This window comes from Desulfobotulus alkaliphilus (genome assembly GCF_007830435.1).
Lineage (GTDB): Bacteria > Desulfobacterota > Desulfobacteria > Desulfobacterales > ASO4-4 > Desulfobotulus > Desulfobotulus alkaliphilus.
Window position 1 is genome coordinate 196,109 of record NZ_VLLC01000001.1, and the last position, 57,671, is coordinate 253,779.

51 protein-coding genes and 1 tRNA gene (2 of these 52 running past the window's edge) are annotated in these 57,671 nt (G+C 51.9%); 28 read left to right on the forward strand and 24 right to left on the reverse strand.

Features of this window, described 5'->3' with window-relative positions; translation table 11 throughout:
- From LZ24_RS00900 to LZ24_RS00910, 3 genes are all read left to right on the forward strand, one after another.
- A protein-coding gene (locus LZ24_RS00900) for a phage major capsid protein (RefSeq protein WP_144681357.1) crosses the window boundary here: on the forward strand, positions 1–48 show its final stretch. 1,278 nt of this gene lie to the left of the window's left edge; 48 of the gene's 1,326 nt are visible here — the last part of the coding sequence; its start codon lies beyond the left edge, outside the window; its stop codon occupies positions 46–48.
- Between the two features lie 103 nt (positions 49–151).
- Positions 152–376, forward strand: coding sequence for a hypothetical protein (locus tag LZ24_RS00905; RefSeq protein WP_144681359.1), 225 nt, complete (start codon positions 152–154; stop codon positions 374–376).
- A gap of 69 nt (positions 377–445) precedes the next feature.
- A complete protein-coding gene (locus tag LZ24_RS00910) occupies positions 446–829 on the forward strand; it encodes a hypothetical protein (protein ID WP_144681361.1) in 384 nt (127 codons plus the stop codon).
- A gap of 149 nt (positions 830–978) precedes the next feature.
- Here the strand turns inward: LZ24_RS00910 and LZ24_RS00915 are convergent.
- From LZ24_RS00915 to LZ24_RS00925, 3 genes are all read right to left on the reverse strand, one after another.
- Positions 979–1,053, reverse strand: a tRNA-Gly gene (locus tag LZ24_RS00915).
- An 80-nt stretch (positions 1,054–1,133) separates the two neighbouring features.
- A complete protein-coding gene (locus LZ24_RS00920) occupies positions 1,134–1,343 on the reverse strand; it encodes an FmdB family zinc ribbon protein (protein WP_144681363.1) in 210 nt (69 codons plus the stop codon).
- Between the two features lie 91 nt (positions 1,344–1,434).
- Positions 1,435–2,052 carry a CDP-alcohol phosphatidyltransferase family protein gene (locus LZ24_RS00925; RefSeq protein WP_144681365.1) on the reverse strand — a complete coding sequence of 206 codons (618 nt, stop codon included), beginning with the start codon at positions 2,050–2,052 and terminating at the stop codon, positions 1,435–1,437.
- A 755-nt stretch (positions 2,053–2,807) separates the two neighbouring features.
- Between LZ24_RS00925 and LZ24_RS00930 the strand changes: the two genes are divergently transcribed.
- The 8 genes from LZ24_RS00930 (at position 2,808) to LZ24_RS00965 (ending at position 9,610) form a co-directional block, all read left to right on the forward strand.
- Complete coding sequence (locus LZ24_RS00930) at positions 2,808–3,797, forward strand: DUF2804 domain-containing protein (RefSeq protein WP_144681367.1); 990 nt, start codon at positions 2,808–2,810, stop codon at positions 3,795–3,797.
- Positions 3,798–3,926: 129 nt separating this feature from the next.
- Positions 3,927–4,367 carry a 30S ribosomal protein S6 gene (rpsF, locus tag LZ24_RS00935; protein WP_144681369.1) on the forward strand — a complete coding sequence of 147 codons (441 nt, stop codon included), beginning with the start codon at positions 3,927–3,929 and terminating at the stop codon, positions 4,365–4,367.
- Between the two features lie 5 nt (positions 4,368–4,372).
- Entirely contained in the window at positions 4,373–4,639 is a 267-nt protein-coding gene (gene rpsR, locus LZ24_RS00940) for a 30S ribosomal protein S18 (RefSeq protein ID WP_144681371.1), read from the forward strand.
- Between the two features lie 24 nt (positions 4,640–4,663).
- Positions 4,664–5,626: a DUF2232 domain-containing protein gene (locus LZ24_RS00945; protein ID WP_144681373.1), complete on the forward strand. Its 963-nt coding sequence runs from the start codon at positions 4,664–4,666 to the stop codon at positions 5,624–5,626.
- A 31-nt stretch (positions 5,627–5,657) separates the two neighbouring features.
- Positions 5,658–6,104, forward strand: a complete 447-nt coding sequence (rplI, locus tag LZ24_RS00950) for a 50S ribosomal protein L9 (RefSeq protein WP_144681375.1) — start codon at positions 5,658–5,660, stop codon at positions 6,102–6,104.
- Between the two features lie 100 nt (positions 6,105–6,204).
- Entirely contained in the window at positions 6,205–7,575 is a 1,371-nt protein-coding gene (gene dnaB, locus LZ24_RS00955) for a replicative DNA helicase (protein ID WP_144681377.1), read from the forward strand.
- Between the two features lie 16 nt (positions 7,576–7,591).
- The gene (gene hflX, locus LZ24_RS00960; protein ID WP_144681379.1) at positions 7,592–9,259 is read left to right on the forward strand and encodes a GTPase HflX; all 1,668 of its coding nucleotides are present in this window, start codon (positions 7,592–7,594) and stop codon (positions 9,257–9,259) included.
- Between the two features lie 147 nt (positions 9,260–9,406).
- A complete protein-coding gene (locus LZ24_RS00965) occupies positions 9,407–9,610 on the forward strand; it encodes a hypothetical protein (RefSeq protein WP_144681381.1) in 204 nt (67 codons plus the stop codon).
- A 252-nt stretch (positions 9,611–9,862) separates the two neighbouring features.
- On the opposite strand, the gene LZ24_RS00970 is transcribed toward LZ24_RS00965, so the two are convergent.
- On the reverse strand, positions 9,863–10,261 hold the full coding sequence (locus LZ24_RS00970; RefSeq protein ID WP_144681383.1) for a nuclear transport factor 2 family protein: 399 nt from the start codon (positions 10,259–10,261) through the stop codon (positions 9,863–9,865).
- Between the two features lie 7 nt (positions 10,262–10,268).
- A complete protein-coding gene (locus LZ24_RS00975) occupies positions 10,269–11,744 on the reverse strand; it encodes a methyl-accepting chemotaxis protein (protein ID WP_144681385.1) in 1,476 nt (491 codons plus the stop codon).
- A 318-nt stretch (positions 11,745–12,062) separates the two neighbouring features.
- On the opposite strand from LZ24_RS00975, the gene LZ24_RS00980 reads away from it, so the two are divergent.
- From LZ24_RS00980 to LZ24_RS01010, 7 genes are all read left to right on the forward strand, one after another.
- Entirely contained in the window at positions 12,063–13,712 is a 1,650-nt protein-coding gene (locus LZ24_RS00980) for a PilZ domain-containing protein (RefSeq protein ID WP_222427481.1), read from the forward strand.
- Between the two features lie 63 nt (positions 13,713–13,775).
- Positions 13,776–15,233, forward strand: coding sequence for a SpoIIE family protein phosphatase (locus LZ24_RS00985; protein WP_144681389.1), 1,458 nt, complete (start codon positions 13,776–13,778; stop codon positions 15,231–15,233).
- Positions 15,226–15,777, forward strand: a complete 552-nt coding sequence (locus tag LZ24_RS00990) for an ATP-binding protein (RefSeq protein ID WP_186442848.1) — start codon at positions 15,226–15,228, stop codon at positions 15,775–15,777. The genes LZ24_RS00985 and LZ24_RS00990 overlap by 8 nt, the downstream gene beginning before the upstream one ends.
- Before the next feature lie 73 nt (positions 15,778–15,850).
- Entirely contained in the window at positions 15,851–16,198 is a 348-nt protein-coding gene (locus LZ24_RS00995) for an STAS domain-containing protein (protein WP_144681393.1), read from the forward strand.
- 9 nt (positions 16,199–16,207) lie between these two features.
- On the forward strand, positions 16,208–18,775 hold the full coding sequence (locus tag LZ24_RS01000) for a hybrid sensor histidine kinase/response regulator (protein WP_144681395.1): 2,568 nt from the start codon (positions 16,208–16,210) through the stop codon (positions 18,773–18,775).
- 203 nt (positions 18,776–18,978) lie between these two features.
- A complete protein-coding gene (locus LZ24_RS01005) occupies positions 18,979–19,233 on the forward strand; it encodes a hypothetical protein (RefSeq protein ID WP_144681397.1) in 255 nt (84 codons plus the stop codon).
- A gap of 18 nt (positions 19,234–19,251) precedes the next feature.
- A complete protein-coding gene (locus LZ24_RS01010; protein ID WP_186442849.1) occupies positions 19,252–20,199 on the forward strand; it encodes an alpha/beta hydrolase in 948 nt (315 codons plus the stop codon).
- A 134-nt stretch (positions 20,200–20,333) separates the two neighbouring features.
- Here the strand turns inward: LZ24_RS01010 and ilvC are convergent, their stop codons facing one another.
- Positions 20,334–21,800: a ketol-acid reductoisomerase gene (gene ilvC, locus LZ24_RS01015; protein WP_144681401.1), complete on the reverse strand. Its 1,467-nt coding sequence runs from the start codon at positions 21,798–21,800 to the stop codon at positions 20,334–20,336.
- A gap of 151 nt (positions 21,801–21,951) precedes the next feature.
- Here ilvC and ilvY point away from each other — a divergent pair, with 151 nt between their 5' ends.
- Positions 21,952–22,854: an HTH-type transcriptional activator IlvY gene (ilvY, locus tag LZ24_RS01020; RefSeq protein ID WP_144681404.1), complete on the forward strand. Its 903-nt coding sequence runs from the start codon at positions 21,952–21,954 to the stop codon at positions 22,852–22,854.
- 154 nt (positions 22,855–23,008) lie between these two features.
- Here ilvY and LZ24_RS01025 read toward each other — a convergent pair whose 3' ends face one another.
- The 4 genes from LZ24_RS01025 to hemL all read right to left on the reverse strand — a co-directional run bounded on the left by LZ24_RS01025 (position 23,009) and on the right by hemL (position 30,800).
- Positions 23,009–25,795 (reverse strand): Hsp70 family protein, encoded by a 2,787-nt coding sequence (locus LZ24_RS01025; RefSeq protein WP_144681406.1) that lies wholly within the window; start codon positions 25,793–25,795, stop codon positions 23,009–23,011.
- A gap of 285 nt (positions 25,796–26,080) precedes the next feature.
- Entirely contained in the window at positions 26,081–27,856 is a 1,776-nt protein-coding gene (locus LZ24_RS01030; protein ID WP_144681408.1) for an Hsp70 family protein, read from the reverse strand.
- A 201-nt stretch (positions 27,857–28,057) separates the two neighbouring features.
- The gene (mpl, locus tag LZ24_RS01035) at positions 28,058–29,503 is read right to left on the reverse strand and encodes a UDP-N-acetylmuramate:L-alanyl-gamma-D-glutamyl-meso-diaminopimelate ligase (protein WP_144681410.1); all 1,446 of its coding nucleotides are present in this window, start codon (positions 29,501–29,503) and stop codon (positions 28,058–28,060) included.
- Between the two features lie 13 nt (positions 29,504–29,516).
- Positions 29,517–30,800: a glutamate-1-semialdehyde 2,1-aminomutase gene (gene hemL / locus LZ24_RS01040; protein WP_144681412.1), complete on the reverse strand. Its 1,284-nt coding sequence runs from the start codon at positions 30,798–30,800 to the stop codon at positions 29,517–29,519.
- 222 nt (positions 30,801–31,022) lie between these two features.
- Here hemL and LZ24_RS01045 point away from each other — a divergent pair, with 222 nt between their 5' ends.
- Positions 31,023–31,766: an RNA 2'-phosphotransferase gene (locus LZ24_RS01045; protein WP_144681414.1), complete on the forward strand. Its 744-nt coding sequence runs from the start codon at positions 31,023–31,025 to the stop codon at positions 31,764–31,766.
- A gap of 598 nt (positions 31,767–32,364) precedes the next feature.
- Here LZ24_RS01045 and cmoB read toward each other — a convergent pair.
- The gene (gene cmoB, locus LZ24_RS01050; RefSeq protein ID WP_144681416.1) at positions 32,365–33,333 is read right to left on the reverse strand and encodes a tRNA 5-methoxyuridine(34)/uridine 5-oxyacetic acid(34) synthase CmoB; all 969 of its coding nucleotides are present in this window, start codon (positions 33,331–33,333) and stop codon (positions 32,365–32,367) included.
- Positions 33,321–34,067 (reverse strand): carboxy-S-adenosyl-L-methionine synthase CmoA, encoded by a 747-nt coding sequence (gene cmoA / locus LZ24_RS01055; protein ID WP_144681418.1) that lies wholly within the window; start codon positions 34,065–34,067, stop codon positions 33,321–33,323. Before cmoA ends, cmoB begins: the two co-directional genes overlap by 13 nt.
- Between cmoA and LZ24_RS17470 the strand changes: the two genes are divergently transcribed.
- From LZ24_RS17470 to LZ24_RS01080, 6 genes are all read left to right on the forward strand, one after another.
- On the forward strand, positions 34,066–34,254 hold the full coding sequence (locus tag LZ24_RS17470; protein ID WP_222427482.1) for a hypothetical protein: 189 nt from the start codon (positions 34,066–34,068) through the stop codon (positions 34,252–34,254). The two genes, cmoA and LZ24_RS17470, sit on opposite strands and share 2 nt — an antisense overlap.
- A gap of 67 nt (positions 34,255–34,321) precedes the next feature.
- A complete protein-coding gene (locus tag LZ24_RS01060; protein WP_186442850.1) occupies positions 34,322–35,059 on the forward strand; it encodes a UPF0280 family protein in 738 nt (245 codons plus the stop codon).
- Positions 35,060–35,258: 199 nt separating this feature from the next.
- Complete coding sequence (locus tag LZ24_RS01065) at positions 35,259–35,630, forward strand: LapA family protein (protein ID WP_144681422.1); 372 nt, start codon at positions 35,259–35,261, stop codon at positions 35,628–35,630.
- A 123-nt stretch (positions 35,631–35,753) separates the two neighbouring features.
- Positions 35,754–38,381, forward strand: coding sequence for a DNA mismatch repair protein MutS (gene mutS, locus LZ24_RS01070; protein WP_144681424.1), 2,628 nt, complete (start codon positions 35,754–35,756; stop codon positions 38,379–38,381).
- 87 nt (positions 38,382–38,468) lie between these two features.
- Positions 38,469–40,289 carry an N-acetylmuramoyl-L-alanine amidase gene (locus LZ24_RS01075; protein WP_144681426.1) on the forward strand — a complete coding sequence of 607 codons (1,821 nt, stop codon included), beginning with the start codon at positions 38,469–38,471 and terminating at the stop codon, positions 40,287–40,289.
- 52 nt (positions 40,290–40,341) lie between these two features.
- Positions 40,342–40,674 carry a histidine triad nucleotide-binding protein gene (locus LZ24_RS01080; protein WP_144681428.1) on the forward strand — a complete coding sequence of 111 codons (333 nt, stop codon included), beginning with the start codon at positions 40,342–40,344 and terminating at the stop codon, positions 40,672–40,674.
- 523 nt (positions 40,675–41,197) lie between these two features.
- On the opposite strand, the gene LZ24_RS01085 is transcribed toward LZ24_RS01080, so the two are convergent.
- From LZ24_RS01085 to LZ24_RS01105, 5 genes are all read right to left on the reverse strand, one after another.
- Positions 41,198–41,629, reverse strand: a complete 432-nt coding sequence (locus LZ24_RS01085) for an ACT domain-containing protein (protein WP_144681430.1) — start codon at positions 41,627–41,629, stop codon at positions 41,198–41,200.
- A gap of 90 nt (positions 41,630–41,719) precedes the next feature.
- Positions 41,720–43,021, reverse strand: a complete 1,302-nt coding sequence (locus LZ24_RS01090) for a phenylacetate--CoA ligase family protein (RefSeq protein ID WP_144681432.1) — start codon at positions 43,019–43,021, stop codon at positions 41,720–41,722.
- A gap of 303 nt (positions 43,022–43,324) precedes the next feature.
- Positions 43,325–44,116 (reverse strand): enoyl-CoA hydratase/isomerase family protein, encoded by a 792-nt coding sequence (locus LZ24_RS01095; RefSeq protein WP_144681434.1) that lies wholly within the window; start codon positions 44,114–44,116, stop codon positions 43,325–43,327.
- A gap of 245 nt (positions 44,117–44,361) precedes the next feature.
- The gene (locus LZ24_RS01100; RefSeq protein WP_144681436.1) at positions 44,362–44,688 is read right to left on the reverse strand and encodes an AzlD domain-containing protein; all 327 of its coding nucleotides are present in this window, start codon (positions 44,686–44,688) and stop codon (positions 44,362–44,364) included.
- A complete protein-coding gene (locus LZ24_RS01105) occupies positions 44,685–45,401 on the reverse strand; it encodes an AzlC family ABC transporter permease (RefSeq protein WP_144681438.1) in 717 nt (238 codons plus the stop codon). Before LZ24_RS01105 ends, LZ24_RS01100 begins: the two co-directional genes overlap by 4 nt.
- A gap of 457 nt (positions 45,402–45,858) precedes the next feature.
- On the opposite strand from LZ24_RS01105, the gene fusA reads away from it, so the two are divergent.
- Complete coding sequence (fusA, locus tag LZ24_RS01110) at positions 45,859–47,949, forward strand: elongation factor G (RefSeq protein WP_144681440.1); 2,091 nt, start codon at positions 45,859–45,861, stop codon at positions 47,947–47,949.
- Between the two features lie 345 nt (positions 47,950–48,294).
- Positions 48,295–48,834: a DUF3334 family protein gene (locus LZ24_RS01115; protein ID WP_144681442.1), complete on the forward strand. Its 540-nt coding sequence runs from the start codon at positions 48,295–48,297 to the stop codon at positions 48,832–48,834.
- Positions 48,835–48,865: 31 nt separating this feature from the next.
- Here LZ24_RS01115 and LZ24_RS01120 read toward each other — a convergent pair whose 3' ends face one another.
- The 7 genes from LZ24_RS01120 to rseP all read right to left on the reverse strand — a co-directional run.
- Positions 48,866–49,903, reverse strand: a complete 1,038-nt coding sequence (locus LZ24_RS01120) for a M48 family metallopeptidase (protein ID WP_144681444.1) — start codon at positions 49,901–49,903, stop codon at positions 48,866–48,868.
- Positions 49,900–51,243 carry a YjgN family protein gene (locus tag LZ24_RS01125; RefSeq protein WP_186442851.1) on the reverse strand — a complete coding sequence of 448 codons (1,344 nt, stop codon included), beginning with the start codon at positions 51,241–51,243 and terminating at the stop codon, positions 49,900–49,902. The genes LZ24_RS01120 and LZ24_RS01125 overlap by 4 nt, the downstream gene beginning before the upstream one ends.
- A 135-nt stretch (positions 51,244–51,378) precedes the next feature.
- Positions 51,379–52,338, reverse strand: coding sequence for a formylglycine-generating enzyme family protein (locus LZ24_RS01130; RefSeq protein WP_144681447.1), 960 nt, complete (start codon positions 52,336–52,338; stop codon positions 51,379–51,381).
- Positions 52,339–52,489: 151 nt separating this feature from the next.
- On the reverse strand, positions 52,490–52,687 hold the full coding sequence (locus LZ24_RS01135; protein ID WP_144681449.1) for a hypothetical protein: 198 nt from the start codon (positions 52,685–52,687) through the stop codon (positions 52,490–52,492).
- A 104-nt stretch (positions 52,688–52,791) separates the two neighbouring features.
- Entirely contained in the window at positions 52,792–53,598 is an 807-nt protein-coding gene (purQ, locus tag LZ24_RS01140) for a phosphoribosylformylglycinamidine synthase I (RefSeq protein ID WP_144681451.1), read from the reverse strand.
- A complete protein-coding gene (locus LZ24_RS01145) occupies positions 53,595–56,600 on the reverse strand; it encodes an AIR synthase-related protein (protein WP_144681453.1) in 3,006 nt (1,001 codons plus the stop codon). Before LZ24_RS01145 ends, purQ begins: the two co-directional genes overlap by 4 nt.
- Before the next feature lie 437 nt (positions 56,601–57,037).
- On the reverse strand, positions 57,038–57,671 hold the 3' portion of the coding sequence (rseP, locus tag LZ24_RS01150) for an RIP metalloprotease RseP (protein ID WP_144681455.1). The gene runs 707 nt beyond the window's last position; 634 of the gene's 1,341 nt are visible here — the last part of the coding sequence; its start codon lies beyond the right edge, outside the window; the stop codon is at positions 57,038–57,040.

A 57,671-nucleotide genomic window follows, 5' to 3' on the forward strand; every position in this document is an offset into this window, starting at 1 on the left:
CCCGTTATGGAAGATGCCTTCGCACGTATCAAGCTGGCATCATCCTAGCACACGGCGGCCTGCCGTTTCGACGGTGGGCCGTTTTTCGGATAACCGGCCCCCATGCGGGGCCATTCCATAAATTTTCGTTTCAACAAGAAAGGTTCGTCAAATGTTCGTTCTTGTCATGCCCTGTACATTTATTCCGGCCCCCGCCAGGGAACTAAAGACCCAGAAAACCAGCCCCCAGAAAAAAAGCCAGATGGCCGAGGAGCTGGATGCCCTGCAATCAGAGACCCTAAGACTTAAAATTTTGAAGGTGCAGAGGGCCGGGATTGATCTGGAAGTGCTCCTGGACGCGCTCATTGAAGGTAGCGGCGGGGAAACCGCTGTGTAAGCATCCCTTTTTTTTCTGCGGGCAGGCTGGGGATATACGCCCTGGCCTGTTCCTGTTTCAGGAGGCACCATGGAAAAAAGTCTGCCCTGTGAGGGGGTGCTTGATGCCGGGGATCTTTCGGCCATCCGATCCCTATGGCGGGCCGTGCTGGCGCGGGCTATTGCGGACAGCCTCATGCATCGAGCCATTGAAGACGGATCACACCCCGGCACATGGAAAAGCCAGGCTAACCGGCTGGAGCTGTGGCAGGCATTCCGGTGGATAGAGATTGCCGGGCCGGATTTTCAGGTGGTTTGCCGACTGGCGGGATTTGATCCGGAAACGGTGCGGCAGGCCGTGAGAAAAGCCAATATCCGCACACTGAGCACCGGCCCGAGGATCTGGGGAGCTGCTTCACCCCCCAAACCAAAAAGACCCAGGGGCAGGCCGAGGGTGGGGGGTAGGCCTTTTTGATGCCTACGTGGTCGCAAATTTTGGTCGCAGATTTTGGTCACAAATTGAACTGAAGGTTATGGCTTCGGTTTTGGTCGCAAATTTGGTCGCAAATACCCCTTTTGGACTAAAAAAGGCTTAGGCAAAACCGCCTAAGCCCTTGTTTTTATTGGAGCGGGAAAAGGGATTCGAACCCTCGGCCTTCAGCTTGGGAAGCTGACACTCTACCACTGAGTTATTCCCGCAACTTCTGTCAGACTAATTAATGTATTGGCTGATACAAATCAACTTAAAAAATACACGAAAGCCTTTCAGTCCCTCTTTTTCACATTTTACAGCCACCCCCACCACATGAGGGCGGCGTAAAGCCCCCGCTTCCCCGGGGAACCCCCTCGGGCCGGATGGCGGCACAGGACATCAGCTTTTCCGCTTCACCTGAGCCACAGGAAGGACAGGCAGGCTTGGGATCTTTCATACGCATCAGCATTTCAAAGGCATGACCGCACTTCATACATCGATACTCATAAATCGGCATAGGGCCTCTCCTTGCTTCGACAGAACACCACTCTCCACTTTCCCACTCTACATATATAAGCCCGGAGGAAGAGGGAAAGCATGCTGAACAGCTACCATTTATCATCATCCCGGGCAGCAGCAAGACGAAAAAGCATAAGGCTTTCCAGAATTCGCTGCCCGGCCGTTAGCACCACAAAAAAAGTAAATATCAGGGTAAGAAAAACCCCTGCCTTTGGAAACAAAATAATCAATGTAAAAAAAAGAAAACTTTCACTGCGTTCCGCAAGCCCCGGCTGATACCTGAAACTTTTCCTTGTATCTCCGGGAAGAAGGGCTCCGTGGAGAAGCAAAACGGTTACCGAAATCAAAAGTGCTGCCAGAAGAAAAATCATGACCATCCACAACTCGGGCCGGGCCAGAACCAGCGCAAGAATAATGGCCACCTCCACACAGCGGTCGCCCAATACATCAAGAAAAGCACCCGTTGCGGAACTCGTTCCCCTTCTCCGTGCAAGGGTGCCATCCAGCACGTCAAAGAGTCCGGAAAACCAGAGAAAACCCACAGCCCAAAGCGGCGAATACCCCATAAAAATACAGAAAGCCGAAAGCATGCCAAAAAAAAAGGCAAGGAAAGTGAGATGCATGGCCGTCATGCCGCAGAGATAAAAGGGCTTCACCATGAGATTAAAAAGGGGCTGGATCAAAGGCCGCAAACGACTGTCAAGCATGATACCGACTCCGTAGCATTTAAAAAAGCAGATCCCCCCGAAAAAAGTAGTAGAACCAAAGCATGGGAGGACGAATCAGACTGTGCGTAGCAGTAAAAATCCACCTGCTTTTGCAGGCCACTATCAACACAATCCTTTTCAGCTTACCTCTTCCACCCTCCAAAAAAAAGCTTTTTCCGTTCACAGCTTCCGTGCTACCCTTAAAAAAACGTAACTGTTCAGCACAGTTTTTCATATCATACCTGCAAGACAGATGCACAGGCTCCAGGCTATTTGCCCGTGACGCAATCCGGCACTCAAGCTAAAAAACCCAAGCCCTTTACGGGAGCAAAAGTGCTTCAAGGATCTTGAGTGCCGGATTCGGGAGCTTCTTGCCCTGTGCGGAAGCGGCAAAAACTCCCCGCCACAGGCAGGATAAGCTTTTTGATTACCATGGCAGGCTTAAGTACGCTGCCTTTGTGGCGGGTCAGACAGTTTGCCGCTTTTTATTTAGCACTCCGGCACTCAAGCTTACAAAAGCCCATTGTTTTCATCGCAGGCTTTGGGTTTATGGCTTGAGTGCCGGAATCCGAAACGATTGCAATGTCACTTTCAAATAGCCTCGGAGCCTTGCAACAGTACGAAGCTGCTGCAATTACAGCATTGGCAGTTCGAAATAAATTGTGCTGAATAATTACAAAAAAACATTAAAAGCACTCCAAAAATACCGGCTATAGCTGCACCTGTCTTTTACAACCCGACATTCTGGAGTCTCCATGCCAAGACCCATCATCTGCCCGGAAACAGGCAGGCCTGTGTATGGCCGCCATGACGGACCCGTCACCATCAACCTGAAGGACTTCCACCTGCGATCTGCCATGGGAAGACCCGTACCCGGATGGTTCCAGCGATTTAAATACAGACAGTTCATGTTTTTTGGCATTTCAGACCAAAATTTTTCCGCAGGTGTTGCCCTTGCGGATCTGCATTTTGCACAGCAGGCCTTTTTTTACGTGAAACCTGCCGCAGGGCTGCCCTGGGTCCACACCTCTGCCATGTCCCTCCTGCCTGCAAATCCCATGAATCCTGAATCGGAATTCCCGGATTTTTTCTTTCAGAAATCCGGACTCATGCTCCATTTTCAAAAAAACTGCCTTGAAGCACGATATAAAGATGCCCATCTCCATATTCTTCTGGGAGAAAGCCCGTCTCCCCTACGCCTCTGCACCCGCACCGGCTGGCGCGGATGGACCTTTACCCGCAAGGCCGCATCCATTCCGGCCAGCGGGAGTTTTCGCTGCCATAATGTCCACAGGGACCTGTCACCGGAAACCTGCCGTGCCCTTACGGACAGAACCTGCGGCATCCTCCGGAGAGAAACCTTCTGGAACTGGGCCGCTGCCACAGGAATCCTTGCCAGCGGAGAGGATTTCGGAATGAACCTCGCCTGGGGTGTCAACGAAACCGGTTTCACGGAAAACCGCATCTGGATCAGGGGCATGCCGGTCAATATCGGACCCGTCATTTTCGAGGTTCCCGAAAACCGCAGCAGCACTCCCTGGCAGATTTACAGCGAAGATAAAAGCCTTTGCCTCAGTTTCACCCCTTCATGGGCCATGACCCAAAGGGTCAGTGCCGGTCTTATTGCAACAGATTTTGTACAGAACACGGGCTTTTTTTCCGGGATGATCCACATCAGGGGGCATGCACCCCTGATTCTTTCAGATCTGCCCGGCTGGACGGAAGATCATTATGTACGCTGGTAAAGCTCTTCTTGACATTACTTATCCCGTATAGTATTCAATCGTGATTTTGACCTGTCTCCAAAAGGGGGCGGGTTTTTCCTTGCTCCGGGCTGAAATACGTTCGGGGCTTTAAACCCGAAAGGAGTTTTCATGAGAAGATACGAAACCATTTTCATTCTGGACCCGGACATTTCCGAAGAAGTCCGGACCCAGATCCTTGAACGCACCACCGGAATGATTGAAGCCACCGGCGGTCAGATCGCAAAGATTGACGAGTGGGGCAACCGCAAACTCGCATATCCCATAGCCAAAAAAGTCCGGGGTCACTATTTCCTTCTGGATTATCTGTGCGAAGGTGATCTCATTTATGAGATGGAACGCAGCTTCCGCCTTGATGACAAGGTACTCAAATTCCTCACCGTCCTCCTCGACAAATTCAGCAGCCTTGAAAAAATAGAAGCCGAAAATATTGCTGCTGAAAAAGCGGCTGCCGAGGCTGCTGCTGCCATGGAAAATGCCAGAGACAGAGATGATGATGACGACGATGATGATGATGACGATGATGACCGCAATTACGACAGGGAGGACTGATATCCATGGTAAATCCTAGAGCATCCAAAGTCTCAAGAAAAAAGAAAAGACGCGTTTATCACCGCAGAAAAGTATGCCGTTTCTGTGCGGATACCAAAATAAAAATTGAATACAAGGACCCCAAAGGTCTGAAATATTTTGTTACGGAGCGGGGCAAAATTATTCCCCGCAGAATCACCGGTACCTGCTCCAAACATCAGCGGCTTCTGACAACGGCAATCAAGCGTTCCCGTAATATTGCCCTGATGCCTTTTGTCGGTAACGTTGACTAAGCCACAAAGCTCAGGGAGTATAAAATGATCAGGGACGGGGGAAAAGGGATTGATATAAAGAGTCTGGCTGGTATTTTCATACTGGCCGGGTTTCTTGCCGCTGCAGGCGTGCTGCTGCCCTTTGTGGGCGTCTTTCCTGCCCTTTTTCTCCCTCTGCCCATGCTGATTCTGCGCCTGGAAAACCGGGAACCGCTTCCTGCCCTTATCCTTTCTGGTCTGGTGCTGGGCATTCCCCTGATTTTCACGGGCAGGATATCATCGGATCTGATTTTCTATGGGGGAATGCTCCTTTATGGCTTTGCCATGGGAGAGGGCTGGCGTCGGGGACTCAGTAAAGAGGCTTTTGTTCTCCGCGCCCTTCTTGCGGTTCTCGGAGCAGGCTGTGCTGCCATCCTCTTCCTTGCGATCAGTAAGGGAACCGGGCCGCTGACACTGGTCGGTAACCATGTTGCAGCCAACCTGGCCATGACCCTTGAGATCTACCGCCAGATGGAAATGCCGAAGGAAACCCTGACTCTTTTTGAGGCAGCCATACCAAGACTGGAGTATGCCCTGACCCGCCTGCTGCCAGCCATTGCCGCTTTTATCCTTATATTTGCGGCCTGGCTTAATCTTCTGGCAGCACGCCCCATGGTCAGGAGCAGAAATATTCAGGCTGCGGATCTCGGACTTTTCATCAACTGGGGAGTACCGCCCGTATTTATATGGGGGATAATTGTTGCAGCGCTGGTTCTCATGGTACCGTTTCCCTTTGTTCGTATTCTTGGAATATCCTGTCTTCTCGTGCTTCTCCCCCTGTACTTCCTTCAGGGGATGGCCATTGTGGCATACTGGTTCCACCACCGGGCCGTACCACCCATCATCAGATACGCCCTTTATGCCCTGATGCTGATACAGCAGGTCCTTTTTCTGGTTATTCTGCTTATCGGTATTTTTGATACATGGCTCAACTTCCGTAAACGCATCGGGACAAAGCCACAATCTTGACTGATATCCTCACAGACCCTTGGAGGTTGATATGAAAGTTATTCTTAAAGAAACCATAGAGTCCCTCGGCATCATCGGATCCGAGGTGAACGTGGCGGACGGGTATGCCAGAAACTACCTGCTACCCCAGAAAAAAGCCATTCTGGCCACTCCCCAGAACCGCAAGGTAATGGAACAGATGAAGGTTCGTGTACAGGCCCAGATTGCCAAGGAAAGGGCCATTGCCGAGGAACTGGCTGCCCGGCTTAATGAAATTTCCGTCACCCTTTCCGCCAAAGTGGCCGATGAAGGCAAGCTCTACGGCTCTGTTACGGTTCAGGATATTGTACGCGCCCTGCTGGAACAGAATGTGGAAGTGGAAAGGCGTCAGCTTCTCCTTCCCGAACCCATCAAGGCCCTTGGTACCTACAAGGTGCCCGTGCGGGTTTACAAGGGTGTGGAACCGGAAATAACCGTGGAAGTGGTTCCGGCTGCCTGATTGTCCCCGAATTTTATAAAAAAATGATCAGGCGGAAAAACCCTATGGTTTTCCGCCTGATCCTCTTTCGGGTCAAAGGCATTTTCCATAAGAGGTATCCATGGCTGACCATTCCCCTGCTACAAATGATCCACTCTTTTCCCGAACACCGCCCCACAGCCCTGAGGCGGAAACCTCCCTTTTAAGTGCCATTCTCATTGACAACGATGTCCTCATGGACATTGTGGATATTCTGAATCCTGAGCATTTCTACAGGGGTGCCCACCAGAAAATCTACGCTGCTGCCACGTCCCTCTTTGCCAAAGGCCAGCCTGCGGATCTGGTCACCGTGGCCAATGCCCTGCAGGATGCAGGACAGCTGGAAAATGTAGGGGGGGCGACCGCACTGGCCCGCATTGTGGATACCATTCCCATTGCACCCAATGCCGTGGAATATGCTAAAATCATAAGAAACAAGGCATCCTTACGCAGACTCATTGAACGGGCCACCCAGATTGTGGGCAAGTGTTTTTCCAATGCCGATGACGTGGATGGGGTCATCGATTTTGCCCAGAGTGTGATTTTTGAAATTGCGGAAAACAAAACCCGAAAAGCCTTTTCGCCTTTGCAGCAGCTCATAGACATCAACATCGACACCATCGAACAGCAGCAGGGCAGCCAGAAGGAAATCACAGGCATTCCCACAGGCTACAGACGTCTGGATCAACTGACTTCCGGACTGCAGAACTCCGACCTTCTGATCCTTGCGGCAAGGCCTGCCATGGGAAAAACTTCCTTTGTACTGAATATCGCCAGAAACGCCGCCGTGGAAGCCGGTATCCCCGTGGGAATTTTTTCCCTTGAAATGAGCAAGGAGCAGCTTTCCATGCGCCTTCTCACCGCAGAAGCCCGTGTGGAGTCCGGCAAGGTGCGTGGCGGCTCGCTGTCTCCCGATGAATGGAACCGCATCAATACAGCCGCCTCTATCCTTTATGAGGCACCCATATATATTGACGACTCGCCGGATGCCTCTCCCATGGATATCCGCGCCAAAGCCAGGCGCCTCAAGATGGAAAAGGGTCTTGGCCTTCTTGTCATCGACTACCTGCAGCTGATGCGGGGCTCTTCCCAGTCGGACAGAAGGGATCTGGAAATTGCAGAAATCTCACGGTCCCTCAAAGGCCTTGCCAAGGAACTGGGGATTCCCGTTATCGCCCTTTCCCAGCTCAACCGTATGCTGGAACAGAGGGCAGATAAACGCCCCATGCTTTCGGACCTCAGGGAATCCGGCTCTCTGGAGCAGGATGCGGATATTGTCATGTTCATCTACAGGGATGAAGTCTATAATAAAGAGGAGAACAACCCCAACCGGGGAAAGGCGGAAATTATTATTGCAAAACACAGAAACGGCGCCGTAGGGACCGCCCACATGGCCTTCCTGGGCGCCTATACACGCTTTGAAGACCTCGCCTCAGGCGAATACCCCCACTAGACAGAGGTGTCCATTTATGCCCAGTGTATTCGGCAATACAGGCGGGCTGAAAGTCCGTCAGATCAAAGATCTGGAAGCCCTCTATAATCAGCGGATTCCCCAGGACTGCATCCTCCCCGAAGATCTTGCAGAAAAAATCTGCGCCCTTTCCAGAGCCATGAACCGTCAGCTTGGCCTTGCCATCGACAGGGGCGGCAAGGTGGTCCGGGTAATTGCAGGGGATGCAAAGGAAATTCTCATACCGGATCTTTCGGATTTCAGAACAGCTCCGGGACGGCTCCGGGGCATCCGCATCGTCCACACCCATCTCAATGGTGAGGCTCTGACGGAAGACGACCTGACGGACCTTGCCCTCCTGCGTCTGGACCTCATATGTGCCCTCTGCGCCTCCCAGAGGGGAAGCCTTGACAAGGTGTATGTGGCCCATGTGCTGCCGGGCAATGACAGGGAACGCCCCTGCCATGTCATCCACCCCGGCCACGGGGAGCTGCTGGAAAACGACTGCCTGAATTTTATTCTGGAACTGGAGGATGAAATCGGTAGAACCGCCTCCATGCGGGATACGCCCAAGGACGCTGAAAGGGCTATTCTTGTGGGCGTTTCAAAGCTCAGCAAGGCGGAATCCGATGCCCATATGGCAGAACTGAAGGAACTGGCGGAATCCTGTGGTGTCCATGTCATCGGCCACGTCACCCAGACCCGCCAGAAACCGGACCCAAAAACCCTCATGGGTCAGGGAAAACTGAAGGATCTTTACCTCATGGCCCTTCAGGATGCCGCCACCCTCATCATCTTTGATCAGGAACTTTCCCCTGCCCAGGTCCGCAACATCAGTGACCGCATGGAACTTAAAGTCATGGACCGCACCCAGCTCATCCTTGATATCTTCGCCCGAAGGGCAAGGAGCCGGGAAGGAAAGCTGCAGGTAGAACTGGCCCAGCTTAAGTATCTGCAGCCGAGGCTATCCGATAAAAATACAGCCATGAGCAGGCTCACCGGCGGTATCGGTGGCAGGGGGCCTGGAGAAACCAAGCTTGAAATCAACCGCCGCCGGGTAAGGGAGCAGATTTTGAGGCTTGAGAAAGCCGTGGAGGAAGTACACAGCAACCGGAAACAGCAGAAAGCCCTGCGCAACCGTCAGGGGCTGCCCGTTTTTTCCATTGTGGGCTACACCAATGCGGGTAAATCCACTCTGCTCAATACCCTCACCCAGAGTAAAATTGAGGCAAAGGACCAGATGTTTGCCACCCTGGACCCCACATCAAGGCGGCTGCGCTTCCCTGAGGATGTGGAGGTCATCATCACGGACACGGTGGGTTTTATCCGCAACCTGCCCAAAGAGCTGATGGCCGCCTTCCGTGCCACCCTGGAAGAGCTGGAAAATGCGGATATCCTTCTCCATGTCATTGATATCTCAAACCCCTCCTGGGAAAAACAGGTGGCCAGTGTGGAGAGCGTCCTTGAAGAGCTTGATCTGACGGAAATTCCCCAGATACGGGTATTCAATAAAATGGATCTGGCTGAGAAGGCAGAAATGGAAAAAGCCTTAAGGCAGTATCCGGGAATTGCCGTATCTGCACTGGACAGGGCCAGCCTGCGTCCTCTGCTGGACGAAATGCAGACCATGCTTTATTCCCATACGGGAGCAAAACCTTTCAGTCAGACCACTGACGGGCTGCATTGACAGCCCCTTTTAAAAGGCCTATACCGGATTTGTATAAAAACGCTCAGCCTGAGCGCAGTGCCTTACCATGGCCCAGGCTTTTTCACCTGACGGGTGTGGCCCCCAAAGCCACATCCACACATTGAAGTACCCCGGAGTCCGACAACCATGAAGCAAACCCCGTACAAAGCAGGCAGACACGACGATACCCTTGAATGCTACACCCGTTTTCGCATGGATGACCGCATATGCCGGGAATTCTGTGCCGTGCGTCTCCGTTGTCTCATTGCACAGCAGCAGCAGCTGGAGGCCATCTTCCATAATGATGACATCTTCTTCATGTCCGAAGAAAATTCCATAAACATGCAATAAAAAAAGGGGCCTGTCGGCCCCTTCCAAAAGTCATTCCTGCAAAGCCTGAATTTCCCGTAATTATTCAGCACAATTTTTCTTCGTTAAATCGAATGCCTTTAATCAGGTGCATAGACAACCGAGCCATTTGTTCGTGACCGAAACGATTGCAATGTCACTCACAAACAGCCCGATTGTCTTTTGCCGGAACCAGTACTTTGAAATTAATACACAATATTACATATAAAATTATGCTGAGCAGTTACAATTTTCCTAAATAAATCCCTTTTCCTTCAAACGTTTTCCCATTTCTTCGGCAAGGGCAATCAGTCCGGTAAGGGGACGGATAAAAACCTCAAAACGCTGAATTTTTCCTTCATCATTGAACTCAATCAGGTCAATGCCCTTAAGGGATTTTTCCCCCACATCGGCACTGAACTCCAAAGCCCAGTTATTTCCCTGCACAAGCTCCCTGTGATAGGTGAAATTCTCAAAAACCTCTATCACCGTTCCCAGCATGACCATGGCTTCCATGCGGGTAGTTTTAGGCTTCCATAATGCAGGGGAATAAAACTGCACATCCTCTGCCAGCATGGCCTGCAGTGCCTCCATGTTCCGGTTAAAAACAATATCATGCCATGCTTCAAGTTTTTTTCTGCTGATCTCGTCCATATTTCCCCTATTCCTTCATCTCACAGGTATCATTTAAGTCTTTGGCCATCTTTTCAAGGAAAACAGCGGATGCCACCATCTTTTCTATGTCTTCGCGCATGCGTTCCACCGCTTCACTCAGGGCCATCACATGGTCTGCCACCTCATCGCTTCTCTGGGCCGAGTCACCGATACGGGCAGCAATATCCTGAATCACCACACTCTGCTGTTCCACGGCTGCCGCAATGGAATCCTCCCCTTCCCGAATCTGGGAAATGGTGCGGCTGATGGCCTTGTTACTCTGTACCACCTTCTCCACCGTGGCTTCATTGCCGGATATGTGATTGCGTATTTCTTCCGTTGCCTCTCTGGTTTTCCGGGACAGATCCTTGATTTCTCCGGCCACAACGGCAAACCCCTTACCCGCTTCGCCGGCACGGGCCGCTTCAATGGTGGCGTTCAGGGCAAGGAGGTTGGTCTGTTCGGATATCTCCTGAATCACCGCCGTCACGTTACCGATGCGGCGGCTGCTTTCGGAAAGATGATCAATCAGTTCATTGGCCGCATCCGCCTCCTTCACTGCAGACCTTGCAACGTCTGCCCCTTCATTCACCCGGTCGCGGACCTCTGTGATGGAAACAGAAGTTTCCTCCACGGAGCTGGCCATGACATGGAGGATTTCTTTTATATCCTGAGTGATTTCTTTTGCTTCCGATGAAATACGGGCCGTTTGAGCAACTTCATCACCCATACTGGCACTGCCCGCAGCCAGCGACTTGGAGGCATCAAGGAGATCACAGGCATTTTGGGTTGTCCGCTCAAAGACCTCCTTGAGATTCTCCATATGTTTTGCCAGTTCAGCAGAAGATCTTGCCTGGGCTTCCATGGCCTCCTGCTGTTTTGCATCGGCCTCTTTCTGGGCGGCCATGGCATTGAGACGCATGCGCTCAATCACATACATACATACGGCAATGGATGCCATCTGCCTGAGATAATCCCCGAAGCGCAGTTCCGCCCGCTGTGCCGCATCCACATTAAAAACGGGAAAGGTAATACCCATATCAGGGGCAAAGTTAAAAAAAATCAGTGCCGCAACCATTGCAAGAGACCAGCCTACACAGGCCCATAGCCCCTGAAAAACCGCCGCCAGCACGGGAAATACCAGAAGCCAGCTCACAGCACTGGACTCCATGCCTCCGGTACGCCAGATATAAAAAAGAAAGTACCAGGCCAGCAGGGTCATCATGTAGGCAGCTGTCACCCTTGATGAAAGGAGCATACGCTGTAAAAAAGGAGCAAAAACAACACCAAACATCACAAACATGATATTGGTTGCAAGAACACTTTCGCCCATCCGGAACCAGCGGATGGTTGTGAGCAGAAAAAGCGTTGCGGCAAAAAAGGTAAAAATCACAAGAAAAACGGCAACCCTTTTTTCCTCAGGATTATCCGAGAAGTCTTCCGGAACAAAAAAATTCCAGAAAGCGTCCTTATATGCACCCATCTGTCTCCCCCTTTATGCGGTCCTGCCCCTGTTATTTTGCAGAAAGCACCTGTAAAAAAACACTTTTTTACAAAAACTTCAAACCTTTTCTGCTCCTGTCACCTTCTTGTAGTGATGCTTTGAAAATTTTAGTTTTATTAGCAGAAATCCGAAGCAAGAACAAGGTTTAGCCCGCATCCCTTTCATTAAAAAAAATCATCCGAGAAAACAACCCTGTTTAAAAGCAAAGATTTTTCTTTACAAAAAAGAAAGTATCTGACCGAAGACAAACAAAAAGCGTTGATTTTAGAGGCGTTCGGACGTAATATTATGGAATCAATGCGCTTAAAAGTATTCACCGATTCTCGGCTTCCCATGGCTGAGACCTTAGAAAAAACGGGGGCATCCATGTACAGAATCTTCAAGTCCGAAGAAAAAAACTGCCTTCTTTTAAGGATGCGGGGCCTTGTCACGGAAGAAGAGGCCATTCGGCTGATTCAGGATCTCACTGCCAGCCTTCGTAGCATGAAAAAAGGATACGGCCTTGTCTTTGACTTAAGGGAATACAGCCCGAGGGAGGGAGACAATGCAGACTTTATGGTAAAAAGTGCCCTGCGAATCATGGCCATCAAAAAACCTGCTCTGGTTGGCCGCATCTCCCTCCCCATTGCGCTGATGCGTATGGACAGAATTTATGCAGAGATGCAGCTGCCCGTCACCTTCAAGGTCAAAAATGCCACAAGCATGAAGGGGATGCTTGGTCTGCTCACCAATCACCGGCTGGAGATCTCCCGGACGCTGGCAGAATGGATAGGCACCCTTCCCGAAGACATTGAAAAAGGTCTGCCGGAGGAAAATGGCGATGCACAAACAAACAATGAAAATGAGGGGCCTCTCCCGGAAATTCCCCCTTTTATCCGCGGCTTTTCCATTACCGGCAACCCCGTGCGCCATGAGCTGATCCGCATTGAGGTGGATACGGATCAGGATTTCCACGACACAGCCTACACCTTTGAATTTGCCTACCGCAGGCAAAACCCCTCCGCCACCTGGAACCTCATACCCAGAACGGATAAAAACCATTCCAGAAACTTCCGGTTTGAAGAAACCGGAAAACATGAAATCTATGTACGTATCACCCGCCCCCAGACGGATTTTGCCAACCCCCTTTTAAGCGAGTTCCGCATCCCCATCCATATTTCACCGGTGCCTTTGGAAAAACGAACCGGGATGCAGGCAAAAAAAGATACAGTGTTTCCCGTGAAAGGCCAGAGATCTTTCCTTCTGCTCAATAAAAACACCACGGATCCTCATTTTTTAAAAACCATCATTTATGAAATCAATATGGATACACAGATGGTGGTTACAGCCCAGACCTCCCCTGCCCTGAAAAGTCTTAAGAGCGTCGATTCCCTTGATCTTGTGGCCACGGATCAGAACCACCCGGCAGACGGCAGACCCGGTTTACAGATCCTGTCACTGGAAGCCCTGCCCAGATACATACTGCCCGATGGTCAGCCAAGGGAAGCCTTGATGCTGCGTTTCACCCTCCCTGTCCGCCAGACAGGTCTGCGCAGTGAAAGACAGGCTTTCCGCTGTGCCTGCCAGCCCTATACCGACATGATGGCCGGGAAAATCAGGTTTAAAGAAACAAGTTTCACGTCAAAAGAGGATTTCAGGTTCAATGATATTTCCATGACAGGTATCGGCCTGAAATTTCCCCAAGGCTACGAGACCAGACTGCCGGATGCAGGCAACACCTTTCTTCTGGAGCTCTTTTTTGAAGCCGTGGAAGGCACCCTTGCAGACATCCATATCCATGCAGAAATCAAGCTTGTAAGAAAAAAAACAGACTCCGAAAGCGGAGAAACCTCTGCCGGGTTCACCTTTTCGCAACTGGATGCAGACCATGAAACCCTTCTGGCCCGTCACATCAATGCGCTTCAGCTTCTGGAACGCCAGCGCCTGCTCAATGAAAAACGGAGCTGATGCATCCCTAACCGTTTCGAGCTGGTTTTCTTTTATAAAACACCATCAGCTCCGGAGTCTGCCATGGTTCGCCCCTTCTCCATATCCTTACGTATTCCTCTCTGCTTCCTTGCCATTGCCCTTCTCATGACACTGGCATCCACCATCTTTATGGTTGTGCAGGATCGCAGGCAGGCCATGCGATACATGGAAAAAACCCTGAACCAGATCGATGAAACCTACACGCAGGCCCTTGCCGCCCTGATATGGAATATGGGCTTTGATGAAATCCGGCTCATCACGGACGGCATTCACAATATTCCCGGTGTGATGCATGTAATTATCAAAGATGACAAAGAAAGCATTCTGGCGGAAAAGGGAAAAGAATCGGCAACGGGGCTGCACCGTTCCTACACCCTTTACCAGCTTGAGGGCCTTGTTTCTTCCAGTATCGGTTCCCTTGGGGTCACCATGGATCTGGATGCCCTGAACCAGAACATCCGTTTCACTGCCCTGCGTATTCTCGCTGCAAGGAGCATAGACCTGATGCTCATGGGCCTTGTCTTTTTGTGGATCATCCACCATCTGGTCACCCGTCACCTGAAAACCATGGCCAGCTACACCCAGCAGATGAATCTCGATCGATTGGAAACCCCTTTGCGCCTGCATGGGAGAAAACCGGATCATCCCACAGATGAACTGGACATTGTTGCACAAGCCATCAATGCCATGCGGATATCCATAGCAGAGTCCCTGGAACAGAAGGCTGAAAAGGCCCGCATGGAAGGAGAACTCCGGGCTGCGGCAAACATACAGAAAGTTCTTCTCCCCACCCGACCTCCGGCCATAAAATTTCTGGATCTGGCCTTTTCCTTTGAACCGGCCCTTGAAGTCAGCGGCGACTACTTCGACTTCTTTCCGCTGGATGAGCACCGCTTAGGTATTGTGGTTGCCGATGCATCGGGCAAAGGTATTCCCGCAGCACTCATTGCCAATGCCGCACGGGTTCTCCTCATGGCCAACCCCCGGCAGCAGGATGCGCCCGAAGCCCTTTTCAGAACCCTCAACCAGACCCTGCCCGAAGCCATGGGCATGGGCCACTTTCTCACCATGAGCTATCTGCTGCTGGATACAAAAAGGCAGGAAGTCAGCCTTGTATCTGCCGGACATGATCCTGTATATATGAAAAAAGCTTCAGGGGAAATTCTGCCGCTCAAGCCTCCGGGCTATCCTTTCTGTCGTTTACATCAAAAAACATTTGACTTGAGACTGAAAAGCCTTACGCTGTCTTTTGAGCCCGGTGACACCCTCTTTGCCTATACAGACGGGCTCAGTGAAAGTCTTTCTCCTGAACAAGAGCCCTTTGGCGAGCAGGGTATCCAAAAAATTCTGGCTGAGCCCCATAGCCGTGCAGCATACCTGATTCAGCATATGAAAAAGAAGCTTTCGGACTTCTGCCAGCATATTAAACCCTCCGACGATGTGACCCTGGTGGCTGTCTGCTTCTGCAAAGCGCCCAATGAGGAGAAAGCCAATGCATGATGCCTTTCCATCGTTTCTGGAAGATCCCATGACAACCCTTGCACATCAGGCAAGGGCCCTGAACATCCCGGAAGGGGATATTCAAAAAATCTGTATGGAAAAAGACTGTCGGCTGCGCCTTGTCTTTCCAGCAGAAACCCGACAGCTGGAGCTGATCCGAAGGATTGCAAGGAGCACCGCAGAAATAACGACGGGGCTGGATTCCGATACGGCAGACGACATTGTTCTTGCCCTGGATGAGGCCTGTACCAATGTAATTGTCCATGCCTACGGTCCCCATGCACCCGACGCCTTCATCGAAGCAGAAATCCGTATTTCTTCAAAGGATGTGACCATCATCCTGACGGATCAGGGTGTTCACGGACGTGGCTTCCATCCCGAAAAGCTGCCGCCTCCGGACATCAAAGCCCTGTTCACCCATCCAAAGCCCGGCGGCCTTGGCTTTCATCTGATCAAAACAATTATGGATGAAGTGCGTTATGAAAAGGGGCCGGGCAGCACCAACAGGCTGACCATGAAGCGCTATCTTTCCAGATCCGGATAAGATTCTCCCCCTGTTTTTTTCATAACCCTGTCCCCTGCCCCCTCAACGATGCCCAATTTCAGTGAGGTCAGCCATGCTTGACATACGAAGACAAAATATCAATCAGGTGGAAATTCTTCACCTTCAGGGTGTTCTCAATGCGGAAACCAGTCCCCTTCTGGAAGAGGTTCTCCAGCAGATAAGCCAAATGCCCCTTCCCATGGTTCTCCTTTGCGTGGAGGATCTGGAATACATCAGCAGTGCCGGAATGGGTTGTTTTATCGGAGCCATCGGCAGCATCCGTAAAAAAGGGGGCGACCTCCGCTTTGCCGGAATGCAGCCACGGGTGAAGCGCATTTTCACCCTTTTGGATATGGAAGATTTTTTCCCGCAGTTTGATTCCATGGAAAAGGGACTGGCCAGTTTTTCAGAGGGACAATAAGAGGCCACCATGAAACAGCCCCCCACCGACATCCGCCCCATGGGTAATGCCCTGATAGAGCTCATCGCAGAGCTTGGCCAGACGGCGTCCCCTGAAACTTTTCAGCAGCTTCTCACGGATTTTATCCGGGAACACACAGGCCTTGAAACCTGGCTGGGTATCCATGAATATCCCCATGAAGGGCGCTTTGTTTTTTCCTGCCATCCCAGCCCTGCGCCCTTTGAAACCCTGAACATTGATCCGGATCAGCTGCCCTCTCTTTTTTCCGGTCAAAGCCTGCTCATGGATCAAAAGTCTGACCACGCCCTTGCTGTCATGCCCGTTTTATTCGGAAAAAAAATCATTGCGCTTTTGGCTTCTCCATCGGCCTCCCATGAAAAAATGTGTAGAGAAGAACCCTTTTTCCAACAACTTAGCGCACTGACGGGCCTTGTCATCCATCATTTTTTCATCCGTCAGGATCTGGAAAAACGTAAAAACGAGATGGAACTGAAGGTCTTTGAACTGGCCCTTCTGGAAGAGGTGGGAACCAGCCTCAGTCAGGAGCTGGATACGGTCACCATCGGCAGGAAACTGCTGCTCTGTGTTACGGGCTATCTTACGGCCACCTCCGCATGTTTCTATATCCACAAGGGAAAGAGTGTTTTTAGCCGTGTGGCCCATACAGGCACCCCCCTGAAATCCCTTCCCATGGAAATTGCCCTGCCCGAAGAACCTGCAGCGGATACATGGCCCCGGTTTATTGAAAAAGATCCCTACCAGCGCTCCTTTTTCTATCTTTTTCTGGACAACATGGGGATGGAGCTGCTTTTTCCCCTGATGAACGGGAAAAAAATGACCGGTTTTGTGATGCTGGGCCAGAGTGCAAAAAACCGCCCCCATTCAAAAACAGAACTCAGCCTGACCGCTGCCATGATTTCCCAGGCCCTGTCTCCCCTTAGAAATGCGGCCCTGTACACGGACCTGAAAAAAAATAACGAAGCACTGGGAAAATCCCTTGAATGCCTGAAACAGGAGATGGAAGAAAAGCAGCAGACGCAGGAAAAACTCCTTGAATACCAGGGGGTGGTGGCCGCATCCCAGGATCCTGTGGCCCTCATTGACCACAATCTCAAGCTTATCATGGTGAACCGGGCCTGTGCCCATGCCTTTGGCACCCTGCCTGAAAAACTCATCGGTAAAACCATCACTTCCGTCACGGACACAGAGCTTTTTCACAAAAAACTCAAAGAACCCCTGATGCGCTGCCTTGCCGGAGAAACCGTGCGTTTCCGTTTTTCATGGTCCTTTCCCGAATGGGGCCTGCGCCATGTGGATGTGGCGGTCTACCCCTATCAGGGACCATTCCAGAAAAAAAGTGCCGCCATTTTCATCCTGCGGGATATCACACAGATGCAGGAAATGGAAAACCGGCTGCTCCAGTCCCAGAAAATGGAGGCCATAGGCACCCTTGCAGGTGGCATCGCCCATGATTTCAACAACATCCTTGCAGGCATCATGGGATACACGGAACTTTCCATGGCCAGACTGGAAAGGGATCACACGGCAAGGGATTTTATGGAAAAAGCCGTTGCTGCCTGCAAGAGGGCATCGGATCTGGTCAAACAGATCCTTTCCTTTTCCCGTGGAGACAGTGCCCACATCAACATGCGCCCCCTCTGCCTTACGGAAATCACGGAAGATGCGTTGAAACTGCTGCGGGCCAGCCTGCCCGCACCCATAGAAATCACCCTCTCCCGGAAAGAGGCCCCGCTTCCCGTCCTCGGCAATGCCACCCAGCTCCATCAGGTCATTATGAACCTCTGCACCAACGCCGCCCATGCCATGCCCAATGGCGGCACCATCACCATCGGTCTGCAGCACATAGGAACAGACCATCAGCTTGCCTCCCTCAACCCTGCCTTCAAAAAAACCGCCTATGCGGAACTCATGGTTAAGGATCATGGCAGCGGCATACCGGAAGCCTGTATTTCCCGTATCTTTGAGCCCTTTTTTACCACCAAGGCCCAGGGCAAGGGTACGGGCATGGGCCTTTCCATCAGCCATGGCATCATTGGCAATCACGGGGGGCTGATTCTTGTGGACAGCCAGCCCGGTAAGGGCAGCACCTTCCGGGTTTTCCTTCCTCTGGCTGAAGAAGCTGCAACAACACCCAGAAATGAACCCGCACCAGCCATGCCCAGAGGAAACAGGGAACGCATTCTGCTTGTGGAGGATGAACCGGATCTGCTACAGCTCTGTGCAGAAATTCTTTCTGGCCTTGGTTACGAAGTCAGGGCTGTGTCCAGACCGGAGCATGCACTGAAAATCTTTAAGCAGAATCCGGAAAATTATGATCTGATCATTTCAGACCAGATGATGCCCCGTATGACAGGGGTGAATCTCGCCCAGCATATGCTGGCCCTCCGGCCGGAGCTCCCTTTTTTGCTCTGCTCCGGTTTTTCCGAAGCCCTCTCTCCAGACATACTGGAAACCATGGGTATCCGGAGCTTTCTCATGAAACCCTTCACCCGCAGCCAGCTTGCCACCGCCGTCCGTCACCTGCTTGACGAATGTCCCTTTCAGGCCAATCCCTGAAAATAAAAAACCGCATCCTTTACATCCCTGTCTCCGATGCTTAATTTGGTTGGAATTGTTCCGGCCCCGCATGGGGCGGTTTTGATGCCATGCCGTTCTGCTACAAGCCCCTTTGATTCAGGCCAGAACGACGAAACCAGGACCAGCATCCAATGTAGCTTTATGCTGGAATGCTGCTAAACAAGATTCAGGCAGGAGAAAAAATGATCTACGACACCTTAAGTGAACTTCTGGAAGCCCGCTTCAGCCAGAAAGCCCCCGAAGATACCGTCATTTTTATCTATGATGAAGACCTTTCACAACTGGAAGAACTTCTCACCCCAGGACCCGACGGCGAGCGTATTTTCAATGCGCCCCTTGTGTTTCAAAAGGCCGCACAGCTTGGCTACTGGTGCGAGGCGGACTGGGACGAAAAGGGCGGCGGCTTTGTGTTTGCCCCTGAAAACCGGATTCGCTGATTTAAAATGGAAAAAAATATGGAAAATCCGTCACCAGCACTGATACCTTTTCTGGAACAGGTCCGCAAGGCTGGCAAAGCCTTTCTGCAAAACGGCAGCCAGCCCACCTTTGCCAACGCAAGGGAGGGCCTTGCCACCCTCACCCGAACCTTTGTAACAAAACCCTGTCCCATGGCAAAAATAATTGATGCGCCCATTCCCGGCCCCCAATGGGATGTGCCCGTGCGTATCTACCATCCTGCGCCGGAACAGTCCCTGCCCCTTCTCCTTTTTATCCACGGTGGCGGTCACATGGCGGGAAGCATAGCCGTTTATGACGGCATTGCCCGGAGGCTGGCAAAGGCCTCTTCCCGCATCACCCTTTCCGTAGAATATCGCAGGGCTCCGGAATGCCCCTACCCTTCAGGCCTTGAGGATGTGACCCAGGCGGCAAAGGGTGCTTTTGATCTGCTGGAAAGTCTGGGAATAGGCCATGAAAAACGGCTTGCCATTGCAGGGGACAGCGGCGGTAGTGCCCTTGCGGCCAGCCTCAGCCACAGGGCTGTCCATGAACCGGGACTTTCCATCGAAAAACAGATACTCATTTACCCCAGTCTGGATTACACCCTGTCCATGCCCTCCGCAGAAGAGCTGGCAAAGGATTATCTTCTGGAAAAGGACAAAATTCTCTGGTATTTTGACCATTATTTTCAAAATAATGAAAACCGCAAAGCCGCATCTCCCCTTTTCATGGAAATTCCACCACCCTTCCCCCAGACCCTTGTGGTCACCGCAGGATTCTGTCCTTTAAAGGATGAGGGGAAGGCCTATGCTGAAAGACTGAAGCAGGCGGGAATTTTTACCATGCACGAAGAATTCAGGGATATGATCCATGCCTTTTTAAATCTTGAAGACCTGATTCCGGAAGCCTGCGACAGGCTTTACAATCTCGCAGGGGCTTTTCTTCAGGATCAACCCATAATCTGATAGGTACAGACGCAGGGCCTGCCCCTGCGAAGGATTTTTTCGGCCCTTTTTTGTGGGTGGAAGAAACAAAACCCCCCGGTCAGGCTGTTCTGCCAGTCCGGGGGGTTTTGTTTTTACATTATTTTCAACCGGAATCAGATGGCTTTCATGCTGGTCATATAGTTACGCAGGGTCCGGCCAATTTCTTCCACAGGATGGTTGCGGATGGCTTCGTTAATGGCAATGAGCTTCTTGTTATCGACGGCATTACCGGTGAAGGTAATCCCTTTACCGATCACGTCCGTATCAATTTTTGCCATGAAATCCTTCAGCAGGGGAACACAGGCCTGGGTGAAAAGGTAATTGCCGTATTCCGCAGTATCGGAAATGACCACGTTCATTTCATAAAGCTTGTTCCGGGCAATGGTATTGGCAATGAGCGGTGTTTCATGGAGGGACTCATAGTAGGCGGATTCCGGCTTCATACCCGCTTCGGTCATGATCTCGAAAGCAAGCTCCACACCGGCCTTGACCATGGCAATCATGAGGATACCCTTGTCAAAATACTCCTGCTCAGGAATGTCCGCTTCCTGAATGGGGCATTTTTCAAAGGCGGATTCTCCGGTTTCCCCACGCCACTTAAGCAGATTGCTGTCGTTATTGGCCCAGTCCTTCATCATATTCTCTGAAAAAACACCCTCAAGGATATCATCCATGTGCTTTTCATAAAGAGGCCGCATGATGTCTTTCAGTTCTTCGGCCAGTTCAAAGGCCTTAACCTTTTCAGGATTGGTGAGCCTGTCCATCATGTTGGTGATACCGCCATGTTTCAGGGCTTCGGTGGTCACTTCCCAGCCCTTCTGTACCAGTTTTGCGGCATAGGCCTTATCAACACCCTTTTCCACCATTTTATCAAAACAGAGCAGGGAACCGGTCTGGAGCATACCGCAGAGGATGGTCTGCTCTCCCATGAGATCGGATTTTACTTCCGCAACAAAGGAGGAGTGTAGAACACCGGCGCGGTCGCCACCCGTACCTGCACAATAGGCCTTGGCAATTTCAAGACCGTCGCCATTGGGATCATTCTCTTCATGGACGGCAATGAGGGTGGGAACACCGAAACCACGCACATATTCCGCACGGACTTCGGAACCCGGTGATTTGGGGGCCACCATGATAACGGTAATGTCTTCACGGATTTTCATGCCCTCTTCCACAATGTTGAAACCATGGGAATAGGAAAGGCAGGCACCCTTTTTCATCAGGGGCATCACCCGTGAAACCACTGGGGTGTGATATTTGTCCGGAGTGAGGTTAAGCACCAGATCGCCCTTGGGAATCACATCTTCATAGCTGCCGTAATCAAAATTATTTTCAGAAGCAAGCTTCCAGGGGAGCAGCTTTTCAGATATTTCCTCATCCCGCAGGGCATAGGTCACGTCAAGGCCGCTGTCTCTGAGGTTCATGCCCTGATTAAAACCCTGGGCGCCACAGCCCACGATCACAATTTTTTTGCCTTTAAGCTTTTCCACACCGTTGAACTCGGACGGGTCCATGAAACGGCACTGTCCCAGCTGCTTGACTTTGTCACGGAAGGTAAGGGAAGAAAAATAATTTGTCATCTGCTGGCTCCTGTATAAATAGGGGGTTGATCTGAAAAAGGATTCTTACAAAGTTTAAGGGACTGTATTGTATTTGCCATATTGCGTAAAGTGATTTAACAGAAAGCATAAATTTCATTTTATGCAACAAATACCCGCCGGAGGAAAAGCCATGCACATAGAAGAGCTGGAACTCTTTCTCAGCCTTGCCAGAACCCGCCACTTTCAGAAAACAAGCGCCCAGAGCAATATCAGCCCTTCGGCCCTCTCCCGTGCCATTCAGCGGCTTGAAGGCCATGTGGGAGAAAAACTTTTTGAAAGAAACAACAGAAACGTTTCCCTGACACCGGCAGGTCTTCTGTTCCGCTCCTATGCGGAACAGATGCTGAAAATATGGAAGGAGGGCAAACAGGCCCTTTCCCTTGACCGGGGAGTTGTTTCCGGAGAACTGACCATCTACTGCTCCGTGACCGCAGCCTATGGCATCCTTCCGGATATCCTAGACGGATTCAGAAGCAAATTCCCCCAGGTACACATCAAACTGCGCACAGGCGATGCGGAAAGTGCACTGGAGCAGCTTCAGAAAGGGGATACGGACATTGCCATTGCTGCCATCCCGGATCAGATGCCCGAGCACATGCTCTCCATGGAGGTGGCAAAGACCCCTTTAGTATGGATACGTTCTAAAAAAAATGAAAAGCCTGAAAATCCTGACTGGAATGAGACCCCGCTGATTCTTCCCAAGCAGGGCATTGCCAGAAAACGCTTTGACCGATGGCGCAAGGAAATGGGAATCAAGCCCCGTATCTACGCCCAGGTAACGGGTAATGAAGCCATCATCGCCATGGTTCACTTGGGCTGCGGTATCGGGCTGGTGCCGGAAATGGTACTGGAAAAAAGCCCTGTCATGCACACCATAGAAATTATGGAAGTCCTCCCGCCCCTTGAGCCCTACTGCATCGGCATATGCGCCAATAAAAAAAGCCTTGGCAACGTGGTCACAAAGGCCTTCTGGGACACGGCCCGGAACTATTCCATGCAGTCCCCTCCCCTGATTCGAACAACCTTTGAGTAACTTCAAGCAATTTATATGGTAAGACCTAAAATACAGCACAGGCCGCTGGAAGAATAGAAGCGGCTTCCTGCCACTTTAAAGAAGACGCCAGGATGGCGCATCTACAAAATGAAACCTGCCAGGCCGCGAGCTGCTTTCAAGGAAGAGGATATATTTATGCTTTATCCACAATTCCCGTTTCAGCCCCTGCCATCATCCGCAGGCCCGGCGGCAGGGATTCTCCGAACATGGCCTTTTCCTCCCGCTGTTCCATGGCTACTACCGCCCCAAGACAGGTCAGGGCCTGACGCTTTTCCGCATCCTGAATCACAGACAAAACAGTCACAAGCTTCTGACGCAGCTCCGGGGAAAGATCCCTTACCCTGTCTCCCGTCATGCGGGCCATGGGAATGAGCAGAGCGGCTAAGGCCTCCGGGTCCGTCCATGGCATGTCCATCAGGGCCTCCACCCAGCCCGTGATCACAGAAGGGGGCAATACCCGGTCTGCCGGACCATAGAGCATGTTCCGGCTGCAGATTCTGGAAAAGGCCCATAAAAGACGCTCCGGGGTTTTTCTCGGATGCAACTGGGGAAAAAGGGCTTCGGCGCAGCGGGTTTTATCCTGCACACTTAAGTGTTCCATGTTGGCTATAACGGACCAGATTTCCACCATCTCCTGGGAAACAGGAGCCTTTTTTCCTTTGCTTTTGGGAAAAAGCAGGGGCGAAAGGTCCTGAAGAATCTGCCGCTGTCTTCCCGGCCCAAGGCCTGCGGCCACCCTGCGCCACAGAATCCACCATTCATTTCTGTTCTGGGCTTTGTTGGCAAAAACCGGCCCGTCCCTGTAAATTTTCCAGAGTTTTCTAATGCGCTCCTCGTCAAAGGCCTCACCCGTACCGGGCCTGAGGCAGAATCCCAAGAGGTTCAGCCAGCGGGTTTCGTGGGCAGGGGAGAGGGTACGCAGATCCGGCTCCCCAATCAGGGCATCGGATATTTTTCTAAGGAGATCCAAAGGCCACTGGTTTTTGGATAAAAGGACAATGGCGGAAATCTCCCGCACGGGGTTGTCCACACCGCCTGTATCCTCAAAGGCCATGAGGGCTGCACATACGGCGGAATCTATGCGGTCTGCGTCCACCGTTTCCCGGTTTTCCGGTACTGAAGCCTGCACCTGCTGCCGGAGCTGGAAGGAAAGCTCCCACCTGTGATCCGTAATTTCCGAACGGCACCAGAGGGCAAGGGAACCCATTTCCGTATAGGCTGCGGCCATGTGCACGGGAATGTTCCGGGCTTCATCCCTTTTACCGAATCGGATGAGGGTACGCAGGGGCGGAAGGGATGCCAGGGAATCATCGATATCCACAAGGTCTCCGGCCTTGTCTCCGGAACGAAAACTGGAGGCAAAAACATCAAACTGCACCGGCTGATTGGCCTGCACCTCAAAACGGCTCTGGGGCAGATCAATGGTGCTGCCCTCGTCTAAACCCCTCTCCACAAGGCAAAGGGCCTTTCTTTTATCTCCCACGGCCACACCCACATAATAACTTCTGGGGCTGCCGCTTCCCACCTTCACGCCCATGCCGGATTTGACCAGCCCGTAATAGGCCGCCCCCAGAGAAACCGCCAGATCCGGGGCGGGATTTTCCAGCTCCTGAGGGCTCTCATCGGGCGAAAGGCCGAAAAGGGCAGGAATGGCGGAGCGAATGCGGTCACGGATCACAAGGGGCTTTAAGGCACCGCCGTTAAAGAGGATGTGATCCGGCTTTGGTGTTCTCTCCATCCTCCGCTGCACTTCATCTTTGTGACCGTGGAGAAAGGCGGCCATATGACGGGTCAGGGCCGGGTCCGATGCATAGGGAAGGCCGAATTCCGTCACACCACCCATCACCGGTTTTTCCCGTCTCAGGTCATCTGGCCCAAGGTTTGGAAAAAAGCCCTCCAGCACCACCCTTTCCACTTCATCCTTTTCCAGAAAAGTGGAAAGGGTATCTCCGATGAGTTTACGGCCCTCGCCCACAAGGGTAATGCGTTCCTTCTCCTTTTTTGCATCCAGCAGGTTTTCCTTGGCTGCCCGGCAGAGGTGACAGAGAATCTTCCAGCGGTCGCCCGAAAGGGAAATATCCCCTTTGCCAAGCTTCATCTCCACCAGACGGGCCAGTGCCAGATCCACGTTATCCCCGCCCAGAATCAGATGCTCCCCCACGGCAAGGCGCTCAAAGCGGGGACTTCCTCCGTCTTCGCTTTCCTTGAGGCTGATGAGGGTGAAATCCGTAGTACCGCCGCCCATGTCGCAGACCAGCACCAGTTCACCGGGCTTAATGAAGTCCATCCAGTTTTTTTCATGGCGCAGCAGCCATGAATAAAAAGCAGCCAGAGGCTCTTCCAGCAAAGTCACCCTGGGAAGCCCTGCGATTCTTGCGGCTTCAAGGGTCATTTCACGGGCCACTTCGTCAAAGGAAGCAGGAACGGTGATGGTTACTTTCTGGTGTTCCAGATGGCAGTCCGGATCTTTGGCATGGAAGGTATTCCAGGCACTGCGGATATGGGAGAGGTAATGGGCCGTGGCCTCTATGGGAGAAAGTTTGGGCACTTCCTTAGGCGCACCCCATGGAAGAATGGCCGCCCTGCGGTCCACCTGATCATGGCAGAGCCAGCTTTTGGCGGATACCACCAGCCTTGCAGGTACTTTACCGCCATAATCCCTTGCAAAAACCCCTGCAAAGATATCCGTGGATTTCGGCCATGGATGGGTGATGGCCTCCATATCCATTTCGTGGGAACCCGGAATATACAGAAAAGAGGGCAGTACGCTGTTGCGGGCAAAAACACCTGCACCCGTGAGCTGGGATACGGGAAAGCTTTTTATCCCACGGGAAGCCTCCCTGAGATCCACAAAGGATACGGCAGAATTGGTGGTTCCGAGGTCGATGCCCACCACAAAGGCGGATTGGCTGGTCTGCATAAAAATTTCCAGAATTTAGGTGTGTAACTGTCTGCGGAAAGGCCTTAAAGACTTTAAAGACTTTAAGGACCTTAAAGACTCTAACCCTAAAGGCCATAAAACTCTTAAAAAAACCTGAACATGCCTAATAAAATTGTAACTATTCAGCATTGATTCTCACCCCAGGGCAGGCACAGGGGCCTGCCCCTACAATAACACAAAACCTGAATTAACCATGAATTTTGTGTAGGGGCACCCCCCGTGGTTGCCCAAAAAAAACCGAATAATTACAAAAAACTATATATTTCAGGACCGGGCTTCCCGAACCTGAAAGGCCAGATCCCAGGTTTTTTCATCCCTGGTGGAAACACAGAAAAACTCCAGGGTTCCCACCTCCGTGGCACGAACAGCCAAAGTAACGGGAATCCGTGCCTCAGCTTCCCCCTCCAGCAGGGTTTCAATGCGGGTCACAGGTGTGATGGCCCCCTGCCAGTCCTCAACCACAGCACCGGGGGCATCTTCCTTTCTTACGGTGGAAGCCAGCAGTTCAAAGGAGGCAGGCACGCCGACGCTGAGCATATAGGTTTTATCCCTCAGGCTGACCTCCGTTCCCTCCTCCATACCAAAGGGCGCAATGCAGAGGGCCTTTTTGGGCATGGGAATTCCCGGTACAGCAGGCATGGCCGCCGCCACACCAATATAATAGCTACGGTTCAGACCGCTGCGGATACGGATACCCTTTCCCCGCCGTGCCCAGCCGTAATAGGCAGCCCCAAGGGCAACGGCACGGTCTCCGGCTTCATTGACCAGCTCCCTGACCTCTTCCCCGCTCTGCCATGAAGCCATCACATCCCGAACCCGCTGACGCAGCATGGCAGGCTTCATCACCCCGCCATTGAAAAGAACGGCAGAAGGACGGGCACCGGTTTCCGTAAGAAAAGCCGCAAGATGACGGGTAATGGCAGGATCTGCCTCATAGCCAAGGCCAAATTCACTCAAACCGGAGCCTTCGGGCTGCACGGGCCGGGAATCCGCCCCGCACTCCGGAAAAAAGCCCGTCATGATGAGCTTCTGTACCTCTTCATAGCTCACCTCCGATTTAATGGTTCCGGCAATGAGACCACTTCCCCGGCCTGCGATACTGACGGCAAGGCTTCCCTTTTCAGGATGCTCCAGAAGACTTTCCTTCACCTGCCTGCAGCGCTGGATCATGCCCCGCATCTGCCAGGCATCCAAAGCCCTGTTTTTTGCCGCAAGACCTGCGGCTACATGGTAGGCAAGGGTTAAATCCATGTTGTCGCCACCCACCAGAAGGTGTTTGCCAACGGCAATGCGCTCCAGCTCCAGCCTGCCCTCTGCATCCTGCACCCGGATCAGGGAAAAGTCGCTGGTGCCTCCGCCCACGTCGCAGACCAGAAGGGTGTCTCCCGCCTGCACATGCTCCCGCCATGCCTCTTTTCTGGCGGCAATCCAGGCATAAAAGGCGGCCTGGGGCTCTTCCAGCAGCACAAGGCGTTGAAGCCCGGCCTCACGGGCGGCCCGTACGGTAAGATCCCTTGCCACGGCATCAAAGGATGCGGGAACGGTCAGAAAAATTTCCTGATTCTCCAAACGGCCTTCCGGCCCCTTTTCCCTGAAATGATGATTCCATGCCGCCCTGACATGGGCGAGTATGGCTGCAGATGCCGCCACCGGGGAAAGTCTCTGGCCCGCTTCCACATCTTCGGACTCCCATGGAAGGACCGGACCTTCCCTGTCCACAAGATCACTGCACAGCCATGACTTGCTGCTGGCAATCTGTCTGCCGGGTACTTCGGCTCCCCTGTCCCGGGCATGGATACCCACCACAGGGCCTGTTCCACCCCATGGCAGGGTCATCTGTTCTGCTTCCCGTTCTTCGGGGATATAAAGAAAGGAAGGCAGTACACCGGCACTTTCCACCACGCCGGGTCCGTTGATCTGGGGAATATCAAGGATGGAAAATTCCGGTGCCTCATCCTGCACCTCCTGCAAAGGCGCATAAGCCACCACCGTATTGGAAGTTCCAAGGTCAATGCCGACCACATAGGAAGGAAGGGTCACGGAAAAGCTCCTTATATATTTTTTTAGTATCTTTAGGGTCTTTAGGGTCCTTAAGGTCTTTAGGGTCTTTAATGAAAACAGACACCAGAAGCCTGCCGAGTTGAGAGCATTTAAGGTCTTTTAAAAATACCGTGAGAGTAAAATGTGTTGTAGGGGCAGGCCCCTGTGCCTGCCCGTCTTTAAGGTCTTTAAGGGCCTTCTTTAGCGCCCGGAAAAAGCATCCAGCAACCGGGAGTGGATGTTTTCAAATCCACCATTGGACATCACAAGTACAAGATCACCGGGCCGGGCTTCTCCGGCAAGAAAAGCCACAATACCTGAAGCATCATCAAAGCTTTGGGCGCAAAGCCCCTTCAGCCTGAGATCCTGCACAAGGCTTTCTGCGGAAAACCGCTCTTTTTCATCCACCTTTTCCGGGCAGGGAATTTCCCTTATACAAACAAGATCCGCATCCCCAAAGCTTTCGGCATAGGCCTGCTGAAACACCCTTCGCATACTGGTGTTGGTTCTGGGTTCAAACACGGCAAGGAGTCGTCCCCGGGCATGGGGCCGGAGTGCTTTCAGGGTTTCCCGCACGGCTGTGGGATGATGGGCAAAATCATCCACCACCATAATACCGCCTTCTGTCCCCCGGATCTCCTGCCTGCGTTTCACCCCGGTAAAGGAAGCCACCGCCAAAGCAAGGGTTTTTCCGTCAATGCCAAGGCTTTCGGCCACAGCAGCTACGGCAAGGATATTCATACGATTGTGTTCACCGGGAAGAACTGTTTCCATGCGGCTAAAAAACACACCGTCACGGAATATGGAAAAACACTCCACAGGGGAAGCGATCTCAAGATCCCCCACAGACCAGCCCGGCCCTGAAGGGCCTCTGCCAAAACGCCGTATCCTGTCTGGCCCCAGACCACTCTGGGCCAGCACCTTTTCCGCAGAAGATGAATCCCTGCAGCTCACCAGAAGGGCATCCGGGGGCAGGCCCTTCACAAATGCAATAAAAGTCTTTTCTACGGCAGGAAGATCCTCAAAAATATCAGCATGATCAAATTCTATGCCCGTGAGAATAGCCCTGTGGGGAGTAAAATGCAGAAACTTGGAACCTTTGTCAAAAAAAGCCGTGTCATACTCATCCCCTTCCAGTACCACAAAGGGGCCATGACCCATACGGAAATTGGCAGAAAAATCCTTCAGAATACCACCGATCATAAAGCCCGGAGAAAGACCTGCCTTTTCCAGCACCCATGCCATCAGGGCACTGGTGGTGGTCTTGCCATGGGTGCCCGTAATCACGATGGCCTTTCTGCTGCCCACCAGAAAATGATTCAGGGCCTGGGGAAGGGAGCAGTAAGAGATGCCGCTTTCTGCCAGAGCCATGGCTTCGGGATTATCCCTGCGCACGGCATTGCCCACCACCACAAGATCCGGCCTGTCTTCAAGAATACGATCCGGATCAAAACCCGTGGCCACCCCTATTTCTCTTTCCGCAAGGAAGGTACTCATGGGCGGATACACATGCTGATCCGACCCCGTCACCCGAAAGCCCTTTTCCTGAAGCAGGGCTGCCAGTGCCCCCATGGCTGTACCGCAGATGGCAATGAGATGGATATGATGAATTTTTTCAGGAATCCTGTTATTTTCAGGGCTCAGCATGGGGTGGAATGCCTCACAGGGTTTTCATTACGGATCTGGCCGCCTGAATGGTAGCCTCAATTTCTGCGCTTCCATGGGCCATGGAAACAAAACCCGCTTCAAACTGGGAAGGGGCAAGGTAAATGCATTTTTCCCGCATCCCTGCATAATAGGCATTAAAGCGCATCAGATCCGAGGTCTTGGCATCGGCAAAACTGTGCACAGGCCCTTTGGTAAAAAACATACCGAACATGGAGCCTATGGAATCGCAGCAGACGGGAATATGGGCATCCTTTGCAGCCGCCGCAAGACCTTCCACAAGTTTTAAGGTTTTCTCTTCAAGGTTTTCATAGAAACCGGGTCTGCTGATTTCTTCCATGGTGGCAAGGCCTGCGGCCATGGCCAGGGGATTGCCGGAAAGGGTTCCTGCCTGATACACAGGGCCCATGGGGGCCACATGCGCCATAATATCCCTGCGGCCACCATAGGCTCCCACGGGAAGACCACCACCGATGATCTTTCCGAAGGTGGAAAGATCCGGTTTAATTCCAAACAGTCCCTGGACACCACCCAAGGCCACGCGGAAACCCGTCATCACCTCATCAAAAATCAGAAGGGCACCATGTTTTTGCGTTTCTTCCCTCAAGAGGGAAAGGAAACCTTCCCGGGGCCTTACAAACCCCATGTTCCCCGCCACAGGCTCCACAATCACCGCAGCCACCTCACCGCCACGCGCTGCCATGAGCTCGCGGAAGGCATCCATATCATTGTAGGGCAAAGAAAGGGTGTGGCGGGTCACTTCCCCCGGAACCCCCGGACTGCCGGGAATATTCAGGGTAGCCACACCGGAACCCGCATCCACAAGGAAGCTGTCTCCATGGCCATGATAGCAGCCATCAAACTTCACCAGCACATTTCTTCCCGTAAAGCCCCTTGCAAGGCGCAAGGCACTCATGGTGGCCTCTGTACCGGAATTCACCATCCGGATCATTTCCACGGAAGGCACAAGGGAGATCACCTTTTCCGCAAGGGCCACTTCCAGATCCACGGGCGCACCAAAACTCACCCCCCGCTCCAGCACCCTGCGGATGGCATCTTCCACCACAGGATGACGGTGTCCCAGTATCATGGGGCCCCAGGAGCCCACATAATCAATCAGCGCATTACCATCCGCATCATAGAGCCATGCGCCCTGCGCCCTTTCAATAAAAAGGGGGGCAGCCCCCACGGAACGACATGCCCGGACCGGGCTGTTCACGCCACCGGGGATGCAGGTTTCGGCGCGCTGAAACAACTCCTGTGATCTTTCCATCCGCATATTCTTTTCCTTTCCCCGACCCTTAAAGTCCGGTATGGTTACTGGATAGTTTTTTGCTGGTACCCGGTAAAGCCGGAAACCCAGCTTCTGGCTGTCCACAGACAGAAGCTGCTGCAAAAATCCGACAGCATCCTTTTAACAGCTTACAGCCATGATGTCGAATATCTGCAAGCATGCACCGCTTTTACCCGTCCATTTCATCCCATGTCAAGGAAGGCCTCCATGCAAAGGGATAAAAAACTGAACCACCTTGGAAAAATCCTTGCCACCCTTCTGGGCCGTCACCCCGACAGCCACGGGCTTCTTCCCGATGAAGAAGGGTGGGTCAGCATCAAAGGTCTGCTGCAGGCCCTGTCCGAAAGTCCGGATCTGCGGGGCGTACGGGAAGGCGACCTGAAGGATATCTGCATGAACATGAATGATGCCCCTCTGGAAATGCAGGATGGAAAAATCCGTGCAAAGGTCCGGCCCTTTGCTTCGGAAAGGTGTCCTGCTGAAATGCTTCCGAAAATACTCCACACCTGTGTCCGAAGCAGGGCCTGGCCCCATGTTTCGGAAAAGGGCCTGCATGCGGCACCGGGAAATCCCCTTCTGCTCTCAAAAGATCCGGAACTGGCCCTGCGCATGGGAAAGCGCAAAGATCCCCGTCCCACAGCCCTTCAGGTACAGGCCTTCAGGGCAGCCACCTCTGGTATTTCCTTCATGCGCCACGGAGAGGATCTTTTTTCCGCAGAAGCCATCCCGAATGATTTCATTCAAGGGCCTCCCGTTATCAGGGAAGAGAAAAAGAAAAAAGCAGGCCCTGAAAAACCCGTGAAACCGAAAGAAACCAATTTCAGTGCCGGAAGTTTTATCCTGCGCAGTGAAGAGGAAAAGGCAGCCATCGGGCGATCAAAAAAACAAAAGGATTCCTGGAAACATAACAAAAAAAGGCTGCGCAGGCAGGGGGAGGGTTTCAAGCCCTGAAAAAAAGGAACTGCCATGCGCCATCTTCACTGGCCAAGCACCATAGCTGTCAGGCAGATGCACAGGCACCCAGTCTATTTGCCCGTGACGCAATCTTATTCGGGAGCTTCTTGCCCTGTGCGGAAGCGGAAAAAACCCCCCGCCACAGGCAGGATGTGCTTATGCATTGCCATAGCAGGCTTAGGCATGCTGCCTTTGTGGCGGCTCAGACAGTTTGCCGCTTCTTTCGCACAGGCCTGCGAAACTCTGATCCGAAACGATTGCAACGTCACTTGCAAATAGTCAGGGTGCCTTGCAACAGTACGAAGCTGCTACAATTACAGCATTGGAATTTCAGAAAAAACTATGCTGAACATCAAAAAAACATCTGATTACCACTGTCTTTCAGTCATAGGCACTTGAAACCATGGAAATTACATGACCAGGTTTTACGATTGTTGACGGGCACCCGTAAAGGGTGCCCCTACAAAACAGGGGGCGTAAAAAATATTCGTCGGGGCAGGCCTTGCGCCTGCCCGTATCAAAGCTCTCTCCATGGGTCTGACAACAACCGGAGCTGCAGGCTGTGACTGAGTCTGGGTAGTAATCAAAAAATATCTCAGGCCCTTGCCAGCAGCACCGCCCGCAAAGGTGCGGGTTCCCCTTCCACGGTTTTTAAGGGGTCTGAAGTATCCAGAAAATCCTCCAGAGATTCATCAAAGGCCCAGTCCGTGCGCCGCTGCTCACAGGTTTTCGTGTAAGCCATATCCACACAGCGGATATCCCTGAAACCCGCATGGCCCAGCCATCTTTTCAGGCAACTGACCGTGGGAAGGAAAAAAATACTGCGCATTTTCGCATAGCGGCCAAGGGGGGTGAGGGATACGGGTTCCTCGCCCCCAATGACCAGCGTTTCTAAAACCAGATCCGCTCCGCCTTTCATATAACGCCGCATATCCTGCAAAAAAGTGACGGGGGATTTTCTGTGATAAAGAACCCCCATACAGAAAACCACATCAAAAAAACCCGGCATCTCCGGGAGGGATTCAAAGCCTGCGGGAAGCATGAAAAGATCCGGGTGGGCAAGGTAGTGCTGAATCAGCTGAAACTGATAATAATAAGGTAAAAAAGGTTCCACGCCTAAGGCCATGGCCGGTTTCCGGGATGCCATGCGGAAAAGATAATATCCGTTGCTGGAGCCGATATCGAGTATCCGTTTGCCTCCAAGCTCAGGCAAAAAGGGTGTTATCCGGTTCCATTTCATCGAAGACCGCCACTCTGTATCCACATCCGCGCCAAAGAGGGAAAAGGGACCTTTGCGCCATGGAATCAATGCTTTCAATACATGGAAAAAATTCCTGCTTTCCTCTTCGGACAAATCACCGGCCCTGCCGATAAAAACACAGTCACCGTCCAGATCCACCAGAGAGGGCTCTGCATCGGGCAGGCCGGCAAAAGCCTCCCTGAGCATGCGGGCCTGGGCGTCGGGACCGGCAAGGCGGGCTTCCAGATCCGCCACAAGGGCAAGGAGGGCCGTACCGTAGGCACCCATACCCAGACGCTCTGCCTCCAGCATCATACGCCGCATTGTTTCTTCTCCTTCACCGCAAGAAAACTTGTGAAGTGAAACCACTTCAGATAGATTTCCACCATGGAAAAACCCGATTTTCCAAGGCGCTCCTGATGGGCTTCCAGGGTTTCAGGAACCAGAACATTCTCCAGAGCTTCCCGCTTGCGGCTGATTTCAAGGGAGGAATAGCCATTGGCCGCCTTGAACCCGTAATAGCTTTCCTGCTGAATATCCGCAAGAAAGGCATTTTTGTGCACCACCTTCTCCGTAAGAAGAAGAATCCCGCCGGGAACAAGGGCCTGATACACCCGCCCGATGATTTCATCCCGCATGGCAAGGGGCAGAAACTGCAGGGTGAGGTTCATCACCACAACGGAAGCCTCTTCCATGGGGGTGGTACTGATATCCTCACAGCAAAGCTGAATACGCCCACTGCCCCTGCGCACGGAAAGCCGTTTTTCATATATTTCCAGCATGGGCTTTGAGTTGTCCACGGCCACCATGGAAAAATCCCTGTCCCCTGCGGCCTCCAGAAAACCCACCCCGAAATTCCCATGGGAACATCCCAGATCATACATCCTTGTTCCGGGCAGATAAAAACGATTTGCCAGTTTCATCTGCAGGGTCAGGGCCTCCCGGTAAAGGGGAACGGATCTGTTGAGCATATCATCAAAAACCGCAGCCACACTGGCATTGAATGCAAAGGGCGATGAGGCCGACTCTTCAGATGTGAAAATGGTATCAACCTCCATGGGGCAAACTCCTCATTTCTGGACAGATGATCATACCAACACAAGCGAAGCTTTTATGAAAAATCTGGCCCTGTCTGTCAATCCCATTGTCGGCCAGCGCATTCCGGGCTATATTGCAATCTCCGTATCCAGCCGGGAACCTGAATGCTGGCTGACCCAAGGCCAGACCAGAAACCCGCAGGCCTGACTTCTTAAGGATTCAGGCGCAACAACCCCAGCAAAGACTTCGGCAAGCCCCTCCGAAAGGAATGTCCATGCACGACCCCTTCCTCAGCCGTCATCACTACCGCCGCCTTATGGCTGCTGCGGATCTTGTCAGCTTCAGGGTCAGTGAAAAGGAAAGTGATCTGCATATACAGGCCTTCCATGATCTTTCCACAACCGCCAGAAAAGAACTTGTGAGACTGCGCCGGGAAATTGGAGAGTATATAGCAAAATACCCGGAATTTCATTCAACCCTGCTCCCATGGCCGGATGACCCAACAGCCCCGGCCCTGATCCGGCAGATGATCCATGCATCACAGACTGCAGGCGTAGGCCCCATGGCCGCCATTGCCGGAACCCTTGCCGAAGCGCTGGGGAAAAAACTGCTGCAGCGTTCCGCAAAAATCATCGTTGAAAATGGAGGAGACCTTTTTGTATGCAGTGATACAGAAGTGACCATCGGTCTTTATGCCGGGGATTCCCCCTTTTCCGGCAGGATTGGCCTGAAAATCCCCCCTCCCCGCAAGGGCATGGGGATATGCACCTCGTCGGGCAGGCTGGGCCACTCCATCAGCTTTGGTAAAGCCGATGCCGCCGTCATCATCAGCAAAGACACCGCTGTGGCCGATGCACTGGCAACGGCCATGGGAAACAAAATACAAAAACCCGAAGATATTGAACCTCTGGTGGAAAAGGCAAAGGATATAAAAGAAATATCTGCCATGGTCCTTGTAAAGGGAGACCGTCTCGGCGTATATGGAGAGATTGAAATGGTGCCATTGCAATGACAGAAAAAACCGCATCCCGCATTTTTATAAAAAATTAGGTTGAATTTAAGTGCTAAAACACGTATCAAAAATATCTGATTCCTTATCTTAAACAGGATTCAGCCCCAGCCTGACACAGTCTTTACAGCCACGAGAATGCCAGTCTGTACTTCATGATAATTTTGAAAGTATTGTTTCTTACCGTGGGAGAAGGAAATCCATGAAACAAATAAAAATCATCCTCACACTGCTCACCCTTGGATTCATAGGACTTCTTGTTTATCAGAACCTTGAATATCTTCTGCAGCCCTATGCCTTTTCCCTTAATTTTTACTTAACAAGCTACACCTTCCCGGAAATTCCCACGGGTTTCTATCTCATTTTCTGTTTTACAGCAGGCTTTCTCATGATGTTCTTAAGCAGCATTGTTATCCGCCTGCGGGCGGCGGCAAGGCTCCGAATGCTCCACAATGAAAATCAGGAACATCTTGAAACCATTGCAGCCCTTCAGGATGAGCTGGCAGGAATGGCCTCTGGCCAGACCGGTCAGAAAACAGCACAGGAAAGTTCTCCTGAATTTGAAAAAGAATAAAAAATTCAGATATCCACTGACTATTATCCAAAAACAGCCATTCCGGCCCGGTGCATACACGCTCCGGGCCGTCTCTGTCCTGAGACGGCAGCACCCACAAAAAAGAAATTCCATCGGAGTCCCATGAGCAGCAAGGCCGCCAACACCCCCATGATGATCCAGTATCAGGAGCTCAAGGCGCAGTACGCAGACTGCATCCTTTTTTACCGTATGGGAGATTTCTATGAAATGTTCCATCAGGATGCCGAAACAGCATCAAGGGTTCTGGACATCACCCTGACGGCAAGGAACAGAAAAGACCCGGATGCCATTCCCATGTGCGGTGTTCCCGTCAAGTCGGCGGACATCTACATTGCAAAGCTGGTACAGAACAACTACAAGGTTGCCATCTGTGAACAGATGGAAGACCCGGCCACGGCCAAAGGCCTTGTGAAAAGGGATGTGGTCCGCGTCCTCACCCCCGGCATGCTGGTGGAAGAACACCTCCTTGACGACAGGGTGAACAACTTCATCGTGGCCATTGCCTTTCAGGGAAAAACCTGGGGCCTTGCCTGTCTGGATCTTTCCACGGCCGTCTTCCGCATGACGGAAACCAGATCCCACACAGCCCTGAGGGATGAACTGGCCCGGATTCAGGCAAAGGAAATCCTTGTACCCGAAGGCTTTGAGCAGGAAGAATCCAATGCCTTTCTGCATCCTCTTTTCAGCAGATCCAGAATCAGCCCGGCTCCCATGGCCGACTTCATGCCCGTGAAGGCCAGAAATCTTCTGCTGGAACAGTTCGGGGTCCGCAGCCTCGACAGCTTTGGTATCCGCCGGGCCGGTGCAGGTGTGGGAGCCGCAGGCGCCCTGCTCCATTACGTAAAGGAAAATCAGAAACAGGATATTGCCCATATCCGGGGCATCCAGCTCTATGCCTTAGACGGTATTCTGCTTTTGGATGACACCACCTTCCGCAACCTTGAAATCACGGAAAACTTAAGGGACAGCACTTCCAGGGGCAGCCTGCTCCAGACCATGGACAAAACCGTCACCTCCATGGGAGCCAGAACCCTCAGGCAGTGGCTGACCTACCCCCTCATGGACACGGAAGCCATAGACAAGCGGCATCAGGCCCTGACACTGGCGCTGGAAACACCCCTTGTCCGGAGACAGATCCGGGAAAAACTGAAAAACATCCATGATCTGGAACGTATTTCCACCCGCATTGTCATGGGCCGCTGCCATGCAAGGGATCTTCTGGCGCTGAAAAACTCCCTGCTCATGCTCCCGGATATTCTGGCCCCCCTTGAAAACTCGCCATCTCCCCTCTTTTCCTTTCACGGAGAAAAGGAAAAACTTCTCAAGCTGGCTGAAACTCTGGATACGGCCATCCGTGAAGATGCACCCGTGCAGATGGATCAGGGGGGCATCATACAAAACGGCTTTCACCAAAAGCTCGATGAACTGATTGCCATGGCAAAGGATGGTAAAAGTTATCTGGCGGGACTGGAAACCAAAGAAAGGGAAGAAACGGGCATCAGCACCCTGAAAGTCCGGTTCAACAGAGTTTTCGGTTATTTCATCGAGGTATCCAAAGCCCAGTCCGCGTCCGTGCCGGATCATTATGTACGCAAACAGACTTTGGTCAATGCGGAGCGCTATATCACCGATGAGCTTAAAACCTTTGAGGATAAGGTCTTAAATGCGCAGGATGAGCAGATCCGCATGGAAATGGCCCTCTTTGAAGCGCTCCGTCAACAGGCCGCCGCCCTGCACAAAGACATCGGTCTTGCCGCAGACTTTCTCGCCCGGGTGGACGTCCTGTTCAGTCTGGCCCGGCTTGCCGAAGAAAAAGGCTATGCAAGACCAGAGATGACAACAGACGGGGTCATTGATATTCAGGACGGACGGCACCCCGTTGTGGAGTGCATGCTTCAAAACAGCCGCTATGTCCCCAACTCCATTCATATGGACAATACAAAATCCCAGGTACTCATCATCACCGGTCCCAACATGGCGGGTAAATCCACAGTACTCCGTCAGGTGGCCCTCATTGTGCTCATGGCACAGATGGGAAGCTTTGTTCCGGCTGCATCGGCTAAAATATCTGTCACAGACCGTATTTTCACCCGGGTGGGGGCCTCGGACAATCTGGCCGAAGGCCAGTCCACCTTTATGGTGGAAATGGAGGAAGCCGCCAACATTCTTCACAATGCCACACCGGAAAGCCTTGTCATCATGGATGAAATCGGCCGGGGCACCAGCACCTTCGACGGACTCAGCATTGCATGGTCCGTGGCGGAATACCTCCACAACCTAAAAAAAAAAGGCGTAAAAACCCTCTTTGCCACCCATTACCATGAAATGACAAGACTGGCCGACAGCCTTCCGAGGGTAAAAAATTTCAGTGTGGCCGTGCGGGAATGGGAGGATAACATTATTTTTCTCCACAGGCTGATTCAGGGCGGTGCCAACAGAAGTTATGGAATTCAGGTTGCAAAACTTGCCGGACTTCCGGATTCTGTGATACATCGTGCAGGCGGTCTTCTTGCACGGGTGGAAAACGGCCATGCCCTGTGGGAAGAAGATGCAGGGTCACCGGAAGATGGGACAGCACCGGATCAGCCCCGGCAGCTCCCTTTGTTTCCGGGACCGGAAAAAGTCATTGTCCAGACCCTGAAGGAAACGGACCTCAACACCATGACGCCCCTTGAGGCCATGAATTTTCTTGCCAGACTGAAGGAAAAAGCGATGGATACGGATCTTTAGAAGTATCTGACCCAGGCAACGGGCAAGATCATCCGCTAATCTTCCGGCTGTACACAGGCAGGCAGACATAAAGGAAACAGGATACCCATGGTTCTTCCAACATACCGGATCAGGGTTCATAGAAATATCAGCCCCCCTTGCAGGGGAAAAAAAGCGATGCGGATTCCTGTTTTATGTATTCTCATTGCCTGCCTGTTCTTTTCATGTTTTCCTGCATGGGCGGGTTCCGTCCGCGACCTTTACCTTCGGGCAGACCGCGACTTTCAGGAACTTCAGAAAAATACCGAAAGGCGTAAATTCCGGGCGAACTGGGAAAAAGTTGCAGACGCCTTTGAGAGTGCCTATATGCAGGATCCCCAGAATGCATGGGCACCGGCCTCCCTGTACAGGGCTGGGGAAGTGTATCTTGGACTCTCCCACTTTTCAGGCCGAAGCAGTGATAAGGAAAAAGCCATAGAGCTTTTCCGGCGGGTTTTCCACGAGTGCCCCAAAAGCCGTTACAAATTCAGAGCCGAAGGTATGCTCAGAGAGCTTGGAGCCCCTCTTCAGGCACCGCCGCCACCACGACCCGTCATTCAGGCTGAATCAAAACCGCAACCACCCCTTAAAACTGCCCGGTCCACAAGGCCGGATGAAGCCCCCCCTGCGGAAAGCAGCCTGCCTGCCCCCCCCATACCCGCACTGCCCGTTCCGGATGCAGGCATACAGATCATGCCAGTGATTGAAAAAACAAAAACCCCATCCCCGCAGAATGCGGAAGATATCTCCCACCTTGGCATGATACAGGGTGTCCGCTACCAGACCCACGCCAACCGGACGCGCATTGTTGTGGATTCGGACAGGGAGTTGGCCTACACCTTTAACGACCTGAATCGAGACAGGGAAAGGGGTTTGCCTCCAAGGGTATATGTGGATTTCAAACAGAGCACGCTAAAAGAGGATATCCCTCCCTCAACACAGATCAATGATCCCCAGGTCAAGGCCTTCAGGATAGCCCGGAATACAAAGGAAAAGGTGCGCCTTGTCATGGATCTGGACCAGACAAGGGATTTCAAGGTTTTTCAGCTTTTTGATCCCTACAGAACCGTCATCGACATCTGGGGCGAAACCGGTTCCACAGAACGAACGGCACTGGCAGCCAGCCTGCCGCCCGCGGCCCTTCCTCCTGTTGCAACAACCCCCCCCAGTGCCAGTGCCATCCGCCGCCAGCTGGCTCTGGGGGTTCACCGCATTGTCATTGATCCGGGGCATGGCGGTAAAGATCCCGGAGCCATAGGATATCAACGGGGAGTTCTTGAAAAGGACATCAATCTCCAGATATCAAAAATCCTTGCGGATAAACTCCGAAAAGAGCTCAATTGCGAGGTTATCCTTACAAGGGACAGCGATGTCTATCTCAGCCTTGAGGAACGCACCCGGTTTGCCAATCAGCACAAGGCGGACCTTTTTCTTTCCATCCACACCAATGCAGCCATGAACCGAAACGCCCACGGCATTGAAACCTATTTTCTCAATCTGGCCACGGACGAGGAATCCATTGCCGTTGCCGCAAGGGAAAATGCCACCTCCACCAAAAACATCAGTGATCTTCAGACCATCCTGAACGACCTGATGCAGAATGCCAAAATTAATGAGTCCAGCAGGCTGGCCTCCTATGTTCAGCGGGGCATGGTGGACAGCGTGAAACCCCACTACAGCAACATCAGGGACAATGGTGTCAAGCAGGCTCCCTTTTATGTCCTTCTGGGCGCACAGATGCCTTCCATTCTCATTGAAGCAGGCTTCATCACCAACCCCAGGGAGTGTCAGAGACTGACCACCCCCCAGTACCAGAACCGCATCGCCGACGGCATTGTGGAAGGAATACGGCGCTACATTCAGGAACACTTTCCCCAAAACACCCCCTGATCAGGCAGAGTCATTCTTAAAATAGCATTCATTCTGATAAAGGAGCTCTTACATGGAAGACTGCATTTTCTGTAAAATCATCCGCAGGGAAATCCCTTCGGAATTTCTCATGGAAACCGAAGACCTCGTTGTTTTTCGGGATATCAATCCCAAAGCGCCGGTGCATCTGCTCATCGTGCCCAAGGTGCATATCCGCAGCATCAATCAGCTTGAGGAAAACCATGGCCCCCTTGTGGGGAGACTCTTTCTTGCTGCAAAGGAAATGGCTTTAAGGGAAGGCATCAGTACCAGCGGGTACAAGCTGCAGTTCAACGTTGAAAAAGGCGGGGGGCAGGAAGTTTTTCACCTGCATCTGCACCTTATCGGTGGCTGGAAAAAAAGATAAAAAAAACGGTAATTACTCAGCACAGTTTATTCCGAACTGCCAATGCTGTAGTTGCAGCAGCTTCATACTGTTGCAGGCCCCGTGGCTATTTGCAAGTGACATTGCAATCGTTTCGGATTCCGGCACTCAAGCCAAAAACCTAAAGTCTACTACAAGAAAAATAAGCTTTTTCAGGCTTGAGTGCCGGAGTGCTATAAAAGCGGCAAACTGTCTGAGCCGCCACAAGGCAGCGTACAAGGCCTGCCATGGTAATCAAAAAGCTTATCCTGCCTGTGGCGGGGAGGTTTTGCCGCCTCCGCACAGGACAAGAAACTCCCGAATCCGGCACTCAAGATCCATAGGCTTTTTTGCTCCCGTAAAGGGCTTGGGTTTTTCAGCTTGAGTGCCGGATTGCGTCACGGGCAAATTGCCTGGGGCCTGTGCATCTGTCTTGCAGATATACTACTTGAAAAACTGCGCTGAACAGCTACAAAAAACGCTCCTTTTTTACCATAAAAAGGAGCGTTTCAAAGACAAAACTGAACTACATGGAATAAAGACGTTTCCCGGGCACCACGGTCATTCCCCTTGCCGAAAGATGGGTAATGGCCGTATCCACATCATCAAAACGGAAAATCATCACGGCCCTGTCACTGTTCTGCTGCACAAAGGCATACATATATTCCACATTGATATTTTTTTCCCTCAGCACCTCAAGGATATCATGCAGCCCACCGGGAGTATCCATGACTTCCACGGCCACAACCTCGGTTTTCCCAACTGTAAACCCGGCTTTTTTCAGTATCAGATCCGTCTTCTGCGTATCATCCACAATCATGCGTAAAACACCGAAATCCGCAGTGTCCGCCAAAGACAGGGCCCGTATGTTCACGCCGTGCTCCTTGAGGATGGCTGTTACTTCTGCAAGACGTCCCGCCTTATTTTCCATAAAAATAGAAATCTGCTCCACCTTCATCAGCTATCCTCCTTGTCGCCGTGGTGATTGATCATGAAGTCCGCAATGCTTCTGTTCAGCCCAATTCTTTCAGTCAGAGGGATCTTAACTTCATAAACGCCGATGATCAATAACCCGAACAGCCTTTCCTTCACTTCTGGCAATGCTCTTGGGTTCCACAAGGCGGACTTTTGCTGAAATTCCAAGGTATTCCTTTATATTTTTTGCTATCATTCTTTCCAGATTCTGCAACCCCCGCACCTCATCGGTAAAGAGTTTCTGGCTGATTTCTACCTTGACGGTAAGAATATCCAGACTGTCCTCCCTGTGCACTTCAAGCTGGTAGTGGGGTTCCACCTCGGAAATCATCATGAGAACCGACTCGATCTGTGAGGGGAAAACATTGACCCCCCGGATGATGAGCATGTCGTCGGTCCGCCCGGACACCTTTTCCATGCGCACCATGGTACGGCCACAGATACAGGGCTCGGCCACAAGTCTTGTGATATCCCTTGTCCTGTAACGGATGACAGGGAAAGCCTCTTTGGTGATGGACGTGAACACCAGCTCACCCACCTCACCCAAGGGAAGACGCTTACCCGTTTCAGGGTCAATGATCTCCGGAATGAAATGATCCTCAAAAATATGCAGACCGGCCTTGGCCTCATGGCATTCCACGGCCACACCCGGCCCCATGACCTCGCTCAGACCATAAATGTCCACGGCGGAAAGCCCCAGATCCCCTTCAATCTGACGCCGCATGGCCTCGCTCCATGGCTCTGCTCCAAAAATACCATGGCGGAAATGCAGCTCCCTGAAATCCACGCCCATTTCCCTTGCCACTTCGGCCAGATGCAGGGTGTAGGAGGGGGTTGCCGTCAGGATGGAGGGACCGAAATCCTTCATGATCGTAATCTGTCGCTTGGTATTGCCACCGGATACGGGAATCACCGTTGCCCCCAGTTTTTCAGCACCATAATGCACACCAAGGCCTCCGGTGAAAAGACCATAACCATAGGCATTGTGAATAATATCCCCCCGCTTTGCGCCACCGGCGGTGAGGGCTCTGGCCATGAGACTGGCCCAGGTGTCAATATCCCTTGCCGTATACCCCACCACCGTAGGCTTGCCCGTTGTTCCGGAAGAGGCATGGATACGCACCACATTTTCCTTGGGCACGGCAAAAAGGCCAAAGGGATAATTGTCCCGCAGATCCTGTTTTATCAGAAAAGGAAGCTTCTCCATATCATCGAGACAGCGGATATCCGAAGGCGTGACCCCGAACTCCCGGAAGCGGTCCCTGTAAAAGGGAACCGTTGCATAGGCGCGCTGCAGGGTCGCCTGAAGACGTTTCAGCTGTATGGCTTCCAGGGCTTCCCTGGGAAGGGTTTCAAACTCCATATCATAAATCATCGGCTTTTCTCCTTATTGTCGTACACCGGGGAAGAATGAATCCCATACAAAAAAAGCTGCGGGAGCAATCCTCCCACAGCCTTGTTGTCATTCCGGTTCCATGGGGACGCTTTCAACGGAGTCCGTCTGCCCACTGGAAGGTGACCGAACATTAAACGGTCAGTTTCACTTTTTCATGGGCAGACTGACAAAAAAAATAGCCTGCCCGATAATATATTCGATCCTGCATCCTTCCCTCCGGATAAAATTCAGCGCAGAATGTACCGGGAAGCCACTTTCTTGTCAAGGCCCATGTCCATATTATCAACCCTTCAGCCCCGCCGTAAAATTCGGCTTGCGTTTTTCAAGGAAAGCCGTGGTTCCTTCTTTGGCATCCGGGCTGGCCATGCACAGGGCAAAGGCATCGATTTCCATGCGGCAGGCCGTGGCCAGATCCACATCCATTCCCGCATTCACCACGGCCTTGGCCGCACGCAGGGATACCCTTCCTTTGGCTGCGATGCCCTTGGCTGTTTTTCTTACGGCATCCATCAGTTCTTCGGGCTTTACCAGCCTGTTGACCATACCCAGGGCCAGCGCCTCTTCCGCAGACAGCATCTTCCCTGTAAAAATCATCTCCTTAGCCATATTTTTACCCACAAGACGGGGCAGGCGCTGGGTACCTCCGAAACCGGGGATAATGCCAAGGGTAATTTCAGGCAGCCCGAATTTGGCCGCTTCGGACGCATAGATAAAATCACAGGCAAGGGCCATTTCACTACCGCCACCGAGGGCAAAACCATTCACCGCAGCAATGACGGGGATGGAAAGATTCTGCAGTTTCCCTATGGCATCGTGGCCCAGCTGACAGAAAAAACGGGCATCCAGCGGTCCGAGGGTTGCCAGTTCGGAAATATCCGCACCCGCAACAAAGGCCTTGTCACCACTGCCCGTCAAAATGAGGACACGTACATTTTCATCCTGATCAATGGCATCCAGGCAATGGGCAAACTCCTGAAGCAGTGCCGCATTCAGGGCATTGAGTGCCTTGGGCCGATTAAAGGTCAGGGTTGCGATTCCATCTGCGTAATCATAAACAATGTTTTCATACTGCATGACTTCCTCCTTTGTGCTGTTGAAAACAGCACCTTGACGGGCAACAGATTTTCATTTAGTTAATCTTCATTTACCGCTGACTGAATCCAGCTTCAATGCATAGCAAAAAAAATGTCCGAATCAAACAGGAAAGAGTCGATTCGTCCATTTCATCGTGCCAGTTGCAGTGAATGGCAGGCCACCACATCACGACGTCTGCCACAGGATCACTGGCAGTGGTTCAGAACTTTCCCGAGCTATGTAACCTAAAACCATCCTGTTTTTCCCGCCAGCCAGAACATGACCATACCCGCCACCAGAGTCACGCCCAGAGACCGTGTCCACAGGGCCACCAGCAGTGTAGGAAAAGCAACGGCCAGCTCAGGCCGTGTGAAGCTGAGTACCCTGGGTTCTCCGGCGGTAATGAGATAGGGGACGAGAAGCGCTGCAAGGATGGACACGGGAATCAGATCCAGCCACTCCACAAGCAAAGCTGGCATTTTTCTCCGGCTAAGAAAAAAAAGGGGAATCCATCTGGGGACAAAACTCACAAGCCCCATCCCCATAACCAGAATCATATATTCAGCACTCATCGCTCTTCCCTCACCTGTTCCCCCGAAATCCGGGCCATACGTTTAAGCAAAAGCCCCGTGGTGGCACCCGTAACGGCACCCACCACAATAAATGCATTTCCGGGAATCCACAGGGCTGCCAGCGTACCGGCAAAGGCTGCTGCAAGGCCTGCAATGAGGTAGATAAAGCCATTCAACTGAAATACCAGAAGGCAGATAAACATGGCAATCATGGCATAATCAATACCAAAGGCAGATGGTGCAATGAAACGGCCGAAAATCCCCCCCAGCACCGTACTGCCTACCCATGCGGCATAGGCCAGAAAACTGGCCACAATGGCAGCACCCAGAGGCCAGGCCCCCGACTTCAGACGGCTGGTATTCACCGCAAATGTTTCGTCCACGATAAAACAGGCAAGAAGACTCAGACGTCTGCGGGGCTGCCCCCTGTACCAGACGGCAAGGGATGAGGACATGAGCAGATGGCGCAGATTCACCATAAAGGTGGTCATGATCACGGCAAGTACGGATGCTCCCGCATCAATCATGGATACGGCGATAAATTGCCCGGATCCTGCAAAGACGAGGGAAGACATGAAAAAAATATGCATACCGGAAAGACCTGCCTTTTCCGCCAGTACGCCAAAGGCAAGCCCCAGCGGAAAATACCCCACACATATGGGCCATATGGCCTTTGCTCCCGCAACAAAGCTTCCTTCTTTGGTACCCTGCATGTCTTTCCCCAAATTGAAGATAAAGGAATCCTCTACTCCTGAAACACGACTGCCCCAGAAGCAAAAAGTTCAGCAGTCTAAAAAAAAGCCCCTGACAAGTCAAACAGGGGCTGCATGGTTTCAATCAAAAAAATATTTGACACAACAGGATATTGCAATTAAAATACACTGATTTTGTTTTAAGGTCATCTTTCTCCTTAAAGCTCTTAAATGGGAGGACGATGATTTTTTTATGGTTTCGAACCCCCCCTCAAAACCGGCATGAAAATTTCGGTACGGGCGGTTCTTGAATTACCGCTTTCGTGTCAGGTTTCTTTGTTTCATTCCGGATCATCCTTAATGAAATCCAAACAGAACAACTGTATCCTGGCCACAAATTACGATGATGGTTCTGCCCGATGGGACAGATGCCATGATCAAACAACCTTATATTTTGCTTTTCAAGGATTCGGTAAAAATGAAATACGATATCCAGAAAGTCCGGAACATCGGCATCAGCGCCCACATTGACTCCGGTAAGACCACCCTTTCCGAGCGCATTCTGTACTTTACCAAAAGAATTCACGCCATTCATGACGTCAAAGGCAAGGATGGCGTCGGTGCTACCATGGACTCCATGGAACTGGAGCGTGAACGTGGTATCACCATTGCATCCGCTGCCACCTTCTGTGAGTGGAAAGGCCACGACATCAACCTCATTGACACACCGGGCCATGTGGACTTCACCATTGAGGTGGAACGTTCTCTCCGGGTTCTGGATGGTGCCATCCTTGTTCTCTGCTCCGTGGGCGGTGTTCAGTCCCAGTCCATTACCGTGGACCAGCAGATGAAACGCTACAACGTACCCTGCATCGCATTTGTCAATAAATGCGACCGTACCGGTGCCAGCCCCGACCGTGTCATCTCCCAGCTCAGGGAAAAACTGGGACACAATGCCTGGGCCATGCAGATTCCCGTGGGTCTTGAAAACGATCATATCGGCGTTGTGGATCTCATCACCATGAAGGCTTTCTATTTTGATGGAGACAGTGGCGATGACATCCGTGAGGAAGAAATCCCTGCGGATCTTCTGGAAAAAGCAAAAGAGAAACGCGATGAACTCATTGATGCAGCCTCCCTTTTTTCCGATGAGCTGACCGAAGTCATTCTTGAGGAAGGCGAAGTCACAAATAAAATGTTGATGGAAGCCATCCGCCAAGGTACCCTGTTGCGCCAGATGACCCCTGTTTTCATGGGATCTGCCTATAAAAACAAAGGTGTGCAGCTCCTTCTGGATGCCGTCACCACCCTGCTGCCCGCGCCTCCCGATGTCAGCAATGAGGCCCTTGATCTGGACAATGCAGAAGAACCCATTGTTCTTGCATCCGAAACGGAAAAACCCGTTGTGGCCCTGGCCTTTAAACTGGAAGACGGCGCCTATGGTCAGCTGACTTACCTTCGTGTCTATCAGGGCATACTGGAAAAGGGCTCCACGGTCATCAACGTGCGTACCGGTAAAAAAATCAAGGTGGGGCGCCTTGTACGTATGCATGCGGATCAGATGGAAGAAATCGACAAGGTTCCTGCCGGCATGATCGGTGCCATTTTCGGTGTGGACTGTGCGTCAGGGGATACCTTTGCCGATCCTTCCCTCAACGTTTCCCTGACATCCATGTTTGTTCCCAAGCCTGTTATCTCCCTGTCCATTATTCCCAAGGATAACAAGGCCCAGATCAACATGTCCAAGGCCCTGAACCGTTTCACCAAGGAAGATCCCACCTTCAACACCTTTGTGGATGAGGAAACCAATGAAACCATCATCGAGGGCATGGGCGAGCTTCACCTTGAAGTGTATGTTGAACGCATGAAGCGGGAGTACAAGGCGGAAGTGGAAACGGGCAAGCCCCGTGTTGCCTACCGTGAAACCATCCTGCAGAAAGCAGAATTCAACTACACCCACAGAAAACAGACCGGTGGTGCCGGTCAGTATGGTCGTGTGGCCGGCTATCTGGAGCCTCTGGAAGAGGGTGAATTCGAATTTGTCAACAATGTTACTGGCGGTGCTATCCCCACCAACTTCATTCCCGCCTGTGAAAAGGGTTTCAAAGCCTGCATGGATAAAGGACCTTCTCTGGAATTCCCCGTTACCGGCGTCCGGGTTGTCATCAACGACGGTGCCTCCCATGCGGTGGATTCTTCTGAAATGGCCTTCCAGGCAGCAGCCCGCGGAGCCTTCCTTGAAGGCTACGCTAAAGCCAAACCCACGGTGCTGGAACCCATCATGAAGGTGGTTGTGGAGACTCCCAGCGAGTTCCAGGGTAACGTGATGGGAACCATCAACCAGCGCCGGGGCATGATTGTAGGTTCTTCCGATGAAGGTCCCATGTCCATCATTGAAGCCCAGGTTCCTCTGGCTGAAATGTTCGGCTACTCCACGGTTCTCCGTTCCGGAACCCAGGGCAAGGCCCAGTTCACCATGGAATTTGCCACCTACCGTCAGGTTCCTGTATCCGTTATGGATGACATCCGTAAAGAAGTGGAAGAGCTGAAGAAAAAAAGAGGCAAATAGTATCAGAACAAAAACCGGAGGGGATTACGCATCCTCTTCCGGTTGATCTGCCTGCATATGTCTGCCTGTCCTCCCCTTGCCGGGAAGGACAGGCAGTGCCTCAGGTCCGGCCATGCCGCGGACCTTTTTTTATACGCAAAAAATTTTAACGGCCACCCGCAGGCTCTGATAAGGTTGAAAAAAATCCTGCTATATTTTTCTTTTTCCTGTTTTTCCTTGGAAACCCATGCCTTCTTACGTTATGATCCCCTACATTTGATTTTTACCTGAAGGATTCAGTTCATCTGTTAAAACAGGATTCAGACAGATACCAGTCTCCACAAAACCCGGGAAAGGAAATCCTTTATGGATACGGAAAAAAATCTTTCCACCATTGATCAGATAGCCCTCATACTCTGCAAAGCAACCCGCCATGTACTGGAATCCAGTACCAAACTTCCCATCAAATACTCCACAACCTTTCAGGAAATCCCCAAGGTTACCATGAAGCCCGAAATCGGCTGTTTTGTACAGTTTACGGGAGACTACAATGGCCTTGTGGTCATGAATTTTTCTGCGGACGCTTCCATGGAGCTTTACGGCAAGTACATGACCCGTATGGGAATTCCCGAAGATGAGCTGGCAAGGGATTACACCTCCAACGAGGTGGCGGACAGCATCGGTGAGATGACCAATCAGATCATGGGGCTTCTCATGCGTACGGTGGAAGACAAGTTTCAGCTTTCAAGTTTCTGCGGTCAGCCCAAGGCGCTGGCCCTTAACTCCGCCATTACCCTCATTCTGGACTGCGATTACAGAGACAACCGCCGCATGGTTTTCCATGTGGATGGTAAAAAGTTTCATATTGAACTGGCACTGGAAAAAACCGAATTCATAAAAACCTGAAAAAAAACGGAATACAAAAGTTTTGCCGGTATCAGGGCAAGGCAAAATCCATGGCTTCCAGACGTTCTTCCAGATGCGGGTGCGTGGACAGCCAGCCCTGCCACCGGCTTTTTCCTGCCACCCTGCCTCCTGCTTCTTCATGCAGACGAACCAGCAGACGGGCAAAGCCCTCCGCATCCTTGCCCTGCAAAGCCAGCCACTCCATGGCATAGGCATCCGCTTCACGCTCAAAGGCTCTGGAGTATGCCATCTCCGTAATCAGCACCGGCAACCCCATGAAAAGCTCTGCTACCCCGCTGCCGTCCCCGGTCAGCCCCATCAGAAGAAAGGCAAGCATACTGTCCTGAATCACCCGCCTTGCGGCATGCTGGTGTACGCCATGGCCGATCTCGTGGGCCAGCACAGCCTCCAGTCCGTCCGGGTTATCCTCCGCAAGCCGGATCAGCTCATCGCTAACCACTATCATATTGCCCGGAAGGGCAAATGCGTTGGCGCCAAGCTGTCCACCCTTCCTGAAATACAGCTGAAATCCGGGATGGGCCTCCCAGAGTTCCCGGAATTCATCCTTTATTTTTTCCTGACTGTCAGAAGATAAATCAGAGGGTGAAAAAACCATCCTGTCCAGTGTTTTCAGGGTGTTTTCCCCGGCAGCATGCAAAATACCCGGCGGAAGGCGCAGGGCAATCTCCCTTGCAAGCACAGGCGCACCATAACGAAAAGACAAAAAAACCGTTCCCATGACAAAAAGCAGGGCAAGGCATACCCAGATCCAGCGGGATTCCAGCATATGAACAAAGCGCCAGAAAGCCCCTTTTTTCAGGGATATCTGAAGGGCATCCATGGCCCCGTGATCTTCGGTCTCAAAAAGACCGCCACAGGGAAAACCAAGGCTCCTGTGGACTCTGCCCATATGGGGTGCAAAGGCAAGGGCTGAAACAGGGGCATCGGCCATGGGAGAACCCTCCGCATCCTCAACACGGACAAAGGCCACCTCAGGCAGATAGACAAGGCGGGCTTTTTTTGCCGCAGAACTTCTGCCATCATAAAACTGACCGGAAATATCCATCATACCCCAAAATCAAAACCCATGAAATCCGCCGCTTCCTCACCCAAAGAAGCCACACGCTTTTCTTCATTCGCAAGAAAATGCTCCAGAGACCCCGCAGCAAGAAAAGCCATGTGGTCCGCTTTGTAGCGTGCCACCCTTACCTTTGCCCAAGGATGAAAAAAACCAAGGGTCAGGACGGTGAGGAGTGTGTTCAAACCAAGTATCAGCATATATTGAAAAACCTTGAGATCCGCTTCAAAGCCATGGTCCGAAAGAAGGGCTGCGCAATAAAAAATATTGGTCGTCTTCACCGCATACCAGGCCATGAAATAAAGATACAGAAATGCCATGAAAAGAAAAATAAAGAGGGTTGAAAAAAAGAAAGTCCCCCCTGTAACAAAAATGATACGCATCAGATAATAAAAAATGAACGCAAAAACACCAAGGGTGATGAAAAGGGGCAGAGACAGGGAAAAAAACATCCGGTAGTAATCCCGGATCCGGGCATGGAAGCTGAAACGGGTTTTCCCGTAAGCACTGCCTGAGATGAAAAAGCGATGCTGCTGAAACACAGCACAGGGCCAGAGAAGGCCCAGGGTGAGAATACCCGCAAGGGGCCACAGCACATAGGCCTGGGCCGCCCCCCATACCTTGCCGTGAAATGCAAAACGGATGTTTCGGAAGCTGGAATTTCTTGCATTGAATGTAATGGACCGGACAACAATCCAAGGGAAAACAATAAGAAAAACAACAGCAAAACCAAGGGATACCAGAGGATTCAGGCTGGATGTAACGGAATAAACAGCAAATATGGCAACCACCACAATCCGTCCGATAAGAATTTTAACAGGATCCGCAAGATAGGCAAAGCCCCTCCCGTCAAGGCGGGTATTCATATAAAAATACCGTTTACGCCGCACCTTGGCCCAGGCAGAATATATGCCAAGGGTCACTATGGTCAGAAGAAGATTGACAATCCAGATACGGAAATACTCGGACCCGCTGCCGTGGAAGGAAAAGGGCAGACGCTTCAGGGACCCGGACTTTCCATCAGGCTCAGCAGCCTCTTCTGCTCCACCTCCTCCACCGCTCCCCGCATCCGGCTGAAGAACTTCTTTCTGCGACTCCATTACAGGCTCAAGAAGCACTTCCAGCCCCGCTTTGCGCAGGGCATTGACATACTCTGCTGCAGCTTCCTCCGAAAGCCCCCTTTTCAGCACCGCCCTTGGACTCTGGATAAGGTTTTCTGCTGTCCGTAAAGGCAGGCCGAACATACGGGAAAGGCTGTCCGCCACCTCCTCCGGCTTGTGCCCGTCCATCAGGCGGCCCTGAAAAACCACATCAAAACGGATCTGGTTCATCTGCATCTCCCTTTCCTGTCTCCATGCCGCAAAAAAGAATATGATGAGCCCTGTCTTTCAGCCACAGGAACTTTAAGGCATGGAAATTACATGACCAGCAGGCTGTGGCTGAGCCAGGGTAGTAATCAGAACATTTTATGGAAGATCCCCCACAAGACGGAAACCAATGCTGTTAAACCCCCTGTCCGGAGCATAGCGCCCACGCCCTGCAGAACGACAGCTGGCCTCACTTCCATACCAGGATCCGCCCCGTATCACCCTTTCATATCCCGGCCCCTCGTAAAGCGGATCCTTCACCTTCTGTCCACTGCCATAGGGGGCATAGACATCCTGACACCACTCCCAGACATTGCCGTGCATATCATAAAGCCCGAAAGCATTGGCCTCAAAACGGCCCACAGGAACCGGACCTTTCCGGTAAATACCCGCTTCACAGCCTTCGAGGGGCTGGGTGCCATTATAGTTGGCCTGATCCGTACCAAGACAGCTTCCAAAGGCAAAGGGACCGTCACTGCCTCCTCTGGCCGCATATTCCCATTCAGCCTCCGTGGGCAGACGGTATATCAGACTGGAATCAAGGGCCTGAAGCTTTTTAATAAACTCCTGCACTGCATCCCATGAAACCCTTTCTACGGGGCAATCATCACCACATCGCCGAAAACCAGAAGGATTATCCCCCATAACCATTTTCCACTGGCTCTGGCTCACCTCCGTGGTCATCATAAAAAATCCCTTTGACAGCGTAACATACCGGATGATTTCATTATCATTCCCATAGGGATCTTCAGAAGAAGCTCCCATGGAAAAATGACCGGGCGGTATCCAGACAAAATGCATTCCAATGCTGTTTTGGAAAGGCTCCGGAATCTTATTTTCAGGTTTGCCTGTCACGGAATCCATCTTTTTTTTCGATTCAGAAGTTTTTTCCGGCAATGGCAGCTCCGGCACAGGCGGAGGTATTTCCACGTTCTCATACAAACCTGCCTCAGATCCCATGGTTTCCATTATCTCCGAAGACAGATCTTTTTTTCCTGCACAGGCCATAAGAACTGTCAAAATTATTACAGCAATCAGCCTGTAAAAATATACGAACATTGCACATGCTCCATCAGAAGAGGCCAGAGGTCATTATCTTTCAGCAAACCGCTTTATTGCACAGCTTCAAACAAAATGCCCCCGATAAGTACGAAAGCCTTTCCACAAGGCTGCGGAAAGGCTTTCTTTGCATCATACAAAATATCAAAAATCAATGATGGCCCCGGGCAAACCCTTCAATCCAGAGAATATTGGCAAAATAAGCGGGGAAACCCAGAAATACACCGCCCATAAGATACCGGGCACCCTCGGCCGTACCAATACCGGCATTGAAACCAAGAACAATAAGAACCAGAGCCACCCATACAAGGGCGTTCAGTACACTGGGCTTAATGGGAAGAAACTCCATTGTCTTTCTCCTTTTTCTTTTCTGATGGGGGTTATAATCTTCTTTTATCTTTGTTTTGAATCAATTTTCAGCGTATTTGTCAAGGCTGGCCTTTAAAAACTGCCTTATTTTTTAAAAAACGCCACGGCATTCCTGAAAATATTCAATCCCGGCAGATCCTTTTCCTGCAGAATACGGCCTTCAGCCTTCAGCCGGGTCCAGTCCGGATGATGGGTGAAATGGGTAAAGGCTTCCGGATGGGGCATGAGTCCGAAAACCCTGCCTGTGGGATCACAGATGCCTGCAATGTCATTCACCGCCCCATTGGGATTCAAGGGAAATGCGCCCTGCGCAGGGCTGCCATCCCTTCCTGCATAGCGCAGCACCACCTGACCTGAGACCTCAAGCCTGTGAATAACTTCAGGAGCCGCATAGAACTTGCCTTCTCCATGGCGCACGGGCAAAGGCAAAAAGTCCATTCCTTTGGTAAAAACACAGGGGCTTTCCTGATTGACGGAAAGATCCACCCACTGATCCCGGAAATTCCCGCAATCATTGTGCAAAAGAGCCACTTCCCTGCGGGTGTAGTCCCCGTCAAAACCGGGCAGAAGACCCGTATTTACAAGGGTCTGAAAACCATTGCATATACCCATGACAAGGTTGCCTTCGGCAATGAAATGTCTGATACGATCCCCAAGGCCGGTCATGATGCGCACGGCCTGCACCACTCCGGCACCATGGTCATCCCCCCAGCTGAATCCACCACCGAAAACAAGAATCTGATAATCTTCCAGTCGCACATCCCCGGTAATCAGGCTGTTGATGTGTACCCTCTCCGGGGCAGCCCCTGCCATTTTAAAGGCATGGGCCGTTTCCATATCACAGTTGAGGCCATAGCCCGTCAGCACCAGAACCTTTACCTGCCTTGTCATATCCGATCTCCGAAAGGCTTTTTAAAGCTTTGTTTGAGGTCTGCCATGCAGGTGTGAACCAGTTCTTTGCCCTGCCGCCCGCATATGCGCAGAATGTCATTTTCCAAAACTTCCCCGATACAGGCACAGGGAAGGCCATCAAAGAGTTCCTGAAAGGCCTTTTCCTTTTCCCTGGAAACTGTCACCAGCATACGGCCACAGGACTCGGAAAAAAGAAGAATATCCTCCCGCTCCACAGGAATGTCTCCCCGTATCTTCACAGGGCCAAGATCCACATTGAGACCCCGGCATCCTGCCATGGCCACAAGGGCCAGATGCACACCCAGCCCCCCGCGGGCAACGGCATGGGCACTGTTCACAAGCGCCATTTTCATGGCCTTTTCAAGGGCCTGATACAGGGGCAGAAAAGCCTCAGGGTCAACCTCTGGCACATGAAGTCCCACATAACCCATCCACTCATAATATTCCGATCCCCCCAGTTCATTGGCGGTTTCTCCTAAGAGATAGAGCCGGTCTCCGGGATTTTTCACATCCATGCTCTGGCAAAGCCAGACATTCTCCACCATGGCCGTTGCGGAAAACTGAAGGGTCTCCAGACCGGAAACCTTGCGGGTTTCTCCGAAGGGCCCCTGCAGATGACCATCCACATACATGGAGTCCTTACCCGAAAGCAGGGGAATCTGGTAGGCTTCGCACATGGCCTGCAAAGCTTTGCAGGAACGTACCAATTGGGCTGCCTTGAAACGGCCATCGGGGTTTTTCTCCGGATGATACTGAATATCCGGCCAGCAGAAATTGTCCACCCCCCCCATTTCAGAAAGTCCGCCACCCACGGCCAGAAGCCTGCGTACGGCTTCATCAATCACTGCTGCGGTCATGGCGCCCGCATCAATCTGAGAATAGGTGGGCAGCAGGGTCTGGGTAAAGGCAATGCCCCTCTCGGAATCCAGAACCGGGCGGATGACCGCCGCATCCGAAGGAATATCCCTTTCTCTGCCCACAAGGGGCTTGATCACGGAATTCGCCTGTACCTCATGGTCATACTGGCGGACAATCCATTCCTTTGAGGCAATATTGGGCCTTGCAAGCAGGGTTTTCAAAACCCCATTATAATCCGAAGGTGCGCCAATGACAGGCTCATAAAGCCCCCGAAGTTTCGGAGGAATCCACTCACAGTCAAATTCCCACTGGGGAAAACCCTCTTCCAGAAGATCCATATGAATCCAGGCAACGGTTTTCCCCTTCCAGGTGATTTCCAGATATCCCGTGTCCGTATAGGTACCGATGACCGTACTTTCCACGGCATGTTTTTCAGAAAGGGCCATAAAGGCCTCAAGATGCTCCGGTTTCACGGAAACGGTCATACGCTCCTGGGACTCGGACACCCAGATTTCCCACTGATCCAATCCCTCATACTTCAGGGGCACCTGATCCAGCGCCACGGTGCAGCCTCCTGCAAAACGGGCGGATTCACCTATGGAAGAAGACAGCCCCCCACCGCCATTATCCGTAATAAAGGCAATGAGACCGGCATCCCTGGCCTCCAGAAGAAAATCATGCATCTTCTTCTGGGTATAGGGGTCTCCGATCTGCACATGCCCTGCGGGGGTATGGGCACTGAAGGTTTCCGAAGAAGCCGTAACCCCGTGGATGCCATCCTTACCCACACGGCCTCCGCACATGATGATGTGCTCGCCGGGGCTGGTGGTCTTTTCATGGCCCGGTGCGCCTGCCACGGCTTTGGGCATGATGCCCAGCGCCGTCACAAAGACCAGGCATTTACCCATGTAGCCGGAATGGAAGGTCACCTGCCCAAAGGGGGTGGGAACCCCGGACTTGTTTCCACCATCCCTCACCCCCTCCACCACGCCATCCAGAATACGGCGGGGATGCAGACGGGGTTTCAGTGGACCGTCATAATCCAGCTCGCCCACACAGAAACCATAACTGCCCATGATCAGGCGGGCACCCTTTCCCGTCCCCAGAGGATCCCTGTAAACGCCCACAATCCCCGTGATGGCACCGCCATAGGCCTCCATATTGGAAGGTGAGTTGTGGGTTTCTCCGGTAATGACATAATTCCAGTGATCATCAAAACGGGCGGCACCGGCATTGTCCCAGAGTACGGAAACAACCCAGTCCTTTTCCTTCTGCATTTTAAGGGTAGGATTCTGTATACAGGTTTTGAAAAGGTTATCGATGACCTCAGTCTCGCCGGTTTCCAGATCCCTGTACCGGAAGAGTCCACGGAAGGTATTGTGATTGCAATGGTCACTTCTTCCCTGGGCAATATATTCAATTTCTATGTCCGTTGGCTGCTCTAGCCCCTTTTCCCTGCGCAGGGCAAGGGTTTGCCCATTGAGAAAATACCTGCGTATCACAGGAACATCATTGGGGTTCAGGGCAAGGTTTCTTGCCTGACTCACCGCCTGCAGGGTGGCATCACTGTCAATGGGAATGGTGGTGACTTCGGGTTCATGGTTCAGTCGAACCTTGGGAAGGATCAGCCCGACTCCTTCTTTCACATCCCAGCTTTCCTTCGTAAAAACCTGCCACTGCTGAATAATATCATTGGCCAGCAGCTCACCTGCAATGCGGTCCATGAGCTTTTCCGTCAGCCCCTTTCCCTTGATGCAGTAACGTCTGGAGGTGTACACCGTATCTTCAGGTCCGAAGGAACGGCCCAGTACATCGGACAATGCTTCCATGGCCGTGGCCCCGGCATTATCCCGCACACCGGGCCTGAAACCTACCCATATGCAGCCGTCAAAATCGAGAGCCAGCGGCTCAAAGGAAGCCTCCTGGCTCACGGGATTGCAGAAAATACGATCCCTTGCAAGGATACATTCCGCCTCCGTCAGCTCCGCATCAAAGGTGAGAATCCGGACACAGCGCACCGCATCCAGTTCGATACCGAATACATCCTTCACCTTTTTCTGCAGGGCCAGGCCCTCCGCATCTTCCAGCTCCGGCTTCAGGGTAATTTCTAATCTTGCCTGCATATTATCTCTTTTCCTTGTTCACAGAATCGTAACTGTTTAGCACAGTTTTCCAAGTACCATACCTGCAAGACAGATGCACAGGCCCCAGGCTATTTGCCCGTGACGCAATCTTATTCGGGAGCTTCTTGCCCTGTGCGGAAGCGGCAAAAACTCCCCGCCACAGGCAGGATAAGCTTTTTGATTACCATGGCAGGCTTAAGCACGCTGCCTTGTGGCGGCTCAGACAGTTTGCCGCTTCTTTCGCACAGGCCTGCGAAACTCTGATCCGAAACGATTGCAATGTCACTTGCAAATAGCCACGGAGCCTTGCAATAGTACGAAGCTGCTGCAACTAAAGCTTTGGCAGTTCGGAATAAACTGTGCTGAATAATTACACAGAATCTTGAAATATGGGTATCAAGGTCAAAAACTTAAAAATTGTTCATGCTCCTTTGCCGTCATCCCTGAAACAGACGCAGAATATCATTATAAAAAGCAAAGACCATCAAACTCAGAAGAAGAAAAATCCCCACCTGCTGGGCCACTTCCCGGCCCCGGGTGCTGACGGGTTTACCACGGATCAGCTCAATGGTGTAAAAAAGCAGATGTCCCCCGTCCAGCACGGGAATGGGCAGAAGATTCAAAAGGGCCAGATTCACGCTGATGACGGCAATAAAGGCCAGAAGATGGGCAACCCCTTTGCTGGCCTCACTACCGGCCATCTGGGCAATAAGAATGGGCCCGCCCAGATTGTCCCTGGACAGACTTCCTTTCACCATGCGGGCCAGGGCAATGCCCGTCACCTTGACAATTTCTCCTGTCTGCCTTGTTCCTTCGAGCATGGAGCCAAAAAAACCCTGATGGCTGGCTCTGGTGTAAGGCTCCGGCGAAATCCCCACCACATGACGGGTCACCCTTCCTCCCATGCCGTCTTCCATGGTCTCTTCCCTTGCCTGCAGGTGCAGACGAAGCCTTTCCCCGGCCCTCTCTACTTCCAGCTCCAAGGGCTCTCCCCTGGATGCCTGAATTCTTCCTGCCATCTGTGTCCATGTGTTCACGGGATCGCCATTGATCCGAAAGATGCGGTCTCCG

What these genes read in the sequence shown, in the direction of transcription:
- ilvY (WP_144681404.1), top strand. Translation starts at nt 21,952, where the DNA reads ATGCACATAGAAGAGCTGGAACTCTTTCTCAGCCTTGCCAGAACCCGC.
- LZ24_RS01120 (WP_144681444.1), bottom strand. Translation starts at nt 49,903, where the DNA reads ATGATGGATATTTCCGGTCAGTTTTATGATGGCAGAAGTTCTGCGGCA.
- LZ24_RS01010 (WP_186442849.1), top strand. Translation starts at nt 19,252, where the DNA reads ATGGAAAATCCGTCACCAGCACTGATACCTTTTCTGGAACAGGTCCGC.
- LZ24_RS01095 (WP_144681434.1), bottom strand. Translation starts at nt 44,116, where the DNA reads ATGCAGTATGAAAACATTGTTTATGATTACGCAGATGGAATCGCAACC.
- mutS (WP_144681424.1), top strand. Translation starts at nt 35,754, where the DNA reads ATGAGCAGCAAGGCCGCCAACACCCCCATGATGATCCAGTATCAGGAG.
- LZ24_RS01045 (WP_144681414.1), top strand. Translation starts at nt 31,023, where the DNA reads ATGCAAAGGGATAAAAAACTGAACCACCTTGGAAAAATCCTTGCCACC.
- LZ24_RS01130 (WP_144681447.1), bottom strand. Translation starts at nt 52,338, where the DNA reads ATGTTCGTATATTTTTACAGGCTGATTGCTGTAATAATTTTGACAGTT.
- LZ24_RS00980 (WP_222427481.1), top strand. Translation starts at nt 12,063, where the DNA reads ATGCGCTTAAAAGTATTCACCGATTCTCGGCTTCCCATGGCTGAGACC.
- LZ24_RS00965 (WP_144681381.1), top strand. Translation starts at nt 9,407, where the DNA reads ATGAAGCAAACCCCGTACAAAGCAGGCAGACACGACGATACCCTTGAA.
- fusA (WP_144681440.1), top strand. Translation starts at nt 45,859, where the DNA reads ATGAAATACGATATCCAGAAAGTCCGGAACATCGGCATCAGCGCCCAC.
- LZ24_RS01145 (WP_144681453.1), bottom strand. Translation starts at nt 56,600, where the DNA reads ATGCAGGCAAGATTAGAAATTACCCTGAAGCCGGAGCTGGAAGATGCG.
- LZ24_RS01085 (WP_144681430.1), bottom strand. Translation starts at nt 41,629, where the DNA reads ATGAAGGTGGAGCAGATTTCTATTTTTATGGAAAATAAGGCGGGACGT.
- LZ24_RS01025 (WP_144681406.1), bottom strand. Translation starts at nt 25,795, where the DNA reads ATGCAGACCAGCCAATCCGCCTTTGTGGTGGGCATCGACCTCGGAACC.
- LZ24_RS00925 (WP_144681365.1), bottom strand. Translation starts at nt 2,052, where the DNA reads ATGCTTGACAGTCGTTTGCGGCCTTTGATCCAGCCCCTTTTTAATCTC.
- LZ24_RS00905 (WP_144681359.1), top strand. Translation starts at nt 152, where the DNA reads ATGTTCGTTCTTGTCATGCCCTGTACATTTATTCCGGCCCCCGCCAGG.
- LZ24_RS01135 (WP_144681449.1), bottom strand. Translation starts at nt 52,687, where the DNA reads ATGGAGTTTCTTCCCATTAAGCCCAGTGTACTGAACGCCCTTGTATGG.
- LZ24_RS00945 (WP_144681373.1), top strand. Translation starts at nt 4,664, where the DNA reads ATGATCAGGGACGGGGGAAAAGGGATTGATATAAAGAGTCTGGCTGGT.
- LZ24_RS00975 (WP_144681385.1), bottom strand. Translation starts at nt 11,744, where the DNA reads ATGGGTGCATATAAGGACGCTTTCTGGAATTTTTTTGTTCCGGAAGAC.
- LZ24_RS01060 (WP_186442850.1), top strand. Translation starts at nt 34,322, where the DNA reads ATGCACGACCCCTTCCTCAGCCGTCATCACTACCGCCGCCTTATGGCT.
- purQ (WP_144681451.1), bottom strand. Translation starts at nt 53,598, where the DNA reads ATGACAAGGCAGGTAAAGGTTCTGGTGCTGACGGGCTATGGCCTCAAC.
- LZ24_RS00920 (WP_144681363.1), bottom strand. Translation starts at nt 1,343, where the DNA reads ATGCCGATTTATGAGTATCGATGTATGAAGTGCGGTCATGCCTTTGAA.
- rplI (WP_144681375.1), top strand. Translation starts at nt 5,658, where the DNA reads ATGAAAGTTATTCTTAAAGAAACCATAGAGTCCCTCGGCATCATCGGA.
- ilvC (WP_144681401.1), bottom strand. Translation starts at nt 21,800, where the DNA reads ATGACAAATTATTTTTCTTCCCTTACCTTCCGTGACAAAGTCAAGCAG.
- rpsF (WP_144681369.1), top strand. Translation starts at nt 3,927, where the DNA reads ATGAGAAGATACGAAACCATTTTCATTCTGGACCCGGACATTTCCGAA.
- rpsR (WP_144681371.1), top strand. Translation starts at nt 4,373, where the DNA reads ATGGTAAATCCTAGAGCATCCAAAGTCTCAAGAAAAAAGAAAAGACGC.
- LZ24_RS00930 (WP_144681367.1), top strand. Translation starts at nt 2,808, where the DNA reads ATGCCAAGACCCATCATCTGCCCGGAAACAGGCAGGCCTGTGTATGGC.
- cmoB (WP_144681416.1), bottom strand. Translation starts at nt 33,333, where the DNA reads ATGCGGCGTATGATGCTGGAGGCAGAGCGTCTGGGTATGGGTGCCTAC.
- LZ24_RS00970 (WP_144681383.1), bottom strand. Translation starts at nt 10,261, where the DNA reads ATGGACGAGATCAGCAGAAAAAAACTTGAAGCATGGCATGATATTGTT.
- hemL (WP_144681412.1), bottom strand. Translation starts at nt 30,800, where the DNA reads ATGCGGATGGAAAGATCACAGGAGTTGTTTCAGCGCGCCGAAACCTGC.
- dnaB (WP_144681377.1), top strand. Translation starts at nt 6,205, where the DNA reads ATGGCTGACCATTCCCCTGCTACAAATGATCCACTCTTTTCCCGAACA.
- LZ24_RS01115 (WP_144681442.1), top strand. Translation starts at nt 48,295, where the DNA reads ATGGATACGGAAAAAAATCTTTCCACCATTGATCAGATAGCCCTCATA.
- mpl (WP_144681410.1), bottom strand. Translation starts at nt 29,503, where the DNA reads ATGCTGAGCCCTGAAAATAACAGGATTCCTGAAAAAATTCATCATATC.
- cmoA (WP_144681418.1), bottom strand. Translation starts at nt 34,067, where the DNA reads ATGGAGGTTGATACCATTTTCACATCTGAAGAGTCGGCCTCATCGCCC.
- LZ24_RS00910 (WP_144681361.1), top strand. Translation starts at nt 446, where the DNA reads ATGGAAAAAAGTCTGCCCTGTGAGGGGGTGCTTGATGCCGGGGATCTT.
- LZ24_RS01125 (WP_186442851.1), bottom strand. Translation starts at nt 51,243, where the DNA reads ATGAACCAGATCCGTTTTGATGTGGTTTTTCAGGGCCGCCTGATGGAC.
- LZ24_RS01100 (WP_144681436.1), bottom strand. Translation starts at nt 44,688, where the DNA reads ATGAGTGCTGAATATATGATTCTGGTTATGGGGATGGGGCTTGTGAGT.
- LZ24_RS01075 (WP_144681426.1), top strand. Translation starts at nt 38,469, where the DNA reads ATGGTTCTTCCAACATACCGGATCAGGGTTCATAGAAATATCAGCCCC.
- LZ24_RS01065 (WP_144681422.1), top strand. Translation starts at nt 35,259, where the DNA reads ATGAAACAAATAAAAATCATCCTCACACTGCTCACCCTTGGATTCATA.
- LZ24_RS00995 (WP_144681393.1), top strand. Translation starts at nt 15,851, where the DNA reads ATGCTTGACATACGAAGACAAAATATCAATCAGGTGGAAATTCTTCAC.
- LZ24_RS01105 (WP_144681438.1), bottom strand. Translation starts at nt 45,401, where the DNA reads ATGCAGGGTACCAAAGAAGGAAGCTTTGTTGCGGGAGCAAAGGCCATA.
- LZ24_RS01000 (WP_144681395.1), top strand. Translation starts at nt 16,208, where the DNA reads ATGAAACAGCCCCCCACCGACATCCGCCCCATGGGTAATGCCCTGATA.
- LZ24_RS01080 (WP_144681428.1), top strand. Translation starts at nt 40,342, where the DNA reads ATGGAAGACTGCATTTTCTGTAAAATCATCCGCAGGGAAATCCCTTCG.
- LZ24_RS00990 (WP_186442848.1), top strand. Translation starts at nt 15,226, where the DNA reads ATGCATGATGCCTTTCCATCGTTTCTGGAAGATCCCATGACAACCCTT.
- LZ24_RS01090 (WP_144681432.1), bottom strand. Translation starts at nt 43,021, where the DNA reads ATGATTTATGATATGGAGTTTGAAACCCTTCCCAGGGAAGCCCTGGAA.
- hflX (WP_144681379.1), top strand. Translation starts at nt 7,592, where the DNA reads ATGCCCAGTGTATTCGGCAATACAGGCGGGCTGAAAGTCCGTCAGATC.
- LZ24_RS17470 (WP_222427482.1), top strand. Translation starts at nt 34,066, where the DNA reads ATGGGGCAAACTCCTCATTTCTGGACAGATGATCATACCAACACAAGC.
- LZ24_RS00985 (WP_144681389.1), top strand. Translation starts at nt 13,776, where the DNA reads ATGGTTCGCCCCTTCTCCATATCCTTACGTATTCCTCTCTGCTTCCTT.
- LZ24_RS01005 (WP_144681397.1), top strand. Translation starts at nt 18,979, where the DNA reads ATGATCTACGACACCTTAAGTGAACTTCTGGAAGCCCGCTTCAGCCAG.